Consider the following 55362-nt stretch of genomic DNA (forward strand, 5'->3'; position numbering starts at 1 on the left):
GCCCGGTTAACCTCGCGCGAGTTGTTCTGGCCCTTGGTGCGAATCCCATCAATGATGGCGCGATCTTCATCGCTCAAGTGCAGTTCGGTCTGACGCATGATTACATCTCCGCATGCCATATGGCCATAACAGGAGTTTAATCATGTTTCGTTATTTATGTGTCGGGATACTAGGCAGCGCTCTCCAGCGCTGCAATGTCGTCTGACAGGTGAATGGGCAGGTAGCACAGTACCTCGATGCCCGTATCTGCAAACACGCTGCGCCGGTCTCGCTCGGCACACAGCTCCCGCATGACTGCGTCTCGCTGTTGCAGCAACAGCAGAATGTGGCCGTGGTACAGCGTTAGCAGGGCGCGTAGAAACATATTAATATCCCGCTCGCCGCGCCGGCCTTTGATGACAAAGGCGGTCAACCCTTTCTCGCAGGCGGCATAGTTCAGCCATGGCCCTTTGGTTACCCATCGGTTGGTGGCAAAAAAGCCCGTCGGCAGGCCCTGTGCATCCATGGAAATGGCCACAATGTGCGCTGGGCCGGGAGGGTATTTGGGATTTCTGCGCGTAAGCCCCAGAGTGTCCGGGTGCACGAACACATGAAAGTGACCGTGCTCTTGAACTGGGCGCTTTTCACTCTCATGCGCATGAAAATAATATTGGGATGCGCTGGCGTTGTCGCGCACATCTTGGTCAGGGTAGTGATCCCACTCACTGAGCACGGCATCGCCCACCACGTGCTGTACGACCTGTGTTCCCCGTGCGCTCAAGTTGCTCATGCTGCCAATCAGTGCTGTTGCGGCACGCAGGCGTGCGGCGTGCGGCAATTCCAGCGTATGCAAGGTGCCTGGCGTGGGCTTGACAAGAAGAGGGATATTCATAAGACAGCATGCGAAGCGGCTGCCACGGCGCAACGCGTGCCGTGGCAAACCGCTAGGGATATTTACTTCTTGGCGGCGCAGCAAGCTGATTTGGCAGCAGCGCAGCCCTTTTTAGCAGCGCAGCAGCCTTTCTTGGCGGTGTTCTTCTTTGCGGCACAGCAGCCCTTCTTGGCACCGCAGCAGCCTTTTTTGCCTGCACAAGCCGACTTGGGTGCGCCTGATGCGGCAGCGCACTGGGCAAAGGCAGGTGCTGCAGATACAGCTGCGGCGGCCACCAAGGATGCACCTACGATGTTTTTCAGGGAAGTAGACAAGGAATTGGATTTCATTGGAATCTCCGGAGATGAGAAAGCGCCTGTAGCCTGGCAAAAAGTGCTTATGTTCAAGCGCTACGACACAAATTCGCCCGGGAATGGTGAAAAGTTACAGTTCGGCAAAAGAAGTAGGTTTGGATGCTCATGCGGGCTTCGCGGTTTTTGACTTACTGCCGACTTCTTTGCGAACGAACTCGATAGCCGTGGCTTACCCGACGCACGGCACTCGTCTGCCGTGGTGGGCACCGCGCTCAACCTGATCAACCAAAGTGAGGTCGTCCTGGCGGGCCATGCACCCTCATGGATCCATGTGACGCTGAACTACTTGGTGCCATATCTCGTAGCCAGCTACAGCGCAGCCAAAAACGAAGTCGGAAGAAGCCAACGAAGCGGTAGCGACCCCAGTGGTCAGCGGTAAACCGTCTCAGCGGCGGACATCGTTCAGGGACCAGTCGTAGTCGAGGAACGAGATGTCGAAGCGCCCGCTGCGGATGCGTTCCCGGCCCGACGGGGAGTCCGACAACAGTCCGGCATGCAGACCTGCAAAGGCCTGCAATGAAGCGATGCCCCGGTCGCCCCGTTTGAAGTCATCGCCGTACCAATCAAAGATACGCGACAGCAGAAGCCGTCCCCCGGCTTCGTCAAACCGATTGCGTGTGCGGTCGGACATGAAGCGGGTCGTCTGTTCATCCAGTTGCGCGTCGAGGCGCGTTGCCAAAAACGCTTCCTCCCGCAACATGGGGCACCCGATGGACGCGCAGTTCACGGCGAAATGCACCCTCGGGTCGTCGTAGACACCACGCTTGCGCAGCATGGCGTGTTCGATGTCGTCGATTGAGACCTTGCCGCCGAGCAAGGGAATCCATTTCGGCTTCCACGGGCTTGACAGCAAGCTGCCCAGGTCCTTGATGGATGTCAAGTCCGGGTACCTGGTCAGAATCAATTCGACTGTGAACGCGTTGTAGGCGTTGATCAGAAACGCCTGACGCTGCGGCACAGAAAATGTCACGAATGCTTGGTCGGTGACGGCCGACAGTGTGGACAAGTAAGCCTTGAGTGTATTTCGATCCGCGGCGAATCCCCCGTAGCGAACCTGCGACGCCTGGCCTCCCCTCAACAGCACCACATGGCGTTTGAGCAAGCCCGACCAGATGAGGTGCGCGTGGTCGAACGTCGCAGCGTGGCTGCGCCCCAGGGGCCAAGCAACCGGGACACACGCAGCGGCGGTGAGCAGGAAGTCGCGTCGCCGGGTGGTCATACCCGCTCCCAGGTGTGATGGCACCCCTTCCCATTGCAGTAGTTTCTTCGGCGCATGGCTACAGGAGCGCTGTTCGCGGTTGAGGGTTGCATCGGAGTTCCTTGACAGTCAATGGGGTGGGGAGTACCCCTCTCTTACGATCCGAAGGGTCGTTCGGTTACAGATGATGCAGAATTCGGGGGTCGACGATGCCCTTGACCGGCACTTGTTGGTACATTCACCGGTCCGTGTAACTAAACCAGCCGCTTCAACGAAATGCCCTTAGAGACAGGTCCCAACGACTTCGAAGCGAGTCTGAAACCGCTCTGGATGCGTGCGCAGCAGGGCGACGAGGCGGCGTACCGTGAGGCGCTGGAGAAGATCGCGTCGCGCATCAGGGGTTTTCTACGGTGGCGCATGCAGTCAATGCCGGATGAGATCGAGGATCTGGTGCAGGAAACGCTTCTGGCGTTGCACCTGCAGCGCGGCACGTTTGATCCAGGTTTGCCGGTCAGCGCCTGGGTCACGGCGATCGCCCGGCACAAGCTGGTCGATCTCTGGAGGCGGCGTGGTCGGCGCGACAACCTGCATGCTGCGCTGGACGATGTTGACGAGTCGCTGATGGCAGCCGAGCCGGTCGAAGAAGGTGCCCAGCGCGATCTCGACAGGCTTCTGCGGGAGTTGCCGGATGTCCAGCGGCAAGCCATCGTGCTGACGAAGATCGAAGGTTTGTCGGTCTCCGAGGCCTCGTTGCGGACCGGCATTTCCGAGTCGGCGATCAAGGTTCAGGTGCACAGGGGGTTGAAGCGGCTTGCGCAATGGGTGAAGGACACAGGATCATGAAAACACAATTGCTTATCAACATGTTGGCCAAGGGCGCCGGGCCTGCACCTCGGGCGCCGGTGCTGCAGCGCATGGCCCCGGCGGTGGCGCTGGGGTTGTTCATCAGCGCCCTGTTCGCCCTGATGAGCATGGGGGCTATCCCTGCAGCCATGTACGAGACGCCAGCGCCCTGGATGAAACTGATCTACGGAGCCAGCCTGGCGCTGGCTGCGGGCTGGTCGACGGCCCGACTCTCACGCCCGGTGGCGCGCACGCAGTGGCCATTGCGGGCAGTTCTGACTGTCTTTGCAACGATGCTGGCCCTGGGTGCGCTCACGCTGGTGACCAGCGCGCCAGATCAGCGCATGGCGGCATTGCTCGGGGAAACCTGGCTCACCTGCCCCAGAGACGTGGTGGTGCTGTCGCTGCCGGCGCTGGCTGGAGCCCTCTGGGCAGTGCGCGGCCTGGCGCCCACCCAACTCAGGGCTGCCGGCTTCAACGCAGGTTTGATGGCCGGTGCGCTGGGTGCCATGGGTTACGCCTTGGTGTGCCCCGAAGTATCGGCCGCGTTCGTGGCGGTCTGGTATTCACTCGGCATCCTGCTCACAGGCTTGCTGGGCGCTTTCCTTGGGCCTCGACTGCTCAGGTGGTGAGGCCGCTGTGGCCCCGACATTTTTTTGGCGTGATGTAACCGGTTGGGGATCGCGGACGATTAGAGAAGGTCACACGCCCTTCAATCATGTATACACCCCATGCACGCCACCCTGCTCATCGGCACCGACTTTCCTGCCATCCAGCGCCAAAGCCTGAGCACGCTGCAAGTCAATCTGGGCTACCGCTGCAACCAGTCCTGTCTGCATTGCCATGTCAATGCCGGTCCTACCCGCAAGGAAATGATGGACGGAGACACGGTGGATATGGCGATCGAGGTTCTGCAGGCGCGGCGCATTTCCACATTGGACCTCACCGGCGGCGCACCGGAACTCAGCGACCATTTCAGGCGGCTGGTGGTAGCCGCCCGAGCTCTGGGCATTGAGGTGATTGATCGCTGCAACCTGACCATCCTCCGCGAGCCCGGTCAGGGCGACCTGGCCACCTTCCTGGCCGAACAGGGTGTGCAGGTGGTGGCCTCCATGCCCTGTTACTCCCCGGCCAACGTGGACCGCCAGCGAGGCGATGGCGTGTTCGATCTCAGCATCACCGGATTGCAGCAACTCAACGCCCTGGGTTACGGGGTGGAAGGAAGCGGGCTCTCGCTGGATTTGGTCTACAACCCCCAGGGGGCGTCACTTCCCCCGCCTCAGGGTGCGCTAGAGGCCGATTACAAACGCGAGTTGCTCCAGCATTTCGGCATCCGCTTTAACCACCTCTTTGCGCTGACCAACATGCCCGTGCAGCGTTTCGGAAGCACCCTGGTATCCAAAGGCACTTTCGGCAGCTACATGCAACTGCTTCGCAATGCTTTCCAAGCCGAAAATCTGGACACGGTGATGTGCCGCGCCATGATCAGTGTGGACTGGCAGGGCGACCTTTACGATTGTGATTTCAACCAGATGCTGGGGTTGCCGGCCCGACTGGGCAAGGTGTACCGTCCGCATCTTCGGGACCTGCTTCAGGCAGACCCCCAAAGGCGAATCGATCCGGATCGCCGACCACTGCTACGGTTGCACCGCGGGACAAGGCAGCAGTTGTGGCGGTGCGCTGAAGCCCGCCGCGCCGCAGGAGGCGGTGCTGAAGTTCGCCCCGGCCGGCGTGCTCTGATGCGGTTCGCGCGCAAGCCGATGCTTTGGATCGCCGCTTCAAACTGGGGCAGCTATCCGACCCTTTCCTCCCACTCCTCATAAAAGAAATCTCGCATGAACCGCTCCCGCCGCCACCTCCTGACCTGCGCCACTGGCACGGCCGCCGCCCTCGCCCTCCCCATGATGGCCCGGGCGCAGGGTGCACCGCTGAAGTTTGGCGTCGGCATGTTCCAGCCTGACCGCGAGAAGAACGACGCCACCTACCGGCCGTTGGCGCAGCACCTGTCGCAACGGCTGGGCCGCCCGGTCGAACTGCGCACGGTGGACAGCTGGGAGGGCCTGGCCAAAAGCCTGGCCAATGGGGAAACCGATATTGCCTTGATGGGACCGTGGGGCTACGTGCTGGCCAACCACTTTGCCAACGCGCAAGTGGTGTCCACCATCCTCTACCAGGGCAAGCCGGAATACTTTGCGATGATCGTCACGCACCCGGATTCTGGTTTGAACAGCATCCAGGACCTGACCGGCCCCAAGGGCAAGGGACGCAGCTTCGCGTTTGGCGACAAGGGCTCAACCTCGGGTTACCTGATCCCCCGGCACTTCTTCATGCAGCAGGGCATCGACCCCGAAAAGCACTTCGGCCGGGTGGTTTACACCAAGCACCAGGCGATTCAGACCCAGGTAACCGCTGGGCAGATCGACGCCGGCGCCGACTACAACCGCAACCGTACCGCGATGATCGACCAGGGGTTGATTCGCGCCGACCGCAGCAAGATCATCTGGGAGTCTTCGCCGCTGCCCAATGACGCCGTGGCCGTCAACGAGGCGCTGTTCAAGGACAAGGCCTTCGTGCGACGGCTGCGAGCCGCGCTGGTCGAGGTGGGGCCGCTGCTCAAGGCACAGGCCACACTGCTGCCCGCCAACTACACCGGCTTCGTCGACACCGATAACACCTTCTACAAGCCGATCCGCGACGCTGGCCTGGCCACCGGTACGCTGGCCGCCAGGTGAGCGGGCGTTGAGTGCGGTGCTGACATCGGCAAGCGCCCCGGCGGCACGCGGGCGCCTCGGCTTCCTGGCGCTGGCTGCGGTGTACGCCGCCCTGGTGCTGGGCTGCCTGTGGACGTTGGCGGCGGCTGGCGACCTGTCCCTCGGGCGCAACCCCTGGGACAACCTCCTGAAATCCGTGGCCGACTTTTCGCGGCCAAGCTTTCTTGACGTGTGGTTTGGCCCCGAGCGCCTGGAGTATCGCAGCGACGACGGCACGGTGCTGCGCGTGGAAAACCGCCGCGAGGTGGAGGCGAACTTTCTCGCCGGTTTGGCCCGCGCCACCTGGACCACCTTCCAGATCGCGACGCTGGGCTCCTTATTGGCGGCGGTGCTGGCCCTTCCGTTATCCATGGCCGTGGCGCGCAACCTGCGCGCACCGCGCCCGGTTGCATGGGCGGCCAAGGGCGTGCTTGACGTGGCGCGCTCCATCCACACGCTGGTGTTCGGGCTGGTGCTGGTCGGCATCGTTGGACTCGGCCCGACCGCCGGCATCTTGGCAATTGCGCTGCACTCGATGGGCACCTACGGCAAGCTGTTCGGCGAGAGCATCGAGGCGCTCGACATGGGCTCGATTGATGCCGTGCGAGCGACCGGGGCGTCCCCGGCGCAGGTTTTCTTCCACGGTGTCTGGCCGTCGGTGCTGCCGCAGTTCGTCAGCCACCACCTGTACGTGTGGGAGTTCAACATCCGCGACTCGACCATCCTGGGCCTGATCGGCGCCGGCGGCCTCGGGCTGCTGATCAGCGAGGCAGTGAGCCTGTTCCAGTGGAGCCGGCTGGCGACGATCCTGCTGGTGGTGGTGGCGCTGGTGATGGCCTTCGACACCCTGTCGCGCCGCATCCGGAAGGCGCTGCAGTGAGCAGTTCGATGCCGCTGCCGCAAAACGACGGCCCCCTCGCGGTCCTGCTCGAACAGGTGCGGGTGGAGGTCGCCGGCCGTACGTTGCTGAGCGTGCCGAGACTGGAGGTGCGGCACGGCGAGCGCGTGGCCATCGTCGGCCCGAACGGTGCCGGCAAAAGCACGTTGCTGCGGCTGCTGGCCGGCCTGATGGATGCCACAGCCGGCGAGGTCCGCGTGCTCGGGCGTCCGGCGCATGACCTGGCGCGGCAGGAGATCGGTCTGCTGATGCAGGGCTTGCACCTGGTGCCACGGCTCAGCGCCCGCGAAAACGTCATCATCGGCGCACTGGCGCGGCTGCATGGCACCGACGCCTGGCGCAGCTGGCTGCGCCTGTACCCCCCGGCGCTGGTGCGCGAGGCCGACCTGGCGCTGGCGGCGCTTGCGCTGGGCGAGCGGGCCGACATGCGGGCCGATCGCCTGTCGGGCGGTGAACGGCAGAAAGTCGCGCTGGCGCGCCTGCAATTGCAACGGCCACGGCTGGTGCTTGCCGACGAGCCGACTTCGGCGCTGGACCCGAGCGCCACGCGCCAGGTCTGCGACGCGCTGCGGGCGCTCGCCGAGCCGGCAGGCCGCACGCTCGTGAGTGTGGTCCACGACCCCGAACTGCTGCCCCTGCTGGCCACACGCGTGATCGGCATCGCCGCTGGCGAGCTACAGTGGGACGTGGCCATCGGCGACTTGAACCCCGACCGGCTGCAGCAGCTGTACCGGTCGCGCTCCGGCGCATCCGGTAAAGGCCCGCGCACCAGCGGCGCGCTGCATGCTGGCACCCGACCCATAAACCTGGTCCCATCACCCCACTTCAGGAGATCGACATGACCCCTATTCGCATGAGCTCGCTGCTTGCAACACTGGCCTTGCTGGCCGGCTGTGGTGCCATGGGTCGGCACCACCCCGGCATGCAGGGTGCGCACGGCCTGGTGGCCGTGAAAAGCCCGCACAGCCAGACCGAGACGTTGAGCCGCCTGGAAGCCCAGGTGCGCCTGCGGTCTCTCAACGTCGTGGCGCGCATTGACCACGCGGCGGCGGCCCAGCGCATCGACCAGACGCTGCGCCCCAACGAGGTGGTGATCTTCGGCAACCCGCAGGCCGGCACGCCGCTGATGCAGTGCGCGCCCACCGTCGGCATCGACCTGCCGATGAAGGCCCTGGTCTGGACTGACGCTGCGGGGCAGGTCTGGCTCGGCTACAACGATCCAGTGTGGCTGGTGCACCGGCACGGCGTTTCTGACTGCCCCGCCGCCGGGAACGTGCGCAAGGCACTCGCCGCGGTGGCCGAAGCGACGGTAGGGCGATGAACGCCCGGCTCGACCCATCGGCGGCCGCGTCCCAAGGCGACGCGCCGGGACGCAGTTGCCCGCTGCACTACCGATACGCGCCCGAGTCGTTCGCGCGCCCGGCCGACGTGCCCTCCGCTGACGTGCTTTACGTGGTGGGGGGCCTCTACGGCAACGAGCTTGCACTGGACCGCGTGCTGGAACTGTTCTCGGCCGAACGCGGGCGCGCCAGGCTGGTCTTCAACGGCGACTTTCACTGGTTCGATACCGATCCCGAGGTCTTCGCGCGGGTGCAGCGCCAGGTGCTGGCCCACACCGCCCTGCGCGGCAACGTGGAAACCGAACTGGCCGCCGAGCCCGCAGGCGAGGACGACGACGCCGGTTGCGGCTGCGCCTACCCCGATTGGGTCGGCGATGCCGTGGTGGAGCGCTCCAATCGCATCCTGCGGTGCCTGCGCGCGGCTGCCACGCCCACCCAGCGCGCCGAACTGGCCGCCCTGCCGATGACGCTGCGCACCGATGTCGGCGACTTCAAGCTCGGCATCGTGCATGGCGACGCGCAGTCTCTGGCCGGCTGGGGCTTCGCCCAGGAACACCTTCGCGAGGCCCCGCACCGCGACACGGTGCGGGGCTGGTTTGAGCAGGCCAGGGTCGATGCGTTCGCCAGCACCCACACCTGCCTGCCGGTATTCCAGCGCCTGAGCAATGCGGGCGGCGCATCGACGCGATGGGTCTTCAACAACGGTGCGGCCGGCATGCCCAACTTCAACGGTGACGCCGCCGGTCTGCTGACCCGCATCGCCCTGGACTCTTTCGACGGCCCGCAGCGCCGCTTCGGCGTGCGTCAGGGCCAGGTCTTCATCGACGCGATCGCCATCGAAACCGATGCCGCCGCGGCGCAGGCCCGCTTCCTGCGCCAATGGGCCGAAGGCAGCGACGCGCACGCGTCCTATTTCCAGCGTATCGCCCACGGCCCCAGCTACCGTGTCAACGAAGCCATCCGGCTCGAGGAGTGAACGACATGCTGGCCATCCCTGGAGGCATCGAAATCCATGACCTGAACGGCCTGGACATCGAGGAGCGCATCAGCGCCGACAGCGGCATGGGCTGGATGATGGGTGGGCTCTTGGTGATCGTGTTGCAGGACCTGAAGATCGCCGGGCTGATCAATTACCTGCGCCGGTGAAACCATGTCGCGCACTGCCCATGTCCCTCTGGCCTCCACCGCCCCGGCTGGGCCGCAGGTCGGCAAGCGGGCGTTGCTCGTGCTGGGGCTGGCGGGCGCCACGGGTCTGGCGATCAGCCAGTCCGCGAGTCGGCCGGATCCGGCCCGGTTCAACGGCTTCGACCTGTCGGGTGCCCTGATCCCGGTGGACGCCATCGAACGCGGCGGGCCGCCGCGCGACGGCATCCCGGCCATCGACACGCCGCGCTTCGTGCCGGCGTCGCGCAGTTCGCTGCGCGACGCCGATCGGGTCCTGGGGCTGAGCCACAAGGGCGTGGTCCGCGCCTACCCGGTGCGCATCCTGAACTGGCACGAGGTGGTGAACGACCAGCCCGCCGGCGATGTCATCGCGGTGACGTATTGCCCCCTGTGCGGAACCGGCATGGCCTTCGACGCCAGATTGCAGAGTCCTGCGGGGGCGCGTGAGCTGTCGTTCGGTATCTCGGGCTTGCTCTTCAACAGCGACGTGCTGCTGTACGACCGCGGGACCCAGTCCCTCTGGTCGCAGCTGCGTCAGCAGGCGATTTCGGGGCCACTGAAGGGCACTCAGCTGAAGGCGGTGCCGCTCGAGCACACCACCTGGAGCGATTGGCGACGCCGCTTTCCTGCCACCGAGGTGCTTTCTTTCGCGACCGGCTTTGCGCGCGACTATGGCCGCGACCCTTACGCCGGTTACGAGAACGTGAATCGGCTGATGTTCCAGGTGCAGCACCACGACGCGCGGCTGGGGCTGAAGGAGTGGGTGCTCGGGCTCTCCGTCGGCACCGCGCGCAAGGCCTACCCGTTCAGCACGCTAGCCGCCCGGGTGGGCAAGGACGGCGTGCTGGAGGACCGCCTCGGTGGTCAGGTGGTGCGCATCCGCTACGACGCGCAACACCGCACCGCACGTGCCGAGGACGGCGCAGGCAAGCCCCTGCCGTCCGTGCTGGTGTTCTGGTTCGCCTGGGTGGCGTTCCATCCTCAGACCGAGTTGCTGACATGAAAGTCCACCCCCGAAGCGCCTGCGGCGCCCGGAGCCGCGGCTCTTAGCCCCTCAAGGGGGGCGAATACCGCGGCTCCAGATCGACCTGCGCAGATCTGGACGGGTCGAGCGGTGTCTGCCTCTGGCAGACACGCGGCCTCCTGCAAGGCCCACCAGCGGCCCGGCAAAGCCGGTACTGCGGTGACTGGCGCCCGGGCCTTGCGGTTTCATGCGCCGCAGGTGGCGCGTAACGCCATGGGAAACCGGGATGGAGGTCGGAACGTCCCTGCGTGACATGGGTGCGTTCGAGTGAACTGACACTCACGCGATCCGCAGCGCTCGATCCACTGACAGCCTGGCCGCGCCTCGACCCGCCAGATACGCCAGCAGCGCCGCCCAGGACAGGTGCGTAGCCCAGGCATCCGGGTACACGAACACCTGGATCACCAGCGTCATCCCGAGCAAGCCCAGGGCCGCGAGCCGCGTGCCCAGGCCGAGCACCAGCAGCAGCGGCAGCAGGTGTTCGGCATACGCGGCAAGGTGCGCAGCCAGCTCGGGGGACAGCACGGGCAGCTTGTACTCAGTACGAAATAATTCGATGGCGCCGGGCGTCACCTGAAGCAGCCCCTCCACCTTGGTGCGGCCAGACTGGAAGAAGATCGCCGCTACCGAAAGGCGAGCCGCCAGCGCCAGCGCGTCATGCGGCACCAGCCGGGCGAGCAGCCCGGCGGCGGCGTTCCAGCGCCGGCGCCAATCGTGAGGGGCCGTGTCGGCAGGGGAATCGGTCGGCGGGTCTAGGGGCGAAGTTGTCATCGGAACTGTCCAGGTAAATGGGCAGAAGCACTGGTGAATGTGCCGGCGAGCAGCAGCTCGCCAAGCAATGCTGCCAGGTCGGTTTCGGGGTCGGTCTGCAGGGCGGCTGTCGCAGCGGCAGCTACCGTTTCTCCGCCCGCACAGGCGTCCAGAAAGGCGCAACGGGCCTGTGACAAGGGCTGCCAGCGCACGGCACCGGCCGGGCGCACCAGCAACAGGCCTTCGGCCTGCCACGGCAGTTCCTCGCCTTCGTTTTCCTGGGTGCGGCTGCGCGACCAGAGCGTGGGCACCGGCTGGTGCGCAAACCACGCCCAACGCGCGGACGGGTGTGGCTGCAGCACCTGCGCGGCCAGTTGCTCCGGGCTGAACTGCGCAAGCACCGCAGCATCGAGCGCAGGCGCATCCGTCGCGGTATGCGATGCCCGCCACAACACGTCGAGCTGGGCCACACCTTCCAGGTATTCCAGCTGCGCCGCCGTGGGAATGCCCGCCAGGAAAGCGGGGAAGTCTGCGTCACCGTAGCGCAACAGGCAGGCATCGGTGGGCGGGTATTCCAGCGCGAAAGTGCGGGCAGCGTCGCGAAACCACGCCTGACCGACGAGCCGTGCGACGGCCGGGAAATTCCCTTCCAGCGCGTCAACGCAGCCCTTGATGACCGTGTTGCGGTACACCGAGAACGCCGGCTGTTCGGCCAACGCGCGCAGTGCCGTGCTGTCCGGTGCCACGGCCCCTAGCAACACACGCACGAGTTCCGCTTGCGTGGTCATGCAGCCGTGGTCTCAATCAATGGCACGCGCTGTGTTCCGGCCTCCAGGACGGTCTGCGCCAGCTCGCGCTCGGCCATCAGTTCTGCGAAGGCCGGCACGTTGCCATCGCGCTCGATGAGGCTGGGCCGTGGCCCGGCGCGCTGCACGAAGTGTTCAAAGAGCTGCCACACCGCAGGCGCGACTGGCGCATCGTGAGAGTCGATCAGCAAGGCGGCGCCCAGCGCCGGGTCGCTGCTGTGCCCGGCCAGGTGCAGCTGGCTCACCAGATCGGCCGGCACGCGATCAATCCATGCCGCTGCGTCATAACCCAAATTGTTGGCCGACAGGTAGACGTTGTTCAGGTCCAGCAGCAGCGTGCAGCCTGTGCGCTCGGCGAGCTCCACGATGAAGTCGATCTCGTCCCATTCGTGCGCCAAGGCGAGGTAGTGCGACGGGTTCTCGACTGCGATCGGCCGGCCCAGGGCCTCCTGGGTTTGTTCAATGCGGTCGCACAGCCGGTGCAGCGTCGCAGTGGTGCGTTCGAACGGCAGCAGGTCCGGCAGATAGTGCCCGCCGGCGCGAGACCAGGCCAGGTGCTCCGACACCAGCGATGGCTCCAGGCGCCGCACCAGTCCGGCCAGCGCCTTCAGGTGCGCCGCGTCGAGCGGATCCTCCCCGGCCAGCGACAGTGACACACCATGCAGGGATAGCGGGTGCTGCTCCCGTATGGCGTCCATCCATGCCAGCCGCGGCCCGCCAGCGACCAGGTAGTTCTCGGCGTGCACCTCGAACCACAAGCCAGTCGCGCGCGTCTGCAAGGCCTCTTCGAAATGCTCTGGCTTGAGGCCAAGGCCGGCGGCAAGCATGGCTGGTTTAGGCCTTGATAACGCTGAGCGAGCCGGTTCCTTTGGGCGTCTTGATCGTCGCGCAGGTGCCGGCCGGCACGTTTTTCCAGGCGTTGCCCTGGTGGTCCACCTTGGAGGTGCCAGCGCAGGTGGTGCCGGGGCCGGCAGCGCAGTCGTTCTTGCCGGCCAGGGATACGCCGTAGCACTTCTCCATGGCGTGGGCCTTAGCAACAGGGGCGTTGTTCTGTGCCAGCGCGGCACCGGAGAGGAGCGCGCTCAGAGCCAGCGCGGACAGGGCGATATTGCGAGTGATCATGTGAGTTCCTTCAAGGGTTGCGGGACGACCCGGCGGTTGCCGCAGTCTTTTGGTAGTCGGCCCAGCACGGCCGCCGGTTACACCCACGCGCCACTTTGCGCAAAAAATTTATCGCGCGAGCGCAAGAACAAAGGACCGATCCTGATGGAACCATTCCACAATCTCCATTGACTGACTCTGGAGCATCAGGAGCTGTACGCATGACCATCAACACCTCTCGCCGCCAGGCACTGGCAATTTCCGCAGCAATGGCGTTCCACCTCGCCAGCCCGAGGGCGTTCGCGACAAGCGCGCAGAAGCACTCACTTTCCGGCTTCGACTTATCGGGTAAACCAGTACATCTTCAGGATTTTTCCGGAAAGGTGGTGATGGTCTCTTTCGTCACCGGAGATTGCGCAGTATGCGCCGGCGAACTAAGACTGATGCGGGAGTTCTACAGCGCCAATCAGTCGCGCGGTTTCGTACAACTGGCCGTCTCGCTTGATCGGCGACCGCGGGACTACCGGCAACTCGCAGAGTTCATGATCACGGGTGCACCGGCTCCGCAAAGATTTCCAATGGTGTGGCGGCTCCACGCGAACCATCAGGACAGCTTCGGCCCGATGTCCCGAACGCCCACACACGTGATACTGGATCGGCAAGCAACCGAGTTCCGCCGCCGTGAAGGAGGTATGCAGTCTGGCGATTGGGACGAATTGTGGAGTCTGATGGGATGAAATTGAAATATTGAACGCCGGATTGGCTCGATTACATGTGGGTGCCACGGGCATTGAGCGCGGTCATGATCGGGCAGGCGCCCTTTGCGTCGGTATCGCCACAAGCCTCAACCAGCCGCGCCAGCGTGGCTTCCAGATCGGCCATCCCGGCGAGCCGCTGCCGCACGTCTGAAAGCCGCTCCTGCGCCAGCGTCCGGGCGCCGGTACAGCTCGTGTCCGACTCCAGCCGAAGCAGATCCGCAATTTCCTTCAAGCTGAAGCCTAGCCGTTGCGCGCGCCGAATGAATCGCAGTCGAGCTAACTCGGCTTGACCATACCGCCGGATGCCCCAGAAATGTGATGGTGCTGTCGCTGCCAGCGCTGGCTGGTGCCCTCTGGGCAGTGCGCGGCCTGGTGCCCACCCAACTCAGGGCTGCCGGCTTCAATGCAGGTTTGATGGCCGGTGCGCTGGGTGCCATGGGTTACGCCCTGGTGTGCCCCGAGGTATCGGCCACGTTCGTGGCGGTCTGGTATTCGCTCGGCATCCTGCTCACGGGCTTGCTGGGTACCTTCCTGGGGCCTCGACTGCTCAGGTGGTGAGGCCGCTGTCGCGACGACCTGTTTTGGCGTGATGTAACCGGTTGGGGGTCGCGGACGATGAGAGAAGGTCATGCCCAGCACCTTGGCCACCGCCTGTCCAGCCTTGACCAGCCGCACAGCCTCCAGCTTGAACTCCAGGGTGTATTTTCCCCGGGGCTGTCCGTCTTTTCCGCTACCCATTTTCTTCTCTCCATTGCAGGATTTTTTCCATCGGCTATGGAGTACGTTTTTCGGAGGCAAGATCAGGGCTCGATGATCAATCGTTCCGTAGCCGCTGCGTGCGTTGCCGTACCGACAACCCACGCAGGTCCGGCGTAGGCTAAGGTTTAACCGGAGACTGGTCTGTGCAGCCGGCTCCTCTCACAGCAATGCAAAACGGAAAACCTGCATGAAAAAATCCATCACGCGTGCGCTTGCGCTGCTTGCGCTGCTGGCACCGATCGGCGCCTGGTCGCAGCTCTCGAGCAGCCCGATCCCCAATTTCACGGCGACCGCGCTAACTGGTGAAAAAGTCAGCGCCGCCCAGTTGATCGGCAAGCCGACGATCCTGATCGTCACGCCGAGCACGGATGCCGCAAAGGACACCCGCTTGTGGGCCGAAGCGCTGCGCAAGAACGTCGAACAGAGCGAGGTGCGCATCCGAGACGTCCTCGCGATCGACCTGCCGTTCTTCATGAGCGAGCAAGACGCGATCGGCAGGGCCAAAGAAAAAATCCCGGCGCGCTACCATGACCTGACCTGGATCTTGAGCGAGTCGAACCTCGAAAGTGCGTTGAACATCCCGCGCGACAGTGCCAAGGCATTCGTATTCGTGCTGGACAAGCAAGGCAAGGTCATCGCGCGCGTCGAGGGCGGGCCAAACGACGCCAAACTCAGCGAGGTGGAAAAGGCGGTCCGCTCGACCAAGTAGCGCGGCACCCGCAAACCACGCTGAATCATTGAGGATTCCCGATGTATGCGACCGAACTTCTGGCCACACTGCACGACGCGCTATTCGACTGGCTCGTGCACGGACTTGGCAGTTTCAGCGGCTGGCAGATCGTCGCGGTCACGATTTTCCTGCACCGCAACCAGACGCTTGCCGAACTGATGGCGATGCGCGAACGACTGCGGCGGCTGCGGACGCTCTCCAGCGCGACCGGCGCGTCCGGCGAACAACTTGTGGCTGACCTGCAGGCCTGGCTGAAAACGGCCGAGGCAAACGGTGGCGCGACGCTCCACGAGTTCGCGGCGATGCGACGCGCGGTCCGCGCGTAAGATGCCGTGAACGCCTGAAAGCAAGGCTGGGACCGATGCAGGAGGACGAACAGCGCGCTTCTGTTCGAGAATTTACACTGTAGGGATGGCCCGCTTAGCGCCAGCATGGGCGCTTCGGGCGAGGCTGGCTGATTGAAGCGAGGCATTCATGAAAACTTTGCTCCTGAAGTATTGGTATGGACTTCGATCCAGTTTCTGGTTCGTGCCAACGGTCATGGCGTGCTTGGCCGTGGTGCTGGCCGTCTGCGCCGTCGAGCTTGACAAGGCCATTGTCGCCACGGCCATCGCTGGAGACTGGGTGCAGCGCCTGGGCTGGATCTATTCCGGTGGCGCCGAAGGTGCCAGCCTGCTGCTAGGCACCGTGGCCGGGTCGATGATCGCCATCGCCGGGACCGTGTTCTCGATGACGCTGGTAGCGCTGTCGCTCGCCTCGTCCCAGCTGGGCCCCCGTCTGCTGCGTAACTTCATGCGCGACACCGCCAACCAGGTGGTGCTGGGCACCTTCGTGGCCACGTTCTTGTACTGTCTGCTCGTGCTGCGCGCCGTCCGGCGCGCCGACGAGGTGGCCTTCGTGCCTCATCTCTCCGTCAGTATCGGCGTGTTGCTGGCCATTATCAGTATCGGGGTGCTGATCTACTTCATCCACCATGTCTCGGTCTCGATCCAGGCCGATGAGGTCGTGACACGGGTCGGCAGGGAACTCGCGGACGGGATCGACAGGCTGTTTCCGGGCCACCTCGGCAAGCCTGGGTCCGAAGTCTCGAAAGCGCCGAGCGACGCGGGCCTGCCAGCGGCGTTTGCACGCGAGGCCCGTCCTGTGGGCGCTCTAGCAGACGGCTATCTCCAACAGATCGATACCGAGGCCCTGATGGCGCTGGCCAGCCAGGAAGATCTGCTGCTTCGGCTGGAGCGCCGGCCCGGGCACTACCTCGTCAAGGGCCGGGCAATGGTGATGGTCTGGCCCGGGGACCGCGTCACCGAAACGCTGGTCGACAAGCTGAACGCCGCCTTCGTGCTCGGCAACCAGCGCACCGCCACCCAGGATATCGAGTTCTCCTTCCAGCAGTTGGTCGAGATCGCCGTGCGAGCGCTGTCCCCGGGCATCAACGACCCTTTCACGGCGATCGCCTGCGTGGATCGACTGGGATCGGGCCTGTGCCGACTGGCGCGACGCGACATGCCGTCAGCTCTGAGATTCGACCAGCACGGGAGGCTGCGGCTTGTGGCGCCGGAGCCCTCGTTTGCAGGGATCGCGGACGCGGCCTTCAACCAGATCAGGCAAAGCGCCCGATCAAACCCTGCCGTTGCGATCCGCATGCTCGATGCCATCACCCAGGTCGCAGGCCAGGTGCAACGCGCGCCGGACGCGGCCTGCCTCCAGCGCCATAGCGGCATGATCATCAGAGCGGCGCGGGAAGCTGTGCCGGAACCGGACGATCTGCTTGACGTCGAGGCGGCCTTCATGGCGGCGACACAGGCGCTGCGCGAGCCTCACGGTTGACGTAACAAAGAGTCTCGCAATCAACCACTCACTTCGGGCCGGGCGCCTGCGCCGCTTTCGCCGTCAGCAGAATGGCGATACCGATCGCCGCGGCCAGCAACGAACCGATCAGGACAGCGAGTTGGGCCTCGCGCTCGAAATGCGTGCCGGCAAACGCCAGACCGCTGATGAACAGCGCCATGGTGAAACCAATACCGGCCAGGAAGGCGGTGCCGATGAGGTGCCGCCAGGTCGACCCTTCGGGCAGTTCGGCCAGCCCGGTCTTCACGGCCAGCCAGCTGGCCAGGCCAATGCCTACGGGTTTGCCGAGCACGAGCCCGACCATGATGCCCGGCGGCACGGCGGTCGGCAGCGTGCCGGGCACCGCAGCATCAATCGCGACCCCGGCATTGAACAAACCGAATGCCGGCAGGATGCCGTAGGAGACCCATGGCTGCACCACATGCTCGAAACGCTGCAGCGGTGCGGTGCCGGCATCAAGGCTGCCCCCTGATCGCGCCGACGATGGCGACACAATCGGGATCCATCGCGTCGGGCTCTTTGTCCAGGGCCTTGGCTTCGATGTCGTCGGCGCTGCGGCGAATGACCTGCGCCAGTGCGTCCAGGAAGACCTTCAGCGCTTCGGGGATGCGCGAGCCCAGGGCAGCCAGCGCACCGAGCGCAAAGGCGATATCGGCCGCCATCGGGATGCCCCAACCCTTGGCGCCGGCGCCATTGAAGTTGAACCCGGCATAGATCAGCGCCGGGACCACCATGCCGCCGACAGCGGCCGCGATCGGAAGCATCGCCTTGCGTCGTTCGGCCAACTCACCGACCAGAAACTCGCGCTTGATCTCGAGCCCGACCCCGAAGAAGAAGATCGCCATGAGGCCGTCGTTGATCCAATGGCGAAGGTCCAGGCGCAAGGTCTGGTCGCCGATTGAAATGCCCAGCGGAACACCCAGCATTTGCTCGTAGGGCCACGCCCACGGCGAGTTGGCCCAGGCGAGTGCCAGGATGGCGCAGCCCAGCAGTACCAGGCCTCCGGAGGGCTGTTGTTGTGCGAACAGCTGGAACGGCCGCACCACGCGATCCCCTGCGCGCTCGGCTTTTGTGCGACCCAGCAACTCTTCGTCACGCGCCAGACCGCCCGATTTCATGGTTCGCAGGTGACGGGCACCGTGCCCGTGCGCCGTTTTTTAAGCGTAGATGGCGGGAGGTTCGCGTGTAGGGGAATCATCAGCACAGTTTGTCGCACCATGCGGCTGCAAGGTGGGTTACGGAACGCTCGAGTGTGTGCGCTGTCCTACAGACGCGGTCACTCGAGCTGGGCAAACTGGATGATCGTTCAGGACTGCGCGCGACATGAAGACTACTCACACCCCCGACACACGTTCCCAGGCGAGCCTGGCGCTGGGGGCATTGCGGCATGGCTGAATCCAAAATCGCAGTCTATGGCGCCATTGCCGCCAACGTCGCGATCGCGGTGACGAAGTTCGTTGCGGCCGGCTTCAGCGGCAGCTCGGCAATGCTTTCCGAAGGTATCCACTCGGCCGTCGACGCCGGCAACGGCGGGCTGCTGCTCGTCGGCCTGCACATGGCCAAGAAGCCGGCGACGCCAGAACACCCTTTCGGCCGTGGCAAGGAGCTGTACTTCTGGAGCCTGATCGTGGCGGTGCTGGTCTTCGGCCTGGGCGGCGGGATGTCGATCTACGAAGGCGTGATGCACATGCGCCGACCCGAACCGCTCACCGACCCGACATGGAGCTATGTCGTGCTGGCCATGGCAGCGGTGTTCGAGGGTGCCAGCTTCCTGGTCGCCCTGCGCCAGTTCCGCCGCCAGTCGGCAGGACGGCCCTTCTGGTCCTCTCTGCACGGCAGCAAGGACCCCGCCGTCTATACCGTGCTGGCCGAGGACGGGGCCGCATTGGCCGGCCTGGTGGTGGCCGCTGCGGGCGTCTGGGCCAGCCACAGTCTGAACATGCCGGTGCTCGACGGCGCGGCTTCGGTCGTCATCGGCTGCATCCTGGCGGGCGTGGCGGTGTTGCTGATCCGCGAATCGCGTGGCCTGCTGGTTGGTGAGGGGGTGCGGCCCGACACCGCAGCTGCCATCCGCGACATCGCGCAGCAGCAGCCGCAGGTGCAAAAGGCGGGCCTGCCGCTGACGATGTATATCGGCGCCGACGACGTGCTGCTGGCGCTCGACGTCGTTTTCGCCGACGGCGTGGTTGCTGACGATGCAGCCGCCGCCGTCGAGCGCATCGAGCGCGCGATCCGCGAGCGCTTTCCGAAGATCACGCGTATCTACATCGAGTCGCGTAATCGCATCGACCTGTCGGCCGTCGCAGGAACAGGCGAGGTCGCCGCCACGCGGATCGAGTGACGGGCCTTTGCCCGCCTGCACTGACCGAAACCATCGCAGCGCCACCACAGACCCACCCATGCTCGAAATTGCCGCCACCTGCCTCGTCGTGACTGCGCTGCTTGCGTACCTGAACTATCGCTTCGTGCGCCTGCCAACGACCATCGGGGTGATGGTCATCGCGCTGGGTCTTTCGCTGGCGATCGTCGCGCTCGACGTCGTCGGTGTGTCGCACGCCCTGCGCACCTACGAGGAATCGCTGCTGCGTTCGATCGACTTCTCCGACGTGCTGATGCAGGGCATGCTGTCGCTGCTGCTGTTTGCCGGCGCGCTGCATGTGGACTTGAGCGAATTGAAGGCGCTGCGGTGGCCCGTGGCTTCGCTGGCGTTGATCGGCACCCTGGTGTCCACGCTGATCGTCGGCTACGGCATCTGGGCAGCGCTGCCCTGGGTGGGCCTGGAATTGCCGTTGATGTACTGCCTGCTGTTCGGGGCGTTGATTTCACCCACTGACCCGATCGCGGTGATGGGCATCGTGAAGTCGGCCGGCGCACCGAAGAATCTCGAAAACGTGATAGCTGGCGAGTCCTTGTTCAACGACGGTGTGGGCATCGTCATCTTTACGCTGCTACTCGGCATGCTGGTCAGCGGCAGCGAACCCACCGCCGGCTCGGCACTGGCGCTGCTGGCGCGCGAAGCGGGCGGCGGCATCGCCTTTGGCCTGGTGCTGGGCTACGTCACCTACCGCATGCTGAAGAGCGTCGACGAGTACCAGGTCGAGGTGCTGTTGACCCTGGCCGCCGTGACCGGCGGCTACGCGCTGGCCAGCCGCCTGCACATCTCCGGGCCGCTGGCGATGGTGGTCACCGGCCTGATCATCGGTAACCAGGGCCGCGCGCTGGCCATGAGCGACACCACGCGCCACTACCTCGACATGTTCTGGGAGTTGCTGGACGAGATTCTCAACGCGGTGCTGTTCGTGCTGATCGGCATGGAAGTGCTGCTCATCAGCTTTTCGGTGCCGGTGCTTGTCGCGGGTGCGGTGGCCATCGTCGTCACTTTGCTCGCGCGAGGCCTCGCCGTGGGCCTGCCAGTTGCAGCACTTGGCGTCCGCTTCGGCTTGCCGACGGGCGCCTGGCGCGTGCTGACCTGGGGCGGTTTGCGCGGCGGCATCTCGGTGGCACTGGCACTGTCGCTGCCGGTCGGCCCGCACCGCGACACCGTGCTCGCGCTGACCTACTGCGTGGTGGTGTTCTCGATCCTGGTGCAGGGCCTGACCATCGGTCGGGTGGTGCGCGCGTCGTGATGCGCCGTCTCGGGCCACTCGTCAGGGCGTGTACACCTTCGTCAGATGCCCCGAGAACAACATCCACATCGCGATTGCGCCGAGCACAACGAGCGTCAACGCCACGGCCATCTCGATCTTCGTGAACATCGCCTCACCCGGTGCGTGCTCCCTGCGCGCCCACATGAAAACCAGGTTGCCCAAGGCGAAGAAGACCGCACCGGCAATCATGTACTCGACCCCTGCCGCGTATACCAGCCACACGCCGTACACCGTTCCGAGAATGCTGCTGACCAGCGCAGCGGTTTTGCCGATCTTGGCGGTGGCAGGGTACTGACCCTGCGCCATCAGCTTCCACAGATAGACAGTGGCGCCGATGTAGGCCGGCAGGATCATCACGCCGGTGATCGAAATCATCACGTTCCAGGCGTTGTTAGAGAAGTACACCAAGAGCATCATCGCCTGCATAACAACGGTAGAAACCCACAATGAAACCGATGCCGCCCCGTTTTTGTTGGTGGTTGCAAAGACCTTCGGGTAGGCACCGTCCTTGGCGGCTGCCCAGGGCAGTTCGGCGGTGAGCATGGTCCACACCAGCCAGCACGCGAGTACCGAGATCAGCACCCCGCCGTTGACGAAATATTCGCCCCACTTGCCGACGATGGAACCGAGAATGGCTGCGGTTGAGGGCGGCGCGATGGCCCCCAGCTCCGCCTGCGTCATGACGCCGAAGGGCAGCACCGAGATCAACACGTAGAGCAGCACAGTCACGAAAAAACCCAGCAGCGTGGCCCGGCTCACCGTCTTGGCATCCGATTTTTCGGACATCACCACGGCACCCTCGATGCCGATGAAGACCCACAGCGTCACAAGCATCGTGCTCTTGACCTGCGCCAGCACGCTGCCCAAGGGCTTGGCACCGGCCGCATTCTCGGTCACCCGCCCCCAGAAGTCGGCCGTGAGCAAGCCTGCCTTTACGGAGACCGCGACCACGCCGACGAAGACCAGCAGCGGCACGAACTTGGCGACGGTGCCGATGACGTTGAGCGCCGACGCGCTCTTCACGCCGCGCAGCACCAGCCAGTTCATGAGCCAGAACACGCTCGATCCGATCACGATCGCCAACCCCGTGTTACCGCCCTCAAAATAGGGCGGAAAGAAGTAGTTGAGCGTTGCCATCAGCAGAATCGCAAACCCGACGTTGCCAAAGGCCGACGAGAGCCAGTAGCCCCACGCGATCTGGAAGCCGGCGTACTTGCCGAAACCCTGGCGCGAGTACATGTAAATGCCTGCGGTGAGCTCGGGCTTGATGTCAGCCAGTACCTGGAAGGTACGGGCCAGAAAGAAGATCCCCAGACCCGATACCAGCCAGGCAATGAGCACCGCCCCCAGCCCCGCGCTCTGCGCCATATTCTGCGGCAGGTTGAAGGCGCCGCCGCCCACCATCGCGCCGATGACCAGCAAAGTCATCGAGACAAGTCCGAGCTTGTGAGCAGCCGTCGAGCCGGCAGCGGGAGACGGGTTTCCCCCTTTGGGAGCGGCGTTTGGGGCATTCGTGGTGGCAGTCATGGATCAGTCCTCGGTAACGCACAGAATTCGATATTCGCCGTCGACGATCTCGACGCCGTGGATGTCGTGGGCAAAGCCCGGCATATCGGCATCGAAGGCCTCCAGCGCCAGCAGATAACCCAGCAAGGGACCGTCCGCTTCGCCGGCGTTCTCGCCCGGCATCAGCAGTGGAATACCCGGCGGGTAAGGCACCACGCCAGTGGCGACAGTGCGGCCGGGCATCTGCGTCAGCGGCACGGCCTCGACGCGGTTGTTGACGAGCCGCTCGTAGGCCTCAACCGGTGACAGCACCGGCACCGGCAGCACCCCGAAACCCGCCGACATGAACGCGGTGGTCTTGTGCTTTGCAAACGCCGCGAACATGGTGTCGGCGAGGTCGCGCAGCCCGAGGGCGCCGTATTGCACCGGGTGGGCCGCGGCCAGCTCAGGGATCGCCCGCTCGACCGGGGTGTTGGCGGCCATGTCGCGATGAAAGCCGAGCAGCGCATTGACGAGCGTGCCCCACTTGCCGCGCGTGATGCCCATTGAGAACAGGAACAGGCACGTGAAGTCGGTCGTCTTCTCGACGACGATGCCTTGCGCGCCGAGGTAGGCTGTCAGCAGCGGCGCAGGAATGCCGCCGGACTTCAGCTTGCCGCCCTGGCCCATTCCCGGGGTGACGATCGAGACCTTGATCGGGTCGAGCATGCAGTCGCCATCTTCGAGATCGGGGAAGCCGTGCCAGTCATCGCCCGGTCGCAGTGTCCAGGCCTTGGGGTAGCGCGCCAGCCGTTTCGCGTCGGCGAGGTGAAACGGTGTCTTGCGATGGCCCTTGCCTTCGTCCACGGTGTCCGGCTGCCAGACGCCGAAAAACCAGTCGCCCTGTGCATCGAACTCGGTCTTCAGTCGCGCCAATGTCTGTCGGAACGCAATCGCCTCTGTGATCGCCTCACCGGTCAATGCCTCACCCGACGGACCGTCCATCATCGCTGCGGCGATGTCGTTCGAGGCAATGATGGCATATTGCGGCGAGGTCGACGCATGCATCATGAACGCTTCGTTGCAGCGTGCATGTGCGATCGGTCGACGGCCGTCCCGGATGTGTATGTACGAGGCCTGCGACAGCGCTGCGAGCAGCTTGTGCGTCGACTGCGTGGCGAATACTGTCGGGCCATCAGGGCGCAGTGTTGCAGGATCGCCGCGCATCGCGAAGCGCCCGGCATACAGCGGATGGAAACGCGCGTAGCCATACCAAGCCTCGTCGAAATGTAGCCGATCCACCGACTCGCCGAGCTGCGCCTCAACGCGTTCGACGTCGTAGCACAGGCCGTCGTAGGTCGAATTGGTGATCACGGCATGCACGGCGTGCGGATCGATGGCCGGGGTCACCAGCGGGTTGGCCGCGATGCTCTTGCGCACGGCCGACGCGCTCAGGCGCCGGGACGGGATCGGCCCGATCAGGCCGAGGTGGTTGCGTGCGGGCATCAGGTAGGTCGGAATGGCGCCCGACAGCGTCATCGCATGCTCGACCGACTTGTGGCAGTTGCGATCGCACAAGGCAATCTGGTTGCGCGTCACGCTCGCCATCAGGATGATCCGGTTCGAGGTCGACGAACCATTGGTGACGAAATAGGTTCGGTCGGCGCCGAACACGCGCGCCGCGTTGCGCTCAGCCTCGCCGATTGGCCCGGAATGGTCCAGCAACGAACCCACCGCGGCGACCGAGATCGACAGATCCGAGCGGAACAGCTCCGCGCCGAAGAACTCCACGAAGGCGCGGCCGACCGGGTGCTTCATGAATGCGGTGCCACCCGCATGTCCGGGCGTGTGCCATGAATACTCGTACCGACCGGCGAACTGGGCGAGTGCCTTGAACATCGGCGGCAGCAGCGTGGCGCGATAGCGATCAATAGCGGCGTCGATGCGACCGCCGATGAAGTCCGCGGTGTCCTCGAACAGCCATACGTAGTCGTTCACCTCGGCCAGCACCTCGGCCGACATGTCGTGGACCGAACCACTGGCGGCCAGCAGGAAGATCGGCAGATGCAGCGCGCGCGAGCGCACGGCGGCGATCACCTTGCGCGCGCCACCATGGTCCTTCGCGCCGGCCAGATCCCAGTCGATCAACACCGCCTGGAGCAGGGAGTGCATCGCGATCTGCGCAGTTGCCTCGCCGACGGATGCGGCCTCGATGACATCGATGTCCCGATCGTGCAGCGCAGCGATCAGGACAGACGTTGCCCGTCCACTGGCGTTGGCGCCGTCGACGCCGTTGTGCACGACCAGGACGCGACGCCGATAGAGAATGCCCGGCACGCTCTTGCCTGGCGCTTCGGAGATCGGATTCATTTTGGTTCCTGCACAACGTAGGTGTGGAATACGACGCGGCCATCGACGTCGTCGGCATACACGCCCTGCACTTCGAATTCGAAACCGGGAAAGCGGTTGAAGGCCTCCTCGAAGACGAGGAAGTAATCAAACATCGGTTGCGCCCGGTCGTCGTACCGCTCCCCCGGAACGATGATGCCGATGCCGGGCGGATAGATCAGCGCCAGCGTCGCAGAGATGCGGCCCTTGCACTGCGACAACGGCAGATAGTCGACCTGGTTGGCGACCAACGCCTCCGACGCCGCCTGGACCGACAACGCCTGCTCGGGGAAATGGGCGTCGCGGAAGCACAGCCGCTGCAGCTTGGCGATGTCGTTTTCGCGATAAAAAGCGTGCATCTCGTCGCACAGGCGCGCCAGCGTGTAGCCGGCATAACGCACCGGATAACGCGCGATCGTCGACGGCAACACGTCCGCGAGCGGCGCATCTGCGTCGTACAGAGCCTTGAACGCGACCAGCCGCGAGATCAGCGATGCGCTCTTGCCGGCCTCGACCGCCGGTGTCAGCAGGAACAGGATGCTGTTGAGATCGCACTTCTCGGGCACGATGTTGTGCTCGCGCAGATAGGCCGCCAGCAGCGTGGCCGGGATGCCGTTCTCGCTGTAGGCGCCGGTCTCGCGGTCGAAGCCGGGTGTGAGCAGGGTCAGCTTGTTCGGGTCGGTCATGGCCCAGTCGGGTGCGGCATGGCGAAAGCCGTGCCAGCGAGCTCCGGGTGTCAGCGCCCAGCAGGCGCTCTCGCGGGCCAGCACATCGGTGGGAATGTCCTCCCAGGGCACGCCGGCCAGCGGTGGGCTGAACGCCGAGTCGTCGATGGTCACGACGTCGGGCACGAAGGGGTCGAAGAACCAGGCGCCGCGCGCGTCCTTCGCGTCAGCGATGAACTGCTTCTTCAGTGTGCGCAGCTTCTTGCGCACCTCGATGCCGATGCGGATCGCGTCGTCCCACAGCACCATGCCGTTGCGCCCCTTGTGCATCTGCGCGTCGACGTCCAGGCTGGCGAACAGCGGATAGAACGGCGATGTCGAGCAGTGCAGCATGTACATCTCGTTGAAGCGCCGGTGCTCGGTACGCCGCGCAAGCCCCTTGATGTGTTCGTCCCGCACATGGATCTGCGAGGCCTGCGAGAAGCCGGCGAGTTGCTTATGGGTCGACTGCGTGGCGACGATGCCCGGACTCGACGCATCGAGATTTTCCAGTCCCATCGCGAAGTGGCTCGCAAACAGCGGGTGGAACTTCATGAACCCAGCCCAGGCCTCGTCGAAGTGCACGTAGTCGCACAAATGGCCGATACGCCCGATCAGGCTGCCCGCGTTGTAGATCGTGCCGTCGTAGCTGCACTGCTCGACGATCGCCAGCCGGAATGGCCGCTCGCGTCGCCACGCGTTCTTGTCGGTAACCAGCGGGTGCGTGCGGATCTGTTCGCGCAGCCTCTTTTCATCGAGCGCGTCGAAGTCGATCGGGCCGATCAGCCCCTGCGGGTTGCGATCGGTCTCCAAATAGATAGGGATTGCCCCCGCCAGCTGCAGTGCCCCCTGGTGGTTGGACTTGTGGTTGTTGCGATCAAAGAGCACCAGATCGCCGCGCTTGAGCAGCGCCGCCGTCACCACCTTGTTCGACGTCGAGGTGCCGTTGAGTACAAAGTAGGTCCGGTCGGCGCCAAATACCTTGGCCGCCGCCTTTTGCGCCGCCAAGGCCGGACCGACATGGGTCAACAGGTCGCCGAGTTCGGGTACCGAGTTGTCAATGTCGTTGCGAAAGATCGCCTCGCCCAGGTGCTCGACGAACAGGCGGCCGGCGGGGCTGCGCCGGTAGAAGGCGCCACCCTGGTGCCCCGGGCAAGCCCACATCTGGTTGCCCTCGTAGTCGTAGTCCATCAACGTGCCGAAGAACGGCGGCTTCAGACTGTCCGCATAACGCTCCAGCGCGAAGATCGTCTCCTTGGCGGAAAACGTTGGCGTCTCATGGTCGAGGTAGATGTAGCCCGATACCTCGCCCAGGGGCAGCAGCGACAACGTCTCGATGCCGGTGATTTCGCTCAAGAGATAGATCGGCGTGTCCAGGCCACGCTTGTGGCGGATCGTGTGGACCAGCTCCTGGACTTTGGCCTCATCCGGGCCGTCGATCGCCAGCAGGAAGCAGCCGATGGCCATGTCGCTCTCTGCGGCAGCCCGAGCGCCGGCCAGGGTCGGGACGACGTCGCACCGGTAGACGTATCCGGCCAGTGCGTCGACCAGGCGCTGGACCAGACCGGCTTCCCGACTCATGGGTGCCTGGCTGTAGGCCGGGCTGTACAGCAGGAAGTGAAACAGTGCGTGGTAGGGGACGGACATGTCGAATGGTTTCGTGAGTTCAGCGGCAAGGAATACCCGCGGCAACATGGATCACACCGGGTGTGCACCGTGACGTGCCCCCATGGCAAGGGACTACGCGCATACCGCGGGCGAGTCTGACCGGCTGCATCGCATCGATCTGTGCGCTGACGCACTTAGGGCCCGGTCGGTCTCGCACCGTGCGTTCCTGCTGATCTTCGGCTTGGTGTCAAGGGGGCAATACATCATCCGGATAAGGCTTGTTTCCGCATTGCCCCTTGAACTGCGCAGGCTCCTGAGAGTCCGCGCGGCAGAAGGGCCGAGAGCAGTTGCTGTTAGTCCTTGACAAATGCCGGGAATGACAGCTCGACGCTATGCCCTCATGCGCCTGGTTCACCACTTGTTCCGCGACGGTCGTCAGACTGTTCATCAATGCCCGGACGCTTCTCTCCATCGGTAATCACCCCGGCCTTTTTGACGGTATGGCCGACGAGGCCACTTTGCATGCCCCGGGTGCCAAGGCCGATTGGCGAACCCTCTTCGACGGGCTGGTTCGACTCAATCTCGGCCAGATGGGTGTCTCCGGTCATCTTGGTATTGTCTTTGGGACTGGTCATGTAGTACTCCTGTGTTGAAAGAGACCAATTTACGCCGCATGCGGCGCGGCCGCTGTAGGAAAAGACCGATCATTTCTGGATGGCGCCTGACGGGTACTTTCGCATTCAGTGGACAGCGACCCGCCGATGTACAGGCCTGAAGTTTGCACACTCCGCATCACCTCTTGTTGTTGCCGCAGGGAACCAGGTCGGCGATGTCAGCCTTGCCATAGGGAAGGTTGTCGTGCGGTTTACCCGGGTTCCTACCGTAGCCGTAGCCATAAAACGGATAGGCGTACTAGCCGCGCATGCCGCGGACGTAGCCGACGTCAGGACTGACGATCACCGCCTGGAGCTGTCCTTCCTGCGTACGACACGATCAGATCGCGCACGCAGGCATAACGGACGCCTTCCTTGAGCTGCACGTGGTCACCGATCAGCTCAGATGAGCGCCATTGCTGCGGGCCCACGGCCCAGCAAGTTTCGGGAACGCCACCCACCGCCACGAGGTGATGGTCGACTACGCGCGAACCCTGCGCCGAGCAAAGCGACATCGGCGCCTAGCAGCGCCTCGGCCTTCGACTGCGCGCTGTCCGAGTTTGAGCGTAGAATTTCGCGTCCGGGTCGCAGCGGGGCAACGACCAAGGCCAAGCGGATCGACGATCTACGCAGATGTCGAGAGACAGCTCCATCGTCCTGCGTCAGGCGAAACCAGGGTGCCGACAGCAATGACCGCCCTGCCCCGACAGACTGGTCCCAAGCTTCGATTCCGTGATCTGCGCCCTGACCACCTTTGCTCTGCCGGCAGCCAGATGAACAGGCCCAGAGCGATCCTGGCGGTGCCAGTGGACGGGCGCAGCGATGGCGGCGAAAGAGCGGTCCGCACTGCCGACACTGGCGCCGCATGAGATGATCTCAGCAGAGGTGCCCGGGGAGTCGGATCCCAGGGGGAGCACTCATTTACTCAGCCTCCCGACGTCGAGGTCCCAAGGAGCAAGCAGATGTCAACACTCGCGACGACCAGGCAGTTTCTGAAAGAGCTGTATCGACAAACCGTTGACGACGACATCCTCAACGGTGCTGCGGTGCTGGGCTTTTACCTGATGCTGGCGATCTTTCCGGCGATGATCTTCGTGCTGGCGATTATTCCGTACCTGCCCATCGCGAACGTCGATCAGGCGATCATGGAACTACTGCGCCAGGCGCTGCCGGCGAGCGCCGCCGACATGTTTGCGGGGGTCGTTCAAGAGGTCACACGAGAACAACGTGGTGGCCTGCTCTCGTTCGGTCTTCTCGCTGCGCTGTGGGCCACCTCCACCGGTATGTACGCCATCATGCAGCAGCTCAACATCGCCTATGACGTCGATGAGGGGCGCGGCTTCCTGCGAGCTCGGCTCGTGGCGATCGCCCTGAGCCTGCTGTTCGTGGTTCTGGTGCTGGGCGGCTTCTCGCTCATCGTTCTGGGCGGCCAGATCCAGGAGTGGCTGGCCTCGCGTTTCGGCTTCGGCGACGCGCTGCTGGCGTTCTTCATCGTCTTTCGCTGGGTGATCATCCTGGCGGGGCTGCAACTCGCGTTCTCGGTCATCTACTACCTTGCACCGAACGTCGAGCAGAAATTCAAGTTCATCACGGCAGGCAGCGTCGCCGGAGTCGTCGTTCTTCTGGTCGCATCGCTGGCTTTTGCCTGGTACACCCAAAGCTTCGGTAACTACGACGCCACCTACGGCAGCGTCGGCGCCGTCATGGTGCTGATGATGTGGCTCTACATTGCAGGGCTGGCCATCCTGTTTGGCTCGGAGATCAACGCGCTCATTAAACGACACGACGCCGGCGGCAAGCAGAACGTCAGGAATGCGACCGGCCAACGCAAGCGAGACCCCGACACACGATGACACACATCGAAGCCTCACGGTGGTGGAACTCTATTCCGCGCAATCAAAGTCGTAAACAGCCCAACAGCATGGCGACCCCTTGCTCAGTGAACGCATAGGGGATGGCCCGGCGACCGCCGTGGGCGCTTGCAGTGGCAACTTGCGACCTTATGACCCCCGGCTTCTTGACCTTGGTTGCGGCGACGTTTGAACTTGAGATGCCAATTTGGCATTTCAAGTCTTCCCACTCTTCAGGGGTCAGTTGCAGCATGAAGTCAGCTGGGAACCGCTCGATGTTGCGTTTGACAGCCCGGTTCAACGCGCCGGTTTCCACGCCGTAAAGCATGGCCAGGTCGGCATCCAGCAATACCTTTTCGCCACGAACCAGAAAAACGAGCTGGGCCAGATTTTCTGGTTGGGGGACGATATTGGTCATGCGCTTGATTTTGCTGACATCGCAGGCGCTTGCAAGGCAGCCAGCTCGCGTAACGTCATGGGCAGGTGGGTTTTGACGGGTACAAAAATTTCGTGCTTGCCCAGGTCTGCAAAGAGCGAGCCCTCTGCGCTGAAGGCCGACGAGCCGGTAAGCACATCGAAGCGGAAATCGCGCCTTTGGTACTTGCCCTTGCCCAAGTAGCCCCACTCGGAGAAAGTGATGGGCTCACCGCCCTGGTCGCGCATGGTCAATGCGTCGCCGTGCTCTATGTTCTGTAGTAACACATGGGATGCGGCAAAGTACAAGTCATCCGTCTCTTCCAGGTTGAGGTACTCAGAAAACACCTCCAACATGTTGGCTCGGCACTCGGCGATGTTGTCGGCTAGCAGCTCAATGCCGTAGATACACATCAGCCCAAGTAGTGCGTAATGTCGCCGCTCGAAGTCGGATTTGCCATATTTGAGTTCAACGGCTGCGAGTTTCCGTCGCAGTATCTGAATCATGAAATTGCCACTGCCGCAGGCTGGCTCCAGGAAGCGGGAGTCAATCCGCTCGGTTTCGTCCTTCACCAGGTCAAGCATGGCTTCGACCATCCATGCAGGGGTGAATACCTCACCGTGGTCAGCGACGCGTTGTTTGGATTTGACGAGACTCATAGGTTGACTGCGGAATATCCGGTGTAGGAGGCGCCGCCTCGGGTCCGCAAGAACTGTTGGCCGGACGGCAATATTGGGATGATAGACCGCCGGCGCGCGAAGTGGTTGAGTCTGCTGCTCCACAGTCACGCCCTTGGCAAGATTGCCGGGCGTTGTGTGGTCACCTAACTTGCTTCGCAAGTGAGTGCCCACAAAACCCCGCAGTGGGTTCACGCGCACTCGTTACTGTCACTCGACAGTCACGCTCTTCGCCAAATTCCGGGGTTTGTCCACATCCGTCCCCTTCGCCAGCGCCGTGTGATACGCCAGCAACTGGAGCGGTACCACGTGCAGCAGGGGGCTGAGCGCGCCGTAGTGTTCCGGCATGCGGATGACGTGGATACCTTCGCTGCTGTCGATGCGGCTGTCGGCGTCGGCCAGCACATACAGCACGCCGCCGCGCGCGCGAACCTCGTGCATGTTGCTCTTGAGTTTTTCCAGCAAGGTGTCGTTGGGCGCCACGGTGACCACCGGCATGGCGCTGGTCACAAGCGCCAGCGGGCCGTGCTTGAGCTCACCGGCCGGGTAGGCCTCGGCGTGAATGTAGCTGATCTCCTTGAGCTTGAGGGCGCCTTCGAGCGCAATCGGGTAATGCAGGCCGCGGCCCAGGAAAAGCGCGTTTTCCATCTTCGCAAAGTCTTCCGCCCAGGCGATCACCTGGGGCTCCAGCGCCAGCACGGCCTGCAGGGCGGCGGGCAGGTGACGCATGGCGTTGAGGTGATTTTTTTCGTCCTCTTCGCTGAGACGGCCCTTGACTTGCGCCAGCGCCAGCGTCAGCAAAAACAGGGCTGCGAGCTGCGTGGTGAAGGCTTTGGTGGACGCCACGCCGATCTCCACGCCGGCGCGCGTGACGTAGGCCAGCTTGCATTCGCGCACCATGGCCGAGGTGGCCACGTTGCAGATGGTCAGGGTCTGCGTCATGCCCAGCGATTGCGCATGGCGCAGCGCCGCCAGCGTGTCGGCGGTTTCGCCGCTTTGCGTGATGGTCACCACCAGCGTTTTGGGGTTGGGCACCGAGCTGCGGTAACGGTACTCGCTGGCCACCTCGACCTGGGTCGGGATGCGGGCGATTGACTCCAGCCAGTACTTGGCGGCGCAGCCGCTGTAATAGCTGGTGCCGCAGGCCAGAATCAGCACCGAATCAATGTCCTTGAACACGCGGAAGGCGCCGTCGCCAAACAGCTCAGGCGTGATGCCTGCCACGCCTTCGAGCGTGTCGGCGATGGCGCGCGGCTGCTCGAAGATCTCTTTTTGCATGTAATGGCGATACGGCCCGAGTTCGGCCGCGCCGCTGTGGGCCAACACCGTCTTGACTTCACGCTCGACCCGCTTGTGCTCGCGGTTGATGATCCAGTATTTGCCAAGCTGGATGTCGACCAGGTCACCTTCCTCCAGGTAGAGGATCTGGTCGGTCACGCCGGCGAGTGCCATTGCGTCGCTGGCCAGAAAGGTTTCACTGCCGTCTTTGCCCACGCCCAGAATCAGCGGCGAGCCAGAGCGGGCGCCCACCACACGGTGCGGCTCGTCCTTGCAGAACGCGGCTATCGCGTAGGCACCACGCAGCTGCGCCGTGGCGGCCTGCAAGGCCTCGAACAAGTCGCCGTCGTAGAGGCTGTCCATCAGGTGCACGATCACCTCGGTGTCGGTCTGGCTGGCAAACACATACCCCTTGGCCTGCAGCGCAGCGCGCAGCTCGTCGTGGTTTTCGATGATGCCGTTGTGGACCAGCGCGACCCTGCCGGGCTTTTGCGAAGCGTCACCCGCGCCGTGGCTGAAATGCGGATGCGCGTTGTGCATAGCGGGCGCGCCGTGTGTGGCCCAGCGCGTGTGGGCAATGCCGGTGCCGCTTTCGATGTGGTCGGCGCTGACCTGCTCCATCAAATCAGACACGCGCGAGGTGCTGCGTGCGCGCTTGAGGCCGCCAGCATGAACGGCGACGCCGCAGGAGTCGTAACCGCGGTATTCCAGCCTTTGCAGGCCCTGGACCAGGATGGGAACAATATTTCTTGTCGAAACTGACGCAACGATGCCGCACATAAACAACTCCTGAAGACATTGAGATGGCCGAATGTTAGGTCTTTGGTGTTTTCATGAGTGCTCTATATTCGGATAAATTAGAAATTAAATTTCATAAATATATATTATTGAAACAATATTTCTATAAAGGCATGTTTATGAAAGAACTCACTGACTTCGGCATGGATGCTGTTGACATCAGACTGCTAGAACTTTTGCAGGACGATGCCTCGCAGAGCAACCAGGCGCTGGCGGCGCGCGTGCACATTTCGCCGCCCACCTGCCTGCGCCGTATCAAGCGCTTGCGTGATGCCGGCCTGATCGAGCGGGAAATCGCCATCCTCAACGCCGACAAGCTGGCCAGCGCGATGGGCCACGGACTCACGGCATTGATAGAGATCACGCTTGACCACCAAGGCACCGAGCAGCAGCAGGCCTTTGAAGCCCGGGCGGTGCTGGACGGCGCCGTGCAGCAGTGTTACCGCGTCTCGCCGGGGCCGGACTTTGTGCTGGTGGTCCAGGTACGCGACATGCCGGGCTACCTCGCGCTGGCGCAGCGGCTGTTTACGAGCGATGCGAATGTGCGCAACGTCAAGGCGTTCTTCAGCATCAAGCGCGCCAAGTTTGAGCCCAGGCTGCAGTTGCTGACGCCTGCGTAACTCACACCTACCCGCCCTGCTGCGCCTACACTTGCACCATGGACATCTACATGGTCGGCGGCGCGGTCCGCGATGCCTTGCTCGGCTTGCCGGTGCAGGACCACGACTGGGTGGTGGTTGGCGCCACCCCTGAAGAACTCTCGGCCCAGGGCTACCTGCCGGTCGGCAAGGACTTCCCGGTGTTCCTGCACCCCGAAACGCGTGAGGAATACGCTCTGGCCCGCACCGAGCGCAAAACCGCACGCGGTTACCGCGGCTTTGAGATTCACGCCGCGCCCGATGTGACGCTGGAAGAAGACCTGGCGCGACGCGACCTTACTATCAATTCAATAGCTGTTCGCGCCCGTCCCGAAAGGGCTAACGGCCCATTTGATATAAATAAAGAAACGCTGATCGATCCCCATGGCGGTCAGGACGACCTGTCCGCCAGGGTGCTGCGCCACGTGACCAGCGCGTTTCGTGAAGACCCGGTGCGCATCCTGCGTGTAGCGCGGTTTGCCGCGCGGTTTGCGGACTTCACGGTAGCGCCCGAAACCATGGCGCTGATGCGCGACATGGTCAGCGAAGGCGAAGCCGATGCGCTGGTCGCCGAACGCGTCTGGCAGGAGCTGGCGCGCGGCCTGATGGAGGGCACGCCGTCGCGCATGTTCGAGGTGCTGCGCGAGTGCGGCGCACTGAAAAAACTGCTGGCCGAGGTCGACAAGCTCTGGGGCGTTCCACAACGCGTCGAGTACCACCCGGAGGTGGACACCGGCATCCACCTGATGATGGTGCTGGACATGTCGGCGCGCCTGCAGGCCAGCCTGCCGGTGCGTTTTGCCTGCCTGTGCCACGACCTGGGCAAAGGCACAACACCAGCCGACGTGTTGCCCCGACACATCGGCCACGAAGAGCGCAGTGCGCGCCTGCTCAAAGGGGTGTGCGAACGGCTGCGCGTGCCCACCGACTGCCGGGAACTGGCCGAGGTGGTAGCGCGTGAACACGGCAACATCCACCGCAGTGGCGAGTTCGGTGCGCCTGCACTGGTGCGGCTGCTCGAGCGCTGCGACGCGTTTCGCAAGCCCCAGCGTTTTGCCGCCGCCCTGCTGGCCTGCGAATGTGATGCGCGGGGCCGCCTGGGCCTGCAGGACAGCCTCTACCCGCAGCGCCACAGGCTGACCCAGGCGCTGCAGGCCGCACAGGCCGTCGCTACCGAGCCGGTGGCCCAGGCAGCGCAGGCCGCCGGCTTGTCGGGCCTGAAAATCGGCGAAGTGATTTACACCGCGCGGGTAGCCGCCGTGCAGGCCTGGCTAGTCACCGGCCCAGCCTGAGAGGGGCCAGAGACGGCGCCGGCCTACACGCGTCTGGCAAGGATTCTGCTAAGGTAACTTTCAATGCACATGTCTTACGAAATGCTTCCCCGTATCGCGCCGGAAACAGCGCTTTTTCTGGACTTTGACGGTACGCTGGTCGAGCTGGCCTCGCAGCCTGAAGCTGTCACCATCCCACCCACGCTCACCAGTACCCTGGCAGCCCTGTACGGGCAGCTGGGCGGCGCAGTCGCGCTGGTGTCGGGGCGCCGCATGCTGGACCTTGACGGCTTTCTTGCGCCCCTGCAATTGCCGATGGCAGTCGAACACGGCGCCCAGCGCCGCAACGCCTACGGCCAGATGATCAGCGCCCCGGCCACAGACCTGCGCCATGTGCTGAAGGCTGCCGAAGAACTCGCGGCACAGCACCCCGGCCTGAAGTTCGAGCACAAAAACCTGGCGTTCAGCCTGCACTACCGACAAGCGCCTGAACTGCAAGCGCTGTGTCTGCAGGTGATGAGCGAGGCGGCGGCCAAAAGCAGTGGCCTGCAACTGATGCAGGGCAAGTGCGTGATTGACCTCAAGCCCGCGGGTGTGAGCAAAGGCACGGCGATAGCCGCCTTCATGGCCGAGGCGCCGTTTGCCGGACGTGTTCCGGTTTTTGCCGGCGATGACGTCACCGACGAAGACGGCTTTGACCAGGTCCAGCGCATGGGCGGGTACGCGGTCAAGGTCGGGCCGGGACCCAGTGTGGCCAGCCACCGCTGCCCCGGTGTGTCGGAACTGGCGGCCTGGCTGCAGTCGGCGCTGGCCCAGCCCCGGGTTTCGCACCCCGAAAGTTTGCCCTCATGAGCGCTGCACCGGCCGCTTCGGCCCCCTCCGCCCCACCCACCACGTTCGCGGCACCGGCGCCACCTTCGCTCTCGCTCGGCGTCATCGGCAACTGCGCTTTCAGCGCACTGGTTGATGCGCGCGCGCGCATCGTCTGGTGCTGCCTGCCCCGCTTCGATGCCGACCCGGTGTTCACCGCCCTGCTCGACCCCAGCGATCAAGGCAGCGCTTTTGCCATCGAGATCGAAAATTTTTCGCACAGCAAACAATGGTATGAACACAACACCGCCGTGCTGCGCACCCAGCTTTTCGACACCAGCGGCCAAGCCATAGAGATCACCGACTTCGCGCCGCGCTTTTACCGGCACTCGCGTTTTTTCAGGCCCATGACGCTGGTGCGCCGCGTCAAACCCTTGCACGGCGCCCCGCGCATCCGGGTGTCGCTGGACATCCGCTACGACTGGGGCCGCACCCGGCCGGTCGTGACCCAGGGCAGCAACCACCTGCGTTTTGTCGGCGATGCGCTGACGCTGCGGCTCAACACCGATGCGCCCCTCTCGCACCTGCTGTCCAGGCAGCCTTTTGTGCTGACACGCGAGCATAATTTTCTGCTGGGCGCCGATGAGTCGCTGACCGACGGCATTGCCGACACGGCGCGCCTGTTCGAGGAAGAAACCCTCACCTACTGGCGCAAATGGAGCCAGCGCCTGCACCTGCCGCTGGAGTGGCAGGACGCCGTGATCCGCGCGGCCATCACGCTCAAGCTCTCGCTGTTCGAGGACACCGGCGCCATCGTCGCGGCCATGACCACCAGCATTCCCGAGGCGCCCAACAGCGGGCGCACCTGGGACTACCGCTTTTGCTGGCTGCGCGACGCGTTTTTTGTGGTGCGCGCACTCAACAGTCTGTCCGAAGTCGGCACCATGGAAGACTACCTGCGCTGGCTCAGCAACGTGGTGGTGCAGTCCGGCGGCGGCCATATCCAGCCGCTGTACGGCATCGGGCTCGAACGGGAGCTTCCGGAGGCGATGTACGAGCACCTGGCCGGCTACCGGGGCATGGGGCCGGTGCGGGTGGGCAACCAGGCGCAAGAGCATTTCCAGCACGACGTGTATGGCAATGTGGTGCTGGGCGCGGCCCAGGCTTTCCACGACCAGCGCCTGCTACACCGCGCGGGGACGGCCGAGTTTTTGCGGCTCGAAGCGGTCGGCGAACAGGCGGTGCGCAACTACGACCAGCCTGACGCCGGCATGTGGGAGCTGCGCACGCGCGCACGCGTACACACCTCGTCGGCCTTGATGTGTTGGGCCGCCTGCGACCGCCTCGGCAAGATCGCCGTGAGCCTGAAGCAACCGGACCGGGCCACCTACTGGCACGATCACGCCAATGTCATGCGCGAGCGCATCCTGCGGGAATCCTGGAGCGAGGAACGCCAGGCCTTTGCCGAAAGTTTCGGCGGGCGCGACCTGGATGCCAGCGTGCTGCTGATGATCGAGGTTGGTTTTATCGACCCAAAGGATCCGCGCTTCGTCGCCACGGTAGACGCGCTGGAAAAATACCTGTGCGACGGCCCCTACATGCGGCGCTACGAAGCGCCGGATGATTTCGGCAAACCCGAAACCGCCTTCAACATCTGCACCTTCTGGCGCATCGACGCGCTCGCGCGCATAGGCCGCAAGGAACAGGCGCGCGAGATTTTCGAAACCATGCTGGCCGCCCGCAACCACCTGGGACTGCTGTCGGAAGACACCCACCCTGTGACCGGCGAGATGTGGGGTAACTTCCCGCAGACGTACTCGATGGTGGGCATCATCAATGCTGCGGTTCGGCTCTCCGCACCATGGGATAGCAAGGTATGAAGGGCAAGTTCACCCCCGTCGGCGGCTCACTGCGTGTAGCCCCTTCCCCCCTTGAGTTATGGGCAAACCCCCGTCGGAGGCTCACTGCGTGTAGCCCCTTCCCCCCTTGCTGGGGGCGATGCCTACAGCCCGGCAAAGCCGGTTCTGTGGCATCTGCTGTTGGTGAAGGTTGTACGCCATGAGTCGGCTGGTGGTGGTTTCCAATCGCGTTGCCGACCCGCGCAAGACGGCGGCGGGTGGCCTGGCGGTCGCGCTGGGCGACGCCTTGTCGATCAATGGCGGCCTGTGGTTCGGCTGGAGCGGCACCACCATCGAGGGCGGCACCCCGGGCGAAGGGGACATGCACACCCAACAGGCCGGCAATGTGACCCTGAGCACGGTAGACCTGTGCCGCGAGGACTACGACAGTTATTACCTGGGCTACAGCAACGGCGTGCTCTGGCCGGTGTTTCACTACCGGCTGGACCTGGCCGACTTCGACGCTGGCTATATCGGCGGCTACCGGCGCGTGAACCAGATGATGGCGCGCAAACTGATGCCGCTTCTCAAGCCCGACGACATCATCTGGGTGCACGACTACCACCTGATCCCGATGGCGGCAGAACTGCGTGCCATGGGCTGCAAAAACCGCATCGGGTTCTTCCTGCACATTCCGTTGCCACCGCCGCTGATCCTGGCTGCAATTCCGCAGCACGAATGGCTGATCCGGTCCCTGTTTGCCTACGACCTGGTCGGCTTTCAGGCGCAGTCCGATGTGGACCATTTCTCGCGTTATGTGGGCCAGGAAGCCGGTGCCGAGACGCTGGACAAGCACCAGTTCCGCGCCTTTGGCCGCACCGTCCATGCGCAGGCCTTTCCCATCGGCATTGACGTCGACGAGTTCGTCGCGCTGACACACGGCAAGGAAGCACACGACATGTTCGACAGCATGAAGGACGAGTACTCGCGCCGCCGCCTGCTGCTGGGGGTGGAGCGGCTCGACTATTCCAAGGGGCTGCCGCAGCGCCTGCGTGCCTTTCGCCGGCTGCTGCAGCAGTACCCTGAAAACCTCAACAGCGCCACGCTGATCCAGATCGCCTCACCGAGCCGGGAGGCGCTGGACACCTACTCCGGCCTGCGCCAGGAGCTGGAAAGCCTGTGCGGCTCCATCAACGGCGACTATGGCGAGCTGGACTGGATGCCAGTGCGGTACATCCACCGCAACGTTGCGCGCAAGCGCCTGCCCGGCCTGTACCGCGCAGCCAGCGTGGCCCTGGTGACGCCGTTGCGCGACGGCATGAACCTGGTGGCCAAGGAGTTCATCGCGGCGCAAGACCCGGCCGACCCCGGCGTGCTGGTGCTGTCGCGTTTTGCCGGCGCGGCCGAGCAACTCAAGGAGGCCCTGTTGGTCAATCCCTACGACACCCACGGCACGGCGGAAAGTATCCAGATGGCGCTGCAGATGTCGCTGAAAGAACGCCAGAACAGGCACCAAAAGCTGCTGGAACGCATCCGCCAGCAGGATGTGCACTGGTGGCGCACCAGTTTCCTGGAAACGCTTACCGGCAAGGAATCCGATTAGAGCCGCATAACGCCCGCTTAAAACCGGCTGGAAGCCGGTTCTCCCGGCCTCAGGCAAAAATTCCGGGGGTGTGTAATCATCCGGAATCCATTCCGACCAGCCATGCCCCCACGCAACTACCTGAACCGCTCGCTGGGCGATGGCATTCGCACCATCGGGTTTCGCAAGTGGTACGAGCGGGAGTTGTTGTCCAGCCATGCGCACATGTTGTTGGCACTGCTGAGCACCATCGCGTTGATGGCCATCATGGAGTTGTTTCATGGCGCCACCGTGAGCCAGAAGTTTCTCAACACCGGTCTTTTTATTTTAAGTGGCGCTGTGGCTCTCTGGTCGCTGCGGCGCTACCTGTATCTGCTGTCGCACGCTGAAGCCGTGGCCGACCAGGCCAATTGCCCGCAGTGCGCCGAGTACGGCCGCCTGAGCGTTGTCGAAGAGGATCGGCACAACGAACGATTGCTGGTGAAATGTCGCAAATGCAGCCATGAGTGGACGCTGATTCCCTGAGTACTTACTTGCGGCCAAGCTGCGTCATGTCACCAGCGCAAGCGCTGCGTAGTCGCCCACTTTGTCCTGCAACCCGGCGGGCACCAGTTCAACCCCATCGGTCAATGCCGGCAGCCTGCCACTGAGTTGCGCCTGCAGCCGAGGCAGCAAGTAGTCGCGGTGGTGCCAGAACACGCTGCCGCCTATGCTGATGCGCTGCAGGTCCAGTGTCACCACCAGGTTGTACAGGGCGCGGCCCATGACCCGGCAGACATCGTCCATCACAGCTGCAGCCGGTGTCTCACCCGCCTGCGCTGCAGCCAGCATGGCGGCGGCGTCCGCATAACCCAGCGTGGCAAAGCGCCGCGGCAAGGCATTGCCGGCGACCAGGGCCTCCACGTCACCGATGTTGCCGCAGCCACACAGCGCATCATCGTTGTCGCTGACAAACATGTGCCCGGCATGCCCGGCGTTGCCGTTTTTTCCGTGCAGCAGGCGTCCGTCCACACACAAGCCCACCCCTATGCCCGTACTCCAGGTGACGTAGGCGCAGTGATCCAGCCCCTGCAGCGCGCCCCAGCGCCGCTCCGCCTCCAGTGCGGCGAGGCCGTCGTTTTCAATCCGCAGCTTCGGGAAGGCATCGCGCAGCGGCGCCTCCAGCACGGCACTGGTCCAGGTATTAGGCAGTCCCCGCGCCGCGCCCGCCAGTCCGCCGCAAATGTTGGGCGCTGCCAGTTCGATGCAACCGTGTTTGCGTACAAACGGGCCGCAAGAAGCGACACCGACCGACGCCAGGTCGCCGCGCCGCACCTGCGCCGCCAGGCAGCTGTGGTCAATCATGCGAAGCACCTGCTGCGCCAGCGCGTCGGAAGCGCCCTCCTTCGCCGTCGGTTCGACCAGCCGGCCCTGGATGCCGCGCTGGTCGACCACACTCGCGGCAACCTTGGTGCCGCCAATGTCCACGCATACGACTGGCGCCGCACCATCGGGCAGTCGCACTTGCGGCGCCGCGTCGGGTCCCTGCCTGTCCCGGGCTGGTGTGCCGTCCCCTGAGTTCATCACATCGTCCCTTTCAAATCAGCTTGCTGACCAGGCTGGCCACCATGCTCAGCACGATGGTGGTGGTCAGCGGAATAAACCATTCGCGCCCAAACAGCTTGAAGCGAAAATCGCCCGGCATCTTTCCAAAGCCCAACTTCTGGAGCAAAGGCGTGAACCAGCTGATCAGGATCAGCGCAAGGAAAATCACCAGCATCCAGCGAATCATGGGACTAGTTTAGGGCCTGCTTCTTGCCTGGACGGCGCTGACGACAATTCGCTATTGACGAAGGCTGGGATTTGCCTGCTGCGGTTGGGCGGGGGTTGACCGGCTTGTTCGTTCACCAGCAAAAGCTGGAGCAAAAAACTATGCCCTACTGAGGCCAATCGTCAAGCCTTCAAAAACTCAGCCTTCCCCCCCAACCACCGCAAGATATGCCGGTGCGCGAGTTCTGGGTATTTATCCAGCATCACAGGTGCCAATGCCCGCGCCCAGGCCAGCAGTTCCGTGTCTGTCGCCAGGTCGGCGAATCGAAGTAGCGGCGCGCCTGACTGCCGCGCACCCAAAAACTCCCCAGGCCCGCGAATCTCCAGGTCGCGCCTGGCGATCTCGAAGCCGTCCTGGGTTTCCACCATGGCCTTGAGCCGGGCGCGGGCGGTCTCGCCCAGGCGCGGCGCCTCGCCGGTCGAATACAGCAGCACGCAGGCCGAGGCCGCTGTTCCGCGACCGACCCGGCCGCGCAACTGGTGCAGCTGGCTCAGGCCAAAACGCTCGGCGTGTTCAATCACCATCAGCGAAGCATTGGGCACGTCCACGCCGACCTCGATCACGGTGGTACTGACCAGCACGCCGAGCTGGCCGCTGGTGAACAGCGCCATGACTGCCTTTTTGTCGGTGGGGGGCATGCGCGAGTGCAGGAGGCCGACCTGGGTGCCCGGCAAGGCCGCGCTCAGGGCTTCGTGCGTCTGGGTCGCGTTGATCAGGTCCACCGACTCGCTCTCTTCAATCAGCGGGCAGACCCAGTAGACCTGCCGGCCCTCTGCCAGCTGCCCCCGAATGCGTTCCACCACTTCTTCCCGCCGCGCTTCGCCGACCACCTTGGTGACGATAGGGGTGCGCCCCGGCGGCAATTCGTCAATCGTGGAGACATCAAGGTCGGCGTAATAACTCATGGCCAGGGTGCGCGGGATCGGCGTGGCCGTCATCATCAGCAGGTGCGGTTCACGCTGTTCGCGAACCGCATTGGCGGTGTTCATGTTCGCCCCCTCCTCGGCCCTCCCCCGGCCGGGGGAGGGTTCCGCATCCAGACTCATCTTGCTTCTCAGGGCCAGCCTTTGTGCGACGCCGAAGCGGTGCTGCTCGTCGATGATGGCCAGCGCCAGATTTTTGAAGATCACCTTGTCTTGGATCACCGCATGGGTGCCGACCACCAGCCCGGCCGCGCCGCTTTCTATCAGGGCCAACGCCTCGCGCCGCTCCTTCGCTTTCTGGCTACCGGTGAGCCAGGCGGTCTGTATGCCTAGCGGCTCCAGCCAGCCGATCAGCTTGCGAAAGTGCTGCTCGGCCAGAATTTCAGTCGGTGCCATCAATGCGCATTGCCAACCGGCGTCCATGCAGCGCGCTGCGGCCAACGCTGCCACCACGGTTTTGCCAGAGCCGACGTCGCCTTGCAGCAGCCGGTGCATGGGCAGATTTTTCTGCAGGTCGGCTGCGATCTCGTCGCCGACGCGCTGCTGCGCCGCCGTCAGGCGAAAGGGCAAGCGCTCCAGCAACTGCTCATGCAAGCTGCACTGGGGCCCGCGCATCGCCGGCGGCGCCAGCGCCGGGGCCCGCATCGCCGCACGCACACGGCGCGCCTCCAGTTGCGAAAGCTGCTGGGCCAGCAACTCCTCGGCTTTCAGGCGCTGCCAGGCCGGGTGGCTGCGGTCTTCCAGCGTGGCCAGCATCACATCAGGCCTTGGTTGATGCAAAAATGATAGCGCCTCACGCAGACTGGACAAGGGCTGAGGCAGGTTTTTGCTTACACATTCGGCGGGCAGCGTCTCCGACAGGTCAGCGCGGCCCAAACCGCCCAGCACCGCTTTACGCAGATAGGCCTGCGGCAGCCCGGCCACGGTCGGGTAGACCGGCGTCAGCGCGGTCGCCAGTTCGCCGCCGGCGGTGCGAAAAGCCGGGTGCACCATCTCACGCCCCACAAAACCGCCGCGCAACTCGCCGCGCACCCGCACGCACGCGCCGACGCTGAGGGTTTTCTGATGCGAGGGGTAAAAATTGATGAAGCGCAACACGCAGCTGTCGCTGCCGTCATCGACCGTCACGCGCAGTTGTCGGCGCGGGCGAAAAGTCACTTCGCTGTGCGTCACCTGCCCCTCAATTTGCACCATGTCGCCATCACGTGCATCGGCCAGCCGCGTGATGCGGGTTTCATCTTCGTAGCGCAGTGGCAGGTGCAGCGCCAGGTCAATATCGCGGCGCAGGCCAAGCTTGCCCAGCGCTTTCTGGGGCTGGGACCTGGGCGCGACCGCGGGCGTGCTTGCGGCCCCCGCTGCAGCCTGGGTCACTTTTCGGGAAGAGGCACCGGGGAGCGACATGGGACAATTGTGCCGTCAACCCAGAACCCGCAGTTGACCGCTTGCAAAACTCTAAAAAGCCGCTTGAATACCGTCCTTCTCCTTTTCGCTTGCGCTCACCTTGTGGGTAGTAGCGCTATGCACCCGATTGCGCCACCCGCACAGCACCATGCAGCGTTACTCCGCCTTGTGGGCAACAGCCCACTGCGTTGTCACGCCTTGCCTGGCGCCGAGCGGGCAGCACACTCGGGCGCATCCAACTACAGTTTCTAGGTTTATGAAGACACATTTCAGCCTCAGTGATTTTGATTTCACGCTTCCCGATGAATTGATCGCCCAGCACCCTGCCGCCGAGCGCAGCGCCTCGCGCCTGCTCGACGGCCGGGACAGCGCCGCGACGGACCGGCGCTTTACCGACCTGCCGGAGTTGCTTCAGCCGGGCGACCTGCTGGTGCTCAATGACACCAAAGTCGTGAAGGCGCGTCTGTTCGGGCAGAAAAGCAGCGGTGGTCGGCTGGAGCTGCTGATCGAGCGCGTGTTGTCTTCACCGCAGGACCCGGCGCACGAGGTGGCCGCGCACATGAAGGTCAGCAAAAAGCCCCTGCCAGGTGCGGTGCTGCAGATGGAGGGCGGCTTCAGCGCCACCCTGCTGGGCCGCTGGCCCAACGAGGACGGCCCGCTCTACCGCTTTGCGCTCAGCAGCGACGCGTATGCGCTGATGGAAAGCCACGGCCATGTGCCGCTGCCGCCTTACATCACGCACACCGATTCGGCAGACGATGAGCTGCGCTACCAGACCGTGTTTGCGAAAAACCCCGGCGCAGTGGCGGCGCCGACGGCGGCGCTGCATTTTGACGAGGCCGTGCTGGCCCGGCTGGCGGCACGCGGCGTCCAGCGCGCCAGCGTCACGCTGCATGTGGGCGCCGGCACCTTCCAGCCGGTGAAGGCCGAGAACATCGCCGACCACGTCATGCATTTCGAGCGTTTTGAAGTGCCGGAATCCACGCTGCAGGCAATCCGGGACTGCAAGGCCCGAGGCGGTCGCGTGGTCGCAATCGGTACCACCAGCGTACGCGCGCTGGAGTCCAGCGCGAAGTTTGGTCCGGACTGCAATGACACCAACATCTTCATCACGCCCGGCTTTGAGTTCCAGGTGGTGGACATGCTGCTGACCAACTTTCACCTGCCCAAAAGCACGTTGATGATGCTGGTCAGCGCCTTTGCCGGGTACGAACATATCATGGCGCTGTACCGCCATGCGATCACGCAGCGTTACCGCTTCTTCAGCTACGGCGACGCCATGCTGCTGCAACGGATCACCCCCTGAGACAATCATGCGATGCTGAAATTTGAAGTCCTGAAAACCGACCCCGCCACCACTGGCCCCAAAGGCGCCTACCTGGGCTCCTTTGCCCGCCGCGGCACCCTCACGCTGAACCACGGCGTGGTGCAGACGCCAATTTTCATGCCGGTCGGCACCTACGGCACAGTCAAGGGTGTGATGCCGCAGTCGCTGCACGACATGGGCGCGCAAATCATCCTGGGCAACACCTTTCACCTCTGGATGCGCCCGGGGCTGGAGGTGATGCAGCAGTTCGGGGGCCTGCACAAGTTTGAAAGCTGGAACAAACCCATCCTGACCGACAGCGGCGGCTTCCAGGTGTGGTCGCTCGGCGAGATGCGCAAGATTTCGGAAGAAGGCGTGAGGTTCGCCTCCCCCGTCAACGGCGACAAGTTATTCCTCACGCCCGAGATCTCGATGCAGATCCAGAGCGTGCTCAACAGCGACATCGCGATGCAGTTCGACGAATGCACACCCTATGACACCAAGGGCCACATCACCACCGAAAGCGAAGCGCGCAGCTCGATGGAGCTCAGCCTGCGTTGGGCAAAACGCTGCATCGACGAATTTACCAAACTGCAGAATCCGAACGCGCTGTTCGGTATCGTCCAGGGCGGCATGTTCGAAAACCTGCGTCAGGAATCCCTCGACGCGCTGGTCGCGCTCGACCTGCCCGGTTATGCCATCGGCGGCGTCAGCGTCGGCGAACCCAAGGAAGAGATGCAGCGCATCATGGCGCACACCCCGCATCGCCTTCCGGCGCACAAGCCGCGTTACCTGATGGGCGTAGGCACGCCGGAAGACCTGGTCGAGGGCGTGGGCGCCGGCGTGGACATGTTCGACTGCGTGATGCCGACGCGCAATGCGCGCAATGGCCACATGTTCACGCGTTTCGGCGACCTGAAGATACGCAATGCGCGCTACAAGACCGAGGACGCGCCGGTGGACGCCACCTGCAGCTGCTACACCTGCAAAAATTTCAGCCGTGCCTACATGCACCACCTGGACCGTTGCGGCGAAATGCTGGGCCCCATGCTCAGCAGCATCCACAACCTGCACTATTACCTGAACCTGATGCAGGAGGTGCGCGATGCGCTGGACGCCAGCAGCTTCGCTGCCTTTGTGCTGCAGTTCAGGCAAAACAGGCAGCGCGGCGTCTAGCCCGCGCTCCCCTACACCTAGAAAGAACGCCCATGAAATACCGCCGTCTCGGAAACAGCAACCTGAAAGTCTCCACCCTGTGCCTGGGCACCATGATGTTCGGTCAGCAGACGCCTGATAAAGAAGCTGCGCGCATCGTCGCTTCGGCCAAAGAACACGGCATCAACTTCATCGATACCGCTGACGTTTACAACGAAGGCGCGTCGGAAACATTGATCGGCAAACTGCTGGCTGGCCAACGCCAGGACTGGGTAATTGCCAGCAAGCTGGGCAACAAGGCTGGCAAGGGCATCAACCAGGCCCACTACTCGCGCAGCTGGATGATGCAGCAGACCGATGCCATCCTGGCGCGGCTGGGCACGGACTACCTCGACATCCTCTACCTGCACCGTGACTTCCACGGGGAAAACCTGGAGGAAGCGGTACGCACCCTCGGCGACCTGATACGCGCCGGCAAGATCCGCAGCTTCGGCCTGTCCAACTTCCGAGGCTGGCGCATTGCCGAGATCATGCGTCTCTGCGAGAAAACCGGCGTGCCGCAGCCCGTGGTCTGCCAGCCCTACTACAACCTGCTCAACCGCGGACCCGAGGTCGAAATCCTGCCGGCCTGTGGTCACTATGGTCTGGGGGTGGTTCCCTACAGCCCGCTGGCGCGCGGCGTGCTCACCGGCAAATACCCGCCCGGCCAGGCGCCGGCAGCGGACACACGCGCCGGCAGCGGAGACAAACGCATTATGGAAACCGAATTCCGTGAAGAGTCGCTGGTCATCGCACAGAAGATCAAGGCGCGCTGCGATGCCAAAGGCTGGGTGCCGGGTCAGTTCGCTGCGGCCTGGGTGTTGGCCAACCCGCTCATCAGCTCGGTGATCGCCGGGCCACGCCTGCTCTCGCACCTGGAGGATGTTTACGGAGCCGTGGACCTGGTGCTGGACAACGAAGACGAGGCTTTCGTCAATGAACTCGTGGTGCCTGGACACGCGTCCACACCTGGCTACAACGATCCGGGTTATCCATTTTTCGGTCGCCCGCTCCATACCGTTGCTAACTAATCGATAGCTGCCTGCGCCCGTCAAGTAGGGGCTGCAGGCAGTTTTTACTTCAAATTTCCGGGTTAGCCCTACTTCTGGAAAAGCACCAGCTTGGTCTCGGTCGCCACCATGCCGTCCTTGCCGGCCGTCATCGACACCTCATACCGCGTTCCGGGCAGCGGAAACTGCGGCGTGAAGCTGAAAGAGAAGTTGCCGTTGCCATCGGCCTGAATCCGCTGCGTCAGCAAATCCTGGTTCATGCCAAACAGGCCGGCGAGCGCTCCGACGGCACTGACCTTCACATCAATCGTTGCGCCTGGCGCGGTGCGTCCGCGCACCACCACTGGGCCGCCTTCGACTGCGGCGTTGTTGGCGTGGCTGGTCACCTGCAACAGTACGGTCGCAGGCGCGGCACTCACAGCCGAAACCACGTCAAAGGTCCAGGTCTGGCGCACGGCATTGCCAACCAGGTCCTTGGCGGTAACGTCCACCGCGTAGCGGCCGGCCGGCAGGTCCGCGCGATAGGTGAAGAACTGCGGCGTGATCTGGGTGGCGGCCGTGACATCACGCCCCGCCAGCAGGATGCGAACGCTTTTGGGATCCACGCCCACGCCGCCTGCATCGTCAAAGGTACCGGACACTGAGGTAGTCGCGCTGCGCGTGACCGACTCGCCGTCGCGCGGCGACAGGTTGCGGATAACCGGCGGCTTTGCATCGGCTATCAGGGGCTGGGTCAGGGTCGAGTTGACAGCGCGGTCGCCGACTCGCAAAGTGGCGACGACAGGTCGTGACGGCGCAAGGTTGTCCAGGCGCCGGATGGTGTAGGCGCCCTCATAAACACCGGGCCGCACTTCGCGCATTGCGACATTGTTGATGACGCCGGGGATGTCAAACTCCGCCGTACCGCCAGGCGCGCCGTTCAGCGTGAAGCGCAGTTCAACGCCCGGCTCGATCTTGTCGACGGCAGCCACCGTGAAGCGGTCTATTTTCAGGCCGTTCGGTGGCGCCACAGCCACGTACTGGTTGGCGATGCCAGCCGGGAAGGTGTAACTGGTCGCAATGCTGCGGTTGCGCACTTTTAACGAGGCGCGGATGGCGCTGCTTTCGGTGATCCGGTCCTGGCGCCGGATGGTGTAGCTTCCGACGTAGACCCCGCGTGCGGTTTCCTTGAGCACGATGGTGCGGGGCACGCCGCGCACGGTGAGGCTGACATGCCCCCGCGGTGTGCCTTCCACCGTGAAATCCAACCTCGCGCCGGCGCGTAGCCCGTCATCGGTGCCAACCTGCAATGACCGCAGCTCGGGCTGGGCCGGTTGCGCCACGGCGACACCCGACAGAGCCAGCAGAACCGTGGTGGCGGGAAGCAGCAGAAAAAAAGCTGCCACGTGGTTGCGTATATGCGTTTTCATGATCAAACCCCTTAATGCTCTGATCACTTTGAGCGCTCAGGCGGGCGGGGTCTGTAGGTTCAAAGTCTGACTGGTCGTAGGCTATCGGGGCGATTAGTCACGCACCGGACACCTGCCCGGGCGCGAGCCTGGGCCGCTTGCCATCCGCGCCGCAGGCATGGCAGAACTTGGCGAACGCGCTCTTGCGCGCGTTGCAAACGCTGCAATGGTCGAACAGGCCAATGCCGCAGTGCGGGCAAAAATCGATCAGCGGGTTTTTCAGATCGACCATACGCTCGCAGCCCGGGCACGCACCCTTGGACAGCCGTGTCAGTGCCGTGTCATAGCTGAGCTCCTCGCGGCGCTGCGCGTCGGGCAACTGCTCGGCGAGCTTCTGTTTTTCAAGGTAACGATTCAGCGAAACAATCGCCTGGCGCCCGACCAGCACCGTAATGACAATACCAACGATGTAGCGCACATAACCGCCATAACTCGGCAGGTAGGGCACCAGCTCGACAAAAAACGCGAACAGCGCAAAAAATATAAAGCCCCAGACAAATGGCCAATACGTGCTTTTGCGCTTTTTGGCGAAAAGCCAGCCCGCCGCCGCCAGCAACGGCAGGGTCAAGGCCAGGCGGTATAGAAACACACGCAGCTCCTGGGCGCGTTGCGCTCGTTGCCATTTTTCCTGCGCCGAGCGCTCCAGCTCTGCCAGGCTCTCACGCGTACGCACGGCACCCTGGGCGGAGTCCAGCGCTTTTTGCTGCTGAGCTTCCATCGCGGCCAGCGCCTGGCGCTCCGCCGCCTTCAGGCTGTCCAGGGAACGCGTGCGCTCCAGCAGCTCCGGGTCCTGCTCGGCGCGCTCTGTCGCGCGCCGTGTTGCCAGCCAGTTGCTGAAGGTGTCGCTGGCCGAGCGCGAATTGGCCTGCGCCGCCCGGTGCTTGAGCCGGGCCTGCTCCAGAGCGTCCTGCGCCTCGCGGCCCTGGCGGTCGGCCACCTTGAGAGCTTCGCGCATGTTTGTGGCAACCGGCTGCTCGATGAAGTCATCCAGGCCCAGGCTTTTTTCAACCTGTGGCAGGTCGCCCACGACCGTGCCGCCCAGGCCGACCAGGAAACCGGCAAACACCAGAGCCACCAGCCACAGGCCGCGTTGAAACCATTTTTCGGGGAGGCGCAATGCTTTGCTCATGGGAGCTCCATCTTTTTTGAGGAAAAAACAACAGCATCCTGCACAACCGTGTGAATGCTGACCCGTGCCTTCACAGCCTGTGCAATGCCAGCACCCTCTCCCGAAGGACCTCCGGTCCCACTTGGGCGGGCCGCATGGCGGGACCGATGTTCAACCCGACCCGGCTCAACAGGCCGCGCCGGAACGGTCGAACCATGGCACCGCCGTGCTCAATGCGGCTGAAGAAGGAACCCCACAAATTGGTCAGGGCCACGGGCACGACCGGCACCGTGAGCCCGTCGCGCTCAGCGTTCTCAAGAATCTTCATGATCCCGCCCTTGAACTCCTGCAACTCACCGTCTTTGGTGATGCCGCCCTCCGGAAAGATCGCCAGCAGGTCACCGTTGCGCAGCACCCTGGCGGCCGCCTCGAAAGCCGCGTCATAAGTCGCCGGGTCTTCAGCGCGCGGCGCGATCGGGATCGCCCTGGCCAGCCTGAAGAGCCAGCCGAGCACCGGCGTTCTGAAAATACGGTGGTCCATCACGAAATAAATGGGCCGCGGGCTCGCCGCCATCAGCAGGAGGGGGTCGATAAAACTCACGTGGTTGCAGGCCAGCACGGCCCCGCCCTGCGCTGGAATGTTGTTGTCGCCCCGGACCTTGAAGCGGTAAATGCAGCGCGAGGCAATCAGCGCGATAAAGCGCAGCAGATACTCCGGCACCAGCAGGAAGATGTAAAACGCCACCACCGCATTGACCAGGCCGACAAACAGAAAGACCTGCGGAATGCTGAAGTCGGCCTTGAGCAGGGCGCCCGCCAGGATCGCGCTGACAATCATGAACAACGCGTTGAGAATGTTGTTGGAGGCGATGATGCGGGCACGGTGGGTAGGCTGGCTGCGCAGCTGGATCAGCGCATACATGGGCACGCTGTACAGGCCGGCAAAAAGGCTCAGCAGTGCCAGGTCGGCCATCACGCGCCAGTGGGCGGGCTGCGCCAGGAAACTGGCCAGGCTCATGACGGGCGCCGGCGGCAGTCCGCGCGAGGAGAAATACAGGTCGATCGCAAACACACTCATGCCAATGGCACCGAGCGGCACCAGGCCGATCTCGACATGGCGCCGGCTCAGCACCTCGCACAGCAGCGAACCGGTTGCAATACCAATCGAAAACACCACCAGCAGCAGGGAGGCCACCTGCTCGTTGCCGTGCATCACCTCTTTGGCAAAACTGGGAAACTGGCTCAGGAAAACCGCGCCGAAAAACCACATCCAGCTGATGCCCAACATGGAGCGGAAAACCACGATGTTGCCATACGCGAGCCGGAGGTTGTTCCAGGTCTCCGTGAAAGGGTTCCAGTTGATTTTCAGGCCCGGGTCGGTGGCGGGCGCAGAAGGAATGAATTGCGCCACCACCCGCCCCGCCACGGCCAGCAACACGCAGGACAGCGCCACATACAGCGGACCGACACCCGGCACCGCCACCAACAGCCCACCCACGATGTTACCCAGCAGGATGGCCACAAAAGTGCCCATCTCCACCATGCCGTTGCCGCCGGTGAGTTCGCGCTCGTTCAGGGCCTGCGGCAGGTAGGCGAACTTGACCGGGCCGAACAGCGTGGAATGCAGCCCCATCAAAAAGGTACAGGCCAACAGCAGCGGCACCTGCAGACTCACGTCGCTGCTGAGAAAGCCGGCGGCGGCCACCCCCATGATCACGATTTCCAGGTTCTTCACGAAGCGGATCACGCGTGTCTTTTCGTACTTGTCCGTCAGCTGCCCGCTGGTGGCCGAAAACAGCAGAAAGGGCAGGATGAACAGTGCGCCAATCACCAACCCCGCCAGCGCGGGCGGCAACCAGCTCACGCTGAGCTGGTAGGTCACCATCACGGTAAAGGCGAACTTGAACAGGTTGTCGTTGGCGGCACCCGAAAACTGCGTCCAGAAAAACGGGGCGAAGCGGCGCTGCTTGAGAAGCGCAAACTGGTTCGGGTGTTCATGTGCGGCGGGTGGCTGCATTGGCGTGGCGGGACTGACGCTCATGACTGACTTTTCCTTTTTTCAGTTGTTCTGCGGCAAGCCCTCTGGACGACCGGGGGGGGGACCACCCCGATCGGGAAGGTGAAACGGATTCTGCCCTGATTCAGGGCCTTCAGGATGACCGCCAGGACCGGTGACGCGGCGCAACTGGCCGACACACGGCCCACAAAGCCTTTGACAAACCGGGCTCCCCTCAGTCAAAATCCAGGCTCTCTGCAGGAGAGTGGACGGCTGAACGAAGATGTTTGGCATCCCACCGAAGGCGCAAACTTCCATGCACGCTCAGGTACCGTACTGCAGAATCAACAAAGGCCGTCTGGAGAGCCGTCACACCATGTGACGCACCGAAGGAGCAAACCCACAGCAAGTGCTGCGGCGTGAATCTCTCAGGTACCAAGGACAGGGGAAGCGGCAGCCAGCAGAACGCGTGAAACGTGTTTCCGGCTGCAGTTTGCTATTCTTTCGGTAGCACACTGCGCCCGTTCCGCCTGGACTATCCGTCTAAAAGGTTCTCATCATGCGTGTCATCGTTCTCGGCGCCGGCCTGCTCGGCGTCACTTCGGCTTATTACCTCTCCCAGCTCGGCCACGACGTGACCGTGATCGACCGGCAGGCCACGCCAGCCGCCGAAACCAGCTTTGCCAACGGCGGCCAGATCTCGGTCAGCCATGCCGAGCCTTGGGCCAACCCAGGCGCGCCGCTCAAGGTGCTGCAATGGCTGGGCAAGGAAGACGCCCCGTTGCTGTTTCGCGTCCGGGCCGACATGCGCCAGTGGCTCTGGGGCCTGCAGTTCCTGCGTGAATGCACGCCGGCACGCACACGCCACAACATCGAGCAGATCGTGCGGCTGGGCACCTACAGCCGCGACACGCTGCAGGCGCTGCGCCGCGACACCGGCATCGAGTATGACCAGCGCACCGGGGGCATTCTGCATTTCTACACAAGCAGCAAGGAGTTGGAGGGTGCGCTCAAGCCGGCCGAACAGATGCGCGCATTGGGCTGCGAGCGCCAGGTGATTTCTGCCGACGAAGCCGTCAAGATCGAACCCGCACTGCGCCACATCCGCCCGCAGCTGGCTGGCGCCACCTACACGGCCGAGGACGAGTCGGGCGACGCCAACCGCTTTGCGCGCGAACTGGTCAAGCTCTGTGAAGCCAGGGGCGTGACGTTCCTGATGAGCCATACCGTGACCGCGCTGCGCGAGGCCGGCGGCGTGATCGACCATGTGGAAGCGACCGATGCAGAAGGCCGCTTCCAGCGCGTTCGCGGCGACGCCTATTTGCTGGCCATGGGGGCATTGAGCCCGCTGGTCACGGCGCCGCTGGGCATCCGGCTGCCGATTTACCCGGCCAAGGGCTACTCGGTGACCATGCCGGTCAAGGACGCGTCGATGGCGCACCAGGTCAGCCTGACCGACGACGAGTACAAACTGGTGTTCTCCCGTCTCGGCGGGCATTTGCGCATTGCCGGCACCGCCGAACTCAATGGCTACGACCGCGACCTGAACCGCGTGCGCTGCGAAGCCATTATTCGCCGCGTTGAAGAACTGTTCCCCGGCGCGGGCGATGCCGAACAGGCCCAGTTCTGGACCGGGCTGCGTCCGGCCACACCGTCCAACGTGCCGTTGATTGGCAAGACCCGGCTGCCCAACTTTTACCTCAACACCGGCCACGGCACGCTGGGCTGGACCCACTCCTGCGGCTCGGGCAAGTCGATTGCGCGGATCGTCAGCGGCCTGGCCCCCGAGGTGGACTTCGCATTTTGCGGCGTCAGCGCCCAGTCGCGCGCGACGGGTCCGGCAGGCCCAACAGTCGCAACTGGCACGACCGCAAAACCGTAGCCGGCAGGCAGCGCCGTTACGGCGCTGCCGTAAACACCGTCAGCACGCCGGTATAGCCGTACAGGTGGTGGCGGGCAATTTCGCCGCCGGCGAAAAACCCGACCAGCGGCACGTCGCCCAGCGCACGCCGCACAATCTGCAGCTCGGCACTGGGCGCGCCAAAGTGCGGCCCGCCGCGGCCCGAGCAGCTCACGTAAATCGCACCGGCAATGCGGCGTGCCGGGTGTGGCGCCGAGTCAGCCTGCGTGCCGCTCAAGGCACTGGCCACTTCCAGCGTGAGCTCCTCCGGCTCCAGCTCCTCGCGGATCTCGGCGCAGACACGCACCAGGTCAGCACGCGCTGCCTCGGCGTTGCGCTCGCAAAAAGCCAGCTTCGTGCCCACAGCCGGCATGTCGGCGATGGCGATGCCGCTGCGTACCGGGTCCAGGCCGATGATGTGTCGCACAACCACATCGGCGCCAAACTGACCGCGTCGCTGGACGCGGCCGTCCTGCAGCGACGCATCGGCGCTGCGCAGCCCGACCAGCGTGGTGCGCACTTTTTCCAGCGCATCGCGCGGCTGGTCCAGCGAGACGCCGAGGTCGGCCAGCATCACGTCCAGCGCACTCTGGCCGTCCAGGCTGGTCACCACATTGGCGTCACAGGCGGTGATCTCGTACTCGCGGGACGTCGGCTGGCAGCCCTGGGTGATGCGCGACATCAGCGCCGCGCCCTGTGCGAAGGCGACGCCGCTCAGGCCGCCACTGAACACGCCGCGGGCAGCGCCGTGGCCCTTGACGTTGCCGTTGCCGCTGAGCGCAAACTGCACCACCGCATTGCGGCTCGACGCCAGCCCGCCAAACACATAGCCGCTGCTGGTACGTTGGGCCATCTCGTCGATCAGCTCGGCCACATCGGGCGTGCCAGCGTCGGCATGCACCAGCGCGGTATGCGCTTTGAAATGCGTCGCGTGGGCCGGCGGCAGCGGGGAAATACCGGAAAACACGCGGTACTGGTCGCTCGGCAGCTCGCACAACATGACGGCCAGCGCGGGCTCGTCGAAATACTCGACGTTGTTGGAAGCGATGCCTATGCCCACCGTACCCGCCCAGTCGGTGATCTCGTGCAGCTCGCCGCTCAGGAAATCAAGGATGGCCTGCGCCTCGCCGGCGTAGTGGTCGGTGATGTAGAGCAGGCCCAGCGAAGGCGCGCTGGCATATGCAGGCAAGGCCATGTGCGCGCGCAGCTGCGCCAGCACCAGCCCGGCCGCCATGCGCCATTGCGGATGGGTGGCGTGGCCGTAGGGGAAGAGTTTCATGGCATCCCGACCAGAGAATTAGCGGCTGGCCCTGGGTGCGTTCTTGCGAACCGTCTTGTGGGGAGTCTTGCGCGCCGGTGTTTTTGGTTTGACCGCCGATGCGGTTTTGGCCGCGGCCGGCGTGGGCCAGGCCTGCGCGCTGCGCAGTGCCGTGTCCATCGCCGAGCGCGCGCCTTTGGCCACGGTTTTCCCTGCTGCATCGGTCATGCCTCTGGCCAGCCCGGTGGCCATGCCGGTGGCGGATTTCATCGCCTCTTTCGCCAGGCCGGTGGCCATGTTTTTAGTGGTGCTCATCGCGTTTTTCTTTGCCGCGTCCTGCATGGCTGTGGTGGCAATGCTTTGAAACTGCTGGGTCAGCGCGCCCCACCACTGCATTGGGTCCACCACACCGCCGGCGGCGGGCTGGGGTGCGGCTTTGCCTTCGGGCTTCGCGGCTGTTGCGGCCCTGGCGGCCTTTGTGCCTTTGTCATAACTGGTAGGCGGCACCTCCAGCCCTGAAAAGGCCCTGACCTTGTCCGAGGCCTTCATCGCGCTGTCGGCCACCGTGTCAGCCACTTTGAGCTTGAAGGCGTTGGCGACATCGCCCATGTTGAAGTTCATGCCCTTGAGCGTCGCCAATGTCATTTTTTGGACTTCCAGCGCCTGAATGGTGGCTTTCAGGGCCATGGCGTTCTGGTCCAGCCAGAACTGCACCGCCTTGAGCTCCTCGATGCGTTTGTCGAGCTCTTCAACATTAAGCGTGGGGGCCACCCAGTTGCCCAGATTGGGAAGCTGCGGAATTTTCTGCGCGGCGCTGTCGGCCGCCTGTTTGGCCAGGTTCTGCAGAAAATCAAAACCCGGGACCAGCTTGCCGAAGCCGGCAAAAGAAGGACTGTCTGCGTTACTCATGCCTGTCTCCTGATGTTGTGTGGATCTGGGTTGACGACGAACTGCACTGCGCCAACCTTCGCCCCATTGTGCAGGGTCACGCGGAGACGTCAACCCGTTTTTGAAAAGACCAGCGGCCGGACGGCGGGCCGCATCCACCCTCTGTTCAACCCGCATGCCGGTTCGAAGTGTCAGAACAAATAGGCCTCCAGCCCTTATGCAGATTGGGTAAGCAGCTATTAATTAAATAGCATTGTCAGCTCTTGGCGCCATAGGACGGCGGAC

The 55362-nt window shown here is 63.8% G+C and carries 55 protein-coding genes, 1 pseudogene and 1 riboswitch (1 of these 57 only partly in view); of the genes and pseudogenes, 31 read left to right on the forward strand and 25 right to left on the reverse strand.

Annotated elements, in window-relative coordinates; genetic code table 11:
• Nucleotides 1-169 precede the first annotated feature (169 nt).
• On the reverse strand, nucleotides 170-832 hold the full coding sequence (locus ACESMT_RS12950) for a hypothetical protein (RefSeq protein WP_372827010.1): 663 nt from the start codon (nucleotides 830-832) through the stop codon (nucleotides 170-172).
• Nucleotides 833-907: 75 nt separating this feature from the next.
• On the opposite strand from ACESMT_RS12950, the gene ACESMT_RS12955 reads away from it, so the two are divergent.
• On the forward strand, nucleotides 908-1351 hold the full coding sequence (locus tag ACESMT_RS12955; RefSeq protein WP_372827011.1) for a hypothetical protein: 444 nt from the start codon (nucleotides 908-910) through the stop codon (nucleotides 1349-1351).
• A gap of 72 nt (nucleotides 1352-1423) precedes the next feature.
• Nucleotides 1424-1603: a hypothetical protein gene (locus ACESMT_RS12960; protein WP_372827012.1), complete on the forward strand. Its 180-nt coding sequence runs from the start codon at nucleotides 1424-1426 to the stop codon at nucleotides 1601-1603.
• A gap of 6 nt (nucleotides 1604-1609) precedes the next feature.
• Here ACESMT_RS12960 and ACESMT_RS12965 read toward each other — a convergent pair whose 3' ends face one another.
• A complete protein-coding gene (locus tag ACESMT_RS12965; protein ID WP_372827013.1) occupies nucleotides 1610-2443 on the reverse strand; it encodes a DUF547 domain-containing protein in 834 nt (277 codons plus the stop codon).
• 309 nt (nucleotides 2444-2752) lie between these two features.
• On the opposite strand from ACESMT_RS12965, the gene ACESMT_RS12970 reads away from it, so the two are divergent.
• The 11 genes and pseudogenes from ACESMT_RS12970 to ACESMT_RS13020 all read left to right on the forward strand — a co-directional run bounded on the left by ACESMT_RS12970 (nucleotide 2753) and on the right by ACESMT_RS13020 (nucleotide 10420).
• Complete coding sequence (locus tag ACESMT_RS12970; RefSeq protein WP_372827014.1) at nucleotides 2753-3265, forward strand: sigma-70 family RNA polymerase sigma factor; 513 nt, start codon at nucleotides 2753-2755, stop codon at nucleotides 3263-3265.
• Nucleotides 3262-3897 (forward strand): DUF1109 domain-containing protein, encoded by a 636-nt coding sequence (locus tag ACESMT_RS12975; protein WP_372827016.1) that lies wholly within the window; start codon nucleotides 3262-3264, stop codon nucleotides 3895-3897. The genes ACESMT_RS12970 and ACESMT_RS12975 overlap by 4 nt, the downstream gene beginning before the upstream one ends.
• Before the next feature lie 99 nt (nucleotides 3898-3996).
• Nucleotides 3997-4812 (forward strand): annotated as a pseudogene (arsS, locus tag ACESMT_RS12980) (arsenosugar biosynthesis radical SAM (seleno)protein ArsS); the annotation flags it as partial.
• Nucleotides 4784-5005, forward strand: a complete 222-nt coding sequence (locus ACESMT_RS12985) for a DUF3641 domain-containing protein (protein ID WP_372827063.1) — start codon at nucleotides 4784-4786, stop codon at nucleotides 5003-5005. The pseudogene arsS and the gene ACESMT_RS12985, both read left to right, overlap by 29 nt.
• A gap of 95 nt (nucleotides 5006-5100) precedes the next feature.
• On the forward strand, nucleotides 5101-5997 hold the full coding sequence (locus ACESMT_RS12990; RefSeq protein WP_372827017.1) for a phosphate/phosphite/phosphonate ABC transporter substrate-binding protein: 897 nt from the start codon (nucleotides 5101-5103) through the stop codon (nucleotides 5995-5997).
• A 16-nt stretch (nucleotides 5998-6013) separates the two neighbouring features.
• The gene (gene phnE, locus ACESMT_RS12995; RefSeq protein WP_372827064.1) at nucleotides 6014-6895 is read left to right on the forward strand and encodes a phosphonate ABC transporter, permease protein PhnE; all 882 of its coding nucleotides are present in this window, start codon (nucleotides 6014-6016) and stop codon (nucleotides 6893-6895) included.
• Between the two features lie 92 nt (nucleotides 6896-6987).
• Nucleotides 6988-7755 carry a phosphonate ABC transporter ATP-binding protein gene (locus ACESMT_RS13000; protein WP_372827018.1) on the forward strand — a complete coding sequence of 256 codons (768 nt, stop codon included), beginning with the start codon at nucleotides 6988-6990 and terminating at the stop codon, nucleotides 7753-7755.
• On the forward strand, nucleotides 7752-8234 hold the full coding sequence (locus ACESMT_RS13005; protein ID WP_372827019.1) for a DUF302 domain-containing protein: 483 nt from the start codon (nucleotides 7752-7754) through the stop codon (nucleotides 8232-8234). The genes ACESMT_RS13000 and ACESMT_RS13005 overlap by 4 nt, the downstream gene beginning before the upstream one ends.
• Nucleotides 8231-9229, forward strand: coding sequence for a metallophosphoesterase (locus tag ACESMT_RS13010; RefSeq protein WP_372827020.1), 999 nt, complete (start codon nucleotides 8231-8233; stop codon nucleotides 9227-9229). The genes ACESMT_RS13005 and ACESMT_RS13010 overlap by 4 nt, the downstream gene beginning before the upstream one ends.
• Nucleotides 9230-9234: 5 nt before the next feature.
• Entirely contained in the window at nucleotides 9235-9399 is a 165-nt protein-coding gene (locus ACESMT_RS13015) for a hypothetical protein (RefSeq protein WP_372827021.1), read from the forward strand.
• Between the two features lie 4 nt (nucleotides 9400-9403).
• Nucleotides 9404-10420, forward strand: coding sequence for a DUF3179 domain-containing protein (locus ACESMT_RS13020; protein WP_372827022.1), 1017 nt, complete (start codon nucleotides 9404-9406; stop codon nucleotides 10418-10420).
• Between the two features lie 300 nt (nucleotides 10421-10720).
• Here ACESMT_RS13020 and ACESMT_RS13025 read toward each other — a convergent pair whose 3' ends face one another.
• The 4 genes from ACESMT_RS13025 to ACESMT_RS13040 are packed head-to-tail and all read right to left on the reverse strand — an operon-like array spanning nucleotide 10721 to nucleotide 13119.
• Nucleotides 10721-11212, reverse strand: a complete 492-nt coding sequence (locus ACESMT_RS13025) for a DoxX family protein (protein ID WP_372827023.1) — start codon at nucleotides 11210-11212, stop codon at nucleotides 10721-10723.
• On the reverse strand, nucleotides 11209-11979 hold the full coding sequence (locus tag ACESMT_RS13030; protein ID WP_372827024.1) for a putative DNA-binding domain-containing protein: 771 nt from the start codon (nucleotides 11977-11979) through the stop codon (nucleotides 11209-11211). Before ACESMT_RS13030 ends, ACESMT_RS13025 begins: the two co-directional genes overlap by 4 nt.
• Nucleotides 11976-12824 (reverse strand): DUF692 domain-containing protein, encoded by an 849-nt coding sequence (locus ACESMT_RS13035; protein WP_372827025.1) that lies wholly within the window; start codon nucleotides 12822-12824, stop codon nucleotides 11976-11978. Before ACESMT_RS13035 ends, ACESMT_RS13030 begins: the two co-directional genes overlap by 4 nt.
• Nucleotides 12825-12831: 7 nt before the next feature.
• Nucleotides 12832-13119 (reverse strand): DUF2282 domain-containing protein, encoded by a 288-nt coding sequence (locus ACESMT_RS13040; RefSeq protein ID WP_372827026.1) that lies wholly within the window; start codon nucleotides 13117-13119, stop codon nucleotides 12832-12834.
• Nucleotides 13120-13319: 200 nt separating this feature from the next.
• Between ACESMT_RS13040 and ACESMT_RS13045 the strand changes: the two genes are divergently transcribed.
• Nucleotides 13320-13835: a peroxiredoxin family protein gene (locus ACESMT_RS13045; RefSeq protein WP_372827027.1), complete on the forward strand. Its 516-nt coding sequence runs from the start codon at nucleotides 13320-13322 to the stop codon at nucleotides 13833-13835.
• Between the two features lie 31 nt (nucleotides 13836-13866).
• On the opposite strand, the gene ACESMT_RS13050 is transcribed toward ACESMT_RS13045, so the two are convergent.
• The gene (locus tag ACESMT_RS13050) at nucleotides 13867-14217 is read right to left on the reverse strand and encodes a MerR family DNA-binding protein (protein ID WP_372827065.1); all 351 of its coding nucleotides are present in this window, start codon (nucleotides 14215-14217) and stop codon (nucleotides 13867-13869) included.
• Here ACESMT_RS13050 and ACESMT_RS13055 point away from each other — a divergent pair.
• The 4 genes from ACESMT_RS13055 (at nucleotide 14121) to ACESMT_RS13070 (ending at nucleotide 17172) form a co-directional block, all read left to right on the forward strand.
• Entirely contained in the window at nucleotides 14121-14414 is a 294-nt protein-coding gene (locus ACESMT_RS13055) for an NrsF family protein (protein ID WP_372827066.1), read from the forward strand. The two genes, ACESMT_RS13050 and ACESMT_RS13055, sit on opposite strands and share 97 nt — an antisense overlap.
• Nucleotides 14415-14802: 388 nt before the next feature.
• Nucleotides 14803-15324 carry a peroxiredoxin family protein gene (locus tag ACESMT_RS13060; RefSeq protein WP_372827028.1) on the forward strand — a complete coding sequence of 174 codons (522 nt, stop codon included), beginning with the start codon at nucleotides 14803-14805 and terminating at the stop codon, nucleotides 15322-15324.
• A 41-nt stretch (nucleotides 15325-15365) separates the two neighbouring features.
• Nucleotides 15366-15671, forward strand: a complete 306-nt coding sequence (locus ACESMT_RS13065; protein ID WP_372827029.1) for a hypothetical protein — start codon at nucleotides 15366-15368, stop codon at nucleotides 15669-15671.
• 148 nt (nucleotides 15672-15819) lie between these two features.
• Complete coding sequence (locus tag ACESMT_RS13070; protein WP_372827030.1) at nucleotides 15820-17172, forward strand: DUF2254 domain-containing protein; 1353 nt, start codon at nucleotides 15820-15822, stop codon at nucleotides 17170-17172.
• 28 nt (nucleotides 17173-17200) lie between these two features.
• On the opposite strand, the gene ACESMT_RS13075 is transcribed toward ACESMT_RS13070, so the two are convergent.
• The gene (locus ACESMT_RS13075; RefSeq protein ID WP_372827031.1) at nucleotides 17201-17686 is read right to left on the reverse strand and encodes a Na+/H+ antiporter NhaA; all 486 of its coding nucleotides are present in this window, start codon (nucleotides 17684-17686) and stop codon (nucleotides 17201-17203) included.
• Nucleotides 17649-18311, reverse strand: coding sequence for a Na+/H+ antiporter NhaA (locus ACESMT_RS13080; protein WP_372827032.1), 663 nt, complete (start codon nucleotides 18309-18311; stop codon nucleotides 17649-17651). Before ACESMT_RS13080 ends, ACESMT_RS13075 begins: the two co-directional genes overlap by 38 nt.
• Nucleotides 18312-18580: 269 nt before the next feature.
• Here ACESMT_RS13080 and ACESMT_RS13085 point away from each other — a divergent pair, with 269 nt between their 5' ends.
• Both ACESMT_RS13085 and ACESMT_RS13090 read left to right on the forward strand, forming a co-directional pair.
• Nucleotides 18581-19534, forward strand: coding sequence for a cation diffusion facilitator family transporter (locus ACESMT_RS13085; protein ID WP_372827033.1), 954 nt, complete (start codon nucleotides 18581-18583; stop codon nucleotides 19532-19534).
• Between the two features lie 58 nt (nucleotides 19535-19592).
• Nucleotides 19593-20819: a cation:proton antiporter gene (locus tag ACESMT_RS13090; protein ID WP_372827034.1), complete on the forward strand. Its 1227-nt coding sequence runs from the start codon at nucleotides 19593-19595 to the stop codon at nucleotides 20817-20819.
• 21 nt (nucleotides 20820-20840) lie between these two features.
• Here the strand turns inward: ACESMT_RS13090 and ACESMT_RS13095 are convergent, their stop codons facing one another.
• The 4 genes from ACESMT_RS13095 to ACESMT_RS13110 form a co-directional block, all read right to left on the reverse strand.
• Nucleotides 20841-22367, reverse strand: a complete 1527-nt coding sequence (locus ACESMT_RS13095; protein ID WP_372827035.1) for a basic amino acid/polyamine antiporter — start codon at nucleotides 22365-22367, stop codon at nucleotides 20841-20843.
• Nucleotides 22368-22370: 3 nt separating this feature from the next.
• The gene (locus ACESMT_RS13100) at nucleotides 22371-24695 is read right to left on the reverse strand and encodes an Orn/Lys/Arg decarboxylase N-terminal domain-containing protein (protein WP_372827036.1); all 2325 of its coding nucleotides are present in this window, start codon (nucleotides 24693-24695) and stop codon (nucleotides 22371-22373) included.
• Nucleotides 24692-27064: an Orn/Lys/Arg decarboxylase N-terminal domain-containing protein gene (locus ACESMT_RS13105; RefSeq protein ID WP_372827037.1), complete on the reverse strand. Its 2373-nt coding sequence runs from the start codon at nucleotides 27062-27064 to the stop codon at nucleotides 24692-24694. The genes ACESMT_RS13100 and ACESMT_RS13105 overlap by 4 nt, the downstream gene beginning before the upstream one ends.
• Before the next feature lie 359 nt (nucleotides 27065-27423).
• Nucleotides 27424-27660 carry a hypothetical protein gene (locus tag ACESMT_RS13110; protein WP_372827038.1) on the reverse strand — a complete coding sequence of 79 codons (237 nt, stop codon included), beginning with the start codon at nucleotides 27658-27660 and terminating at the stop codon, nucleotides 27424-27426.
• A gap of 980 nt (nucleotides 27661-28640) precedes the next feature.
• Between ACESMT_RS13110 and ACESMT_RS13115 the strand changes: the two genes are divergently transcribed.
• Nucleotides 28641-29531: a YihY/virulence factor BrkB family protein gene (locus ACESMT_RS13115; RefSeq protein WP_372827039.1), complete on the forward strand. Its 891-nt coding sequence runs from the start codon at nucleotides 28641-28643 to the stop codon at nucleotides 29529-29531.
• A gap of 43 nt (nucleotides 29532-29574) precedes the next feature.
• Here ACESMT_RS13115 and ACESMT_RS13120 read toward each other — a convergent pair whose 3' ends face one another.
• The 3 genes from ACESMT_RS13120 to glmS all read right to left on the reverse strand — a co-directional run bounded on the left by ACESMT_RS13120 (nucleotide 29575) and on the right by glmS (nucleotide 32678).
• Nucleotides 29575-29946: an ORF6N domain-containing protein gene (locus tag ACESMT_RS13120; RefSeq protein ID WP_372827040.1), complete on the reverse strand. Its 372-nt coding sequence runs from the start codon at nucleotides 29944-29946 to the stop codon at nucleotides 29575-29577.
• Nucleotides 29943-30602 carry an N-6 DNA methylase gene (locus ACESMT_RS13125; RefSeq protein WP_372827041.1) on the reverse strand — a complete coding sequence of 220 codons (660 nt, stop codon included), beginning with the start codon at nucleotides 30600-30602 and terminating at the stop codon, nucleotides 29943-29945. The genes ACESMT_RS13120 and ACESMT_RS13125 overlap by 4 nt, the downstream gene beginning before the upstream one ends.
• Before the next feature lie 228 nt (nucleotides 30603-30830).
• Nucleotides 30831-32678, reverse strand: coding sequence for a glutamine--fructose-6-phosphate transaminase (isomerizing) (glmS, locus tag ACESMT_RS13130; RefSeq protein WP_372827042.1), 1848 nt, complete (start codon nucleotides 32676-32678; stop codon nucleotides 30831-30833).
• A gap of 137 nt (nucleotides 32679-32815) precedes the next feature.
• On the opposite strand from glmS, the gene ACESMT_RS13135 reads away from it, so the two are divergent.
• The 6 genes from ACESMT_RS13135 (at nucleotide 32816) to ACESMT_RS13160 (ending at nucleotide 39360) form a co-directional block, all read left to right on the forward strand.
• On the forward strand, nucleotides 32816-33316 hold the full coding sequence (locus ACESMT_RS13135) for an Lrp/AsnC family transcriptional regulator (RefSeq protein WP_372827043.1): 501 nt from the start codon (nucleotides 32816-32818) through the stop codon (nucleotides 33314-33316).
• A 38-nt stretch (nucleotides 33317-33354) separates the two neighbouring features.
• Nucleotides 33355-34626, forward strand: coding sequence for a multifunctional CCA addition/repair protein (locus ACESMT_RS13140; RefSeq protein ID WP_372827044.1), 1272 nt, complete (start codon nucleotides 33355-33357; stop codon nucleotides 34624-34626).
• Between the two features lie 63 nt (nucleotides 34627-34689).
• Nucleotides 34690-35457, forward strand: a complete 768-nt coding sequence (gene otsB, locus ACESMT_RS13145; protein ID WP_372827045.1) for a trehalose-phosphatase — start codon at nucleotides 34690-34692, stop codon at nucleotides 35455-35457.
• The gene (locus ACESMT_RS13150) at nucleotides 35454-37295 is read left to right on the forward strand and encodes a glycoside hydrolase family 15 protein (RefSeq protein ID WP_372827046.1); all 1842 of its coding nucleotides are present in this window, start codon (nucleotides 35454-35456) and stop codon (nucleotides 37293-37295) included. The genes otsB and ACESMT_RS13150 overlap by 4 nt, the downstream gene beginning before the upstream one ends.
• A gap of 178 nt (nucleotides 37296-37473) precedes the next feature.
• Entirely contained in the window at nucleotides 37474-38856 is a 1383-nt protein-coding gene (otsA, locus tag ACESMT_RS13155) for an alpha,alpha-trehalose-phosphate synthase (UDP-forming) (RefSeq protein WP_372827047.1), read from the forward strand.
• Nucleotides 38857-38958: 102 nt separating this feature from the next.
• Nucleotides 38959-39360 carry a hypothetical protein gene (locus ACESMT_RS13160; protein WP_372827048.1) on the forward strand — a complete coding sequence of 134 codons (402 nt, stop codon included), beginning with the start codon at nucleotides 38959-38961 and terminating at the stop codon, nucleotides 39358-39360.
• A gap of 24 nt (nucleotides 39361-39384) precedes the next feature.
• Here the strand turns inward: ACESMT_RS13160 and ACESMT_RS13165 are convergent, their stop codons facing one another.
• The 3 genes from ACESMT_RS13165 to recG all read right to left on the reverse strand — a co-directional run bounded on the left by ACESMT_RS13165 (nucleotide 39385) and on the right by recG (nucleotide 42969).
• A complete protein-coding gene (locus ACESMT_RS13165) occupies nucleotides 39385-40398 on the reverse strand; it encodes an ROK family protein (protein WP_372827049.1) in 1014 nt (337 codons plus the stop codon).
• A gap of 13 nt (nucleotides 40399-40411) precedes the next feature.
• Nucleotides 40412-40606 carry a DUF2905 domain-containing protein gene (locus ACESMT_RS13170; protein ID WP_372827050.1) on the reverse strand — a complete coding sequence of 65 codons (195 nt, stop codon included), beginning with the start codon at nucleotides 40604-40606 and terminating at the stop codon, nucleotides 40412-40414.
• Nucleotides 40607-40767: 161 nt separating this feature from the next.
• Nucleotides 40768-42969 carry an ATP-dependent DNA helicase RecG gene (gene recG, locus ACESMT_RS13175; protein ID WP_372827051.1) on the reverse strand — a complete coding sequence of 734 codons (2202 nt, stop codon included), beginning with the start codon at nucleotides 42967-42969 and terminating at the stop codon, nucleotides 40768-40770.
• 256 nt (nucleotides 42970-43225) lie between these two features.
• Between recG and queA the strand changes: the two genes are divergently transcribed.
• The 3 genes from queA to ACESMT_RS13190 are packed head-to-tail and all read left to right on the forward strand — an operon-like array spanning nucleotide 43226 to nucleotide 46500.
• A complete protein-coding gene (gene queA, locus ACESMT_RS13180) occupies nucleotides 43226-44275 on the forward strand; it encodes a tRNA preQ1(34) S-adenosylmethionine ribosyltransferase-isomerase QueA (RefSeq protein WP_372827052.1) in 1050 nt (349 codons plus the stop codon).
• Between the two features lie 12 nt (nucleotides 44276-44287).
• Nucleotides 44288-45451, forward strand: coding sequence for a tRNA guanosine(34) transglycosylase Tgt (gene tgt, locus ACESMT_RS13185; protein WP_372827053.1), 1164 nt, complete (start codon nucleotides 44288-44290; stop codon nucleotides 45449-45451).
• Between the two features lie 32 nt (nucleotides 45452-45483).
• Nucleotides 45484-46500, forward strand: coding sequence for an aldo/keto reductase (locus tag ACESMT_RS13190; RefSeq protein ID WP_372827054.1), 1017 nt, complete (start codon nucleotides 45484-45486; stop codon nucleotides 46498-46500).
• 68 nt (nucleotides 46501-46568) lie between these two features.
• On the opposite strand, the gene ACESMT_RS13195 is transcribed toward ACESMT_RS13190, so the two are convergent.
• The 3 genes from ACESMT_RS13195 to ACESMT_RS13205 all read right to left on the reverse strand — a co-directional run bounded on the left by ACESMT_RS13195 (nucleotide 46569) and on the right by ACESMT_RS13205 (nucleotide 51076).
• Nucleotides 46569-47888, reverse strand: a complete 1320-nt coding sequence (locus ACESMT_RS13195; protein ID WP_372827055.1) for an Ig-like domain-containing protein — start codon at nucleotides 47886-47888, stop codon at nucleotides 46569-46571.
• A gap of 97 nt (nucleotides 47889-47985) precedes the next feature.
• Nucleotides 47986-49056, reverse strand: a complete 1071-nt coding sequence (locus ACESMT_RS13200; RefSeq protein WP_372827056.1) for a serine endopeptidase — start codon at nucleotides 49054-49056, stop codon at nucleotides 47986-47988.
• Nucleotides 49057-49126: 70 nt separating this feature from the next.
• Nucleotides 49127-51076 carry an MFS transporter gene (locus ACESMT_RS13205; RefSeq protein WP_372827057.1) on the reverse strand — a complete coding sequence of 650 codons (1950 nt, stop codon included), beginning with the start codon at nucleotides 51074-51076 and terminating at the stop codon, nucleotides 49127-49129.
• Nucleotides 51077-51379: 303 nt separating this feature from the next.
• Nucleotides 51380-51486: riboswitch (glycine riboswitch) on the forward strand.
• A gap of 104 nt (nucleotides 51487-51590) precedes the next feature.
• Between ACESMT_RS13205 and ACESMT_RS13210 the strand changes: the two genes are divergently transcribed.
• The gene (locus ACESMT_RS13210) at nucleotides 51591-52913 is read left to right on the forward strand and encodes a D-amino acid dehydrogenase (protein WP_372827058.1); all 1323 of its coding nucleotides are present in this window, start codon (nucleotides 51591-51593) and stop codon (nucleotides 52911-52913) included.
• A gap of 16 nt (nucleotides 52914-52929) precedes the next feature.
• Here ACESMT_RS13210 and ACESMT_RS13215 read toward each other — a convergent pair whose 3' ends face one another.
• The 3 genes from ACESMT_RS13215 to ACESMT_RS13225 all read right to left on the reverse strand — a co-directional run.
• Nucleotides 52930-54210: an FIST N-terminal domain-containing protein gene (locus ACESMT_RS13215; protein ID WP_372827059.1), complete on the reverse strand. Its 1281-nt coding sequence runs from the start codon at nucleotides 54208-54210 to the stop codon at nucleotides 52930-52932.
• An 18-nt stretch (nucleotides 54211-54228) separates the two neighbouring features.
• Nucleotides 54229-55098: a PhaM family polyhydroxyalkanoate granule multifunctional regulatory protein gene (locus ACESMT_RS13220; protein ID WP_372827060.1), complete on the reverse strand. Its 870-nt coding sequence runs from the start codon at nucleotides 55096-55098 to the stop codon at nucleotides 54229-54231.
• 235 nt (nucleotides 55099-55333) lie between these two features.
• Nucleotides 55334-55362, reverse strand: the end of a protein-coding gene (locus ACESMT_RS13225) for an enoyl-CoA hydratase/isomerase family protein (RefSeq protein WP_372827061.1). 793 nt of this gene lie beyond the right edge of the window; only the last 29 of its 822 coding nucleotides appear in the window; its start codon lies beyond the right edge, outside the window; its stop codon occupies nucleotides 55334-55336.

It is taken from the genome of Polaromonas sp., assembly GCF_041689105.1.
Taxonomy (GTDB): domain Bacteria; phylum Pseudomonadota; class Gammaproteobacteria; order Burkholderiales; family Burkholderiaceae_C; genus Polaromonas.

Coding starts and splice junctions, on each gene's coding strand:
- tgt (WP_372827053.1), top strand. CDS start 44,288: ATGCTGAAATTTGAAGTCCTGAAAACCGACCCCGCCACCACTGGCCCC.
- ACESMT_RS13215 (WP_372827059.1), bottom strand. CDS start 54,210: ATGAAACTCTTCCCCTACGGCCACGCCACCCATCCGCAATGGCGCATG.
- ACESMT_RS12970 (WP_372827014.1), top strand. CDS start 2,753: ATGCGTGCGCAGCAGGGCGACGAGGCGGCGTACCGTGAGGCGCTGGAG.
- ACESMT_RS13100 (WP_372827036.1), bottom strand. CDS start 24,695: ATGAATCCGATCTCCGAAGCGCCAGGCAAGAGCGTGCCGGGCATTCTC.
- ACESMT_RS13210 (WP_372827058.1), top strand. CDS start 51,591: ATGCGTGTCATCGTTCTCGGCGCCGGCCTGCTCGGCGTCACTTCGGCT.
- ACESMT_RS13030 (WP_372827024.1), bottom strand. CDS start 11,979: ATGACCACGCAAGCGGAACTCGTGCGTGTGTTGCTAGGGGCCGTGGCA.
- ACESMT_RS12965 (WP_372827013.1), bottom strand. CDS start 2,443: ATGACCACCCGGCGACGCGACTTCCTGCTCACCGCCGCTGCGTGTGTC.
- ACESMT_RS13170 (WP_372827050.1), bottom strand. CDS start 40,606: ATGATTCGCTGGATGCTGGTGATTTTCCTTGCGCTGATCCTGATCAGC.
- ACESMT_RS12990 (WP_372827017.1), top strand. CDS start 5,101: ATGAACCGCTCCCGCCGCCACCTCCTGACCTGCGCCACTGGCACGGCC.
- ACESMT_RS13120 (WP_372827040.1), bottom strand. CDS start 29,946: ATGACCAATATCGTCCCCCAACCAGAAAATCTGGCCCAGCTCGTTTTT.
- ACESMT_RS12975 (WP_372827016.1), top strand. CDS start 3,262: ATGAAAACACAATTGCTTATCAACATGTTGGCCAAGGGCGCCGGGCCT.
- ACESMT_RS13160 (WP_372827048.1), top strand. CDS start 38,959: ATGCCCCCACGCAACTACCTGAACCGCTCGCTGGGCGATGGCATTCGC.
- ACESMT_RS13190 (WP_372827054.1), top strand. CDS start 45,484: ATGAAATACCGCCGTCTCGGAAACAGCAACCTGAAAGTCTCCACCCTG.
- ACESMT_RS13070 (WP_372827030.1), top strand. CDS start 15,820: ATGAAAACTTTGCTCCTGAAGTATTGGTATGGACTTCGATCCAGTTTC.
- ACESMT_RS13165 (WP_372827049.1), bottom strand. CDS start 40,398: ATGAACTCAGGGGACGGCACACCAGCCCGGGACAGGCAGGGACCCGAC.
- ACESMT_RS13020 (WP_372827022.1), top strand. CDS start 9,404: ATGTCGCGCACTGCCCATGTCCCTCTGGCCTCCACCGCCCCGGCTGGG.
- ACESMT_RS13105 (WP_372827037.1), bottom strand. CDS start 27,064: ATGTCCGTCCCCTACCACGCACTGTTTCACTTCCTGCTGTACAGCCCG.
- ACESMT_RS13115 (WP_372827039.1), top strand. CDS start 28,641: ATGTCAACACTCGCGACGACCAGGCAGTTTCTGAAAGAGCTGTATCGA.
- otsB (WP_372827045.1), top strand. CDS start 34,690: ATGCACATGTCTTACGAAATGCTTCCCCGTATCGCGCCGGAAACAGCG.
- queA (WP_372827052.1), top strand. CDS start 43,226: ATGAAGACACATTTCAGCCTCAGTGATTTTGATTTCACGCTTCCCGAT.
- ACESMT_RS13085 (WP_372827033.1), top strand. CDS start 18,581: ATGGCTGAATCCAAAATCGCAGTCTATGGCGCCATTGCCGCCAACGTC.
- ACESMT_RS13150 (WP_372827046.1), top strand. CDS start 35,454: ATGAGCGCTGCACCGGCCGCTTCGGCCCCCTCCGCCCCACCCACCACG.
- ACESMT_RS13045 (WP_372827027.1), top strand. CDS start 13,320: ATGACCATCAACACCTCTCGCCGCCAGGCACTGGCAATTTCCGCAGCA.
- ACESMT_RS13125 (WP_372827041.1), bottom strand. CDS start 30,602: ATGAGTCTCGTCAAATCCAAACAACGCGTCGCTGACCACGGTGAGGTA.
- ACESMT_RS13220 (WP_372827060.1), bottom strand. CDS start 55,098: ATGAGTAACGCAGACAGTCCTTCTTTTGCCGGCTTCGGCAAGCTGGTC.
- otsA (WP_372827047.1), top strand. CDS start 37,474: ATGAGTCGGCTGGTGGTGGTTTCCAATCGCGTTGCCGACCCGCGCAAG.
- ACESMT_RS13065 (WP_372827029.1), top strand. CDS start 15,366: ATGTATGCGACCGAACTTCTGGCCACACTGCACGACGCGCTATTCGAC.
- ACESMT_RS13080 (WP_372827032.1), bottom strand. CDS start 18,311: ATGAAATCGGGCGGTCTGGCGCGTGACGAAGAGTTGCTGGGTCGCACA.
- ACESMT_RS13140 (WP_372827044.1), top strand. CDS start 33,355: ATGGACATCTACATGGTCGGCGGCGCGGTCCGCGATGCCTTGCTCGGC.
- ACESMT_RS13090 (WP_372827034.1), top strand. CDS start 19,593: ATGCTCGAAATTGCCGCCACCTGCCTCGTCGTGACTGCGCTGCTTGCG.
- ACESMT_RS13205 (WP_372827057.1), bottom strand. CDS start 51,076: ATGAGCGTCAGTCCCGCCACGCCAATGCAGCCACCCGCCGCACATGAA.
- glmS (WP_372827042.1), bottom strand. CDS start 32,678: ATGTGCGGCATCGTTGCGTCAGTTTCGACAAGAAATATTGTTCCCATC.
- ACESMT_RS13005 (WP_372827019.1), top strand. CDS start 7,752: ATGACCCCTATTCGCATGAGCTCGCTGCTTGCAACACTGGCCTTGCTG.
- ACESMT_RS13200 (WP_372827056.1), bottom strand. CDS start 49,056: ATGAGCAAAGCATTGCGCCTCCCCGAAAAATGGTTTCAACGCGGCCTG.
- ACESMT_RS13195 (WP_372827055.1), bottom strand. CDS start 47,888: ATGAAAACGCATATACGCAACCACGTGGCAGCTTTTTTTCTGCTGCTT.
- ACESMT_RS13095 (WP_372827035.1), bottom strand. CDS start 22,367: ATGACTGCCACCACGAATGCCCCAAACGCCGCTCCCAAAGGGGGAAAC.
- ACESMT_RS13060 (WP_372827028.1), top strand. CDS start 14,803: ATGAAAAAATCCATCACGCGTGCGCTTGCGCTGCTTGCGCTGCTGGCA.
- ACESMT_RS13110 (WP_372827038.1), bottom strand. CDS start 27,660: ATGACCAGTCCCAAAGACAATACCAAGATGACCGGAGACACCCATCTG.
- ACESMT_RS13035 (WP_372827025.1), bottom strand. CDS start 12,824: ATGCTTGCCGCCGGCCTTGGCCTCAAGCCAGAGCATTTCGAAGAGGCC.
- ACESMT_RS13025 (WP_372827023.1), bottom strand. CDS start 11,212: ATGACAACTTCGCCCCTAGACCCGCCGACCGATTCCCCTGCCGACACG.
- ACESMT_RS13040 (WP_372827026.1), bottom strand. CDS start 13,119: ATGATCACTCGCAATATCGCCCTGTCCGCGCTGGCTCTGAGCGCGCTC.
- ACESMT_RS13135 (WP_372827043.1), top strand. CDS start 32,816: ATGAAAGAACTCACTGACTTCGGCATGGATGCTGTTGACATCAGACTG.
- recG (WP_372827051.1), bottom strand. CDS start 42,969: ATGTCGCTCCCCGGTGCCTCTTCCCGAAAAGTGACCCAGGCTGCAGCG.
- ACESMT_RS13010 (WP_372827020.1), top strand. CDS start 8,231: ATGAACGCCCGGCTCGACCCATCGGCGGCCGCGTCCCAAGGCGACGCG.
- ACESMT_RS13015 (WP_372827021.1), top strand. CDS start 9,235: ATGCTGGCCATCCCTGGAGGCATCGAAATCCATGACCTGAACGGCCTG.